Origin of the sequence: Arthrobacter sp. Bi26, from assembly GCF_918697925.1 — a bacterium.
GTDB lineage: Bacteria > Actinomycetota > Actinomycetes > Actinomycetales > Micrococcaceae > Arthrobacter.
This window is the reverse complement of the sequence record NZ_CAKKMF010000036.1, coordinates 1-44716: the sequence shown is the minus strand read 5'-3', so window position 1 is coordinate 44716 and position 44716 is coordinate 1. Positions and strand designations below refer to the sequence as shown.

General features: G+C 66.7%; 37 protein-coding genes, 1 rRNA gene and 1 pseudogene. 13 read left to right on the top strand and 26 right to left on the bottom strand.

Features of this window, described 5'->3' with window-relative positions; all coding sequences use genetic code 11:
* Nucleotides 1-228: 228 nt before the first annotated feature.
* From rrf to LQV16_RS11510, 5 genes are all read left to right on the top strand, one after another.
* Nucleotides 229-345, top strand: a 5S ribosomal RNA gene (gene rrf, locus LQV16_RS11530).
* Nucleotides 346-606: 261 nt separating this feature from the next.
* The gene (locus LQV16_RS11525; RefSeq protein ID WP_229994024.1) at nt 607-1575 is read left to right on the top strand and encodes a GNAT family N-acetyltransferase; all 969 of its coding nucleotides are present in this window, start codon (nt 607-609) and stop codon (nt 1573-1575) included.
* A gap of 525 nt (nt 1576-2100) precedes the next feature.
* Nucleotides 2101-4365 carry an RCC1 domain-containing protein gene (locus LQV16_RS11520; RefSeq protein WP_229994023.1) on the top strand — a complete coding sequence of 755 codons (2265 nt, stop codon included), beginning with the start codon at nt 2101-2103 and terminating at the stop codon, nt 4363-4365.
* Between the two features lie 191 nt (nt 4366-4556).
* Entirely contained in the window at nt 4557-5405 is an 849-nt protein-coding gene (locus tag LQV16_RS11515) for an SDR family NAD(P)-dependent oxidoreductase (RefSeq protein ID WP_229994022.1), read from the top strand.
* Between the two features lie 80 nt (nt 5406-5485).
* Nucleotides 5486-5575 (top strand): excalibur calcium-binding domain-containing protein, encoded by a 90-nt coding sequence (locus LQV16_RS11510; protein ID WP_229994021.1) that lies wholly within the window; start codon nt 5486-5488, stop codon nt 5573-5575.
* Nucleotides 5576-5671: 96 nt separating this feature from the next.
* On the opposite strand, the gene LQV16_RS11505 is transcribed toward LQV16_RS11510, so the two are convergent.
* From LQV16_RS11505 to LQV16_RS11470, 8 genes are all read right to left on the bottom strand, one after another.
* The gene (locus tag LQV16_RS11505) at nt 5672-7489 is read right to left on the bottom strand and encodes a bifunctional diguanylate cyclase/phosphodiesterase (protein WP_229994020.1); all 1818 of its coding nucleotides are present in this window, start codon (nt 7487-7489) and stop codon (nt 5672-5674) included.
* A gap of 157 nt (nt 7490-7646) precedes the next feature.
* Entirely contained in the window at nt 7647-9989 is a 2343-nt protein-coding gene (locus LQV16_RS11500) for a multicopper oxidase domain-containing protein (RefSeq protein WP_229994019.1), read from the bottom strand.
* The gene (locus LQV16_RS11495) at nt 9986-10693 is read right to left on the bottom strand and encodes a hypothetical protein (protein WP_229994018.1); all 708 of its coding nucleotides are present in this window, start codon (nt 10691-10693) and stop codon (nt 9986-9988) included. The genes LQV16_RS11500 and LQV16_RS11495 overlap by 4 nt, the downstream gene beginning before the upstream one ends.
* Nucleotides 10694-10872: 179 nt before the next feature.
* On the bottom strand, nt 10873-11199 hold the full coding sequence (locus LQV16_RS11490; protein WP_090583485.1) for a GYD domain-containing protein: 327 nt from the start codon (nt 11197-11199) through the stop codon (nt 10873-10875).
* 314 nt (nt 11200-11513) lie between these two features.
* Entirely contained in the window at nt 11514-13637 is a 2124-nt protein-coding gene (locus LQV16_RS11485) for an EAL domain-containing protein (protein ID WP_229994026.1), read from the bottom strand.
* A 250-nt stretch (nt 13638-13887) separates the two neighbouring features.
* On the bottom strand, nt 13888-15060 hold the full coding sequence (locus LQV16_RS11480) for a glycosyltransferase family 1 protein (protein ID WP_229994017.1): 1173 nt from the start codon (nt 15058-15060) through the stop codon (nt 13888-13890).
* Between the two features lie 425 nt (nt 15061-15485).
* Complete coding sequence (locus tag LQV16_RS11475) at nt 15486-15725, bottom strand: hypothetical protein (protein WP_229994016.1); 240 nt, start codon at nt 15723-15725, stop codon at nt 15486-15488.
* A 34-nt stretch (nt 15726-15759) separates the two neighbouring features.
* Nucleotides 15760-17196 carry a flotillin family protein gene (locus tag LQV16_RS11470; RefSeq protein WP_229994015.1) on the bottom strand — a complete coding sequence of 479 codons (1437 nt, stop codon included), beginning with the start codon at nt 17194-17196 and terminating at the stop codon, nt 15760-15762.
* Between the two features lie 346 nt (nt 17197-17542).
* On the opposite strand from LQV16_RS11470, the gene LQV16_RS11465 reads away from it, so the two are divergent.
* Nucleotides 17543-18970: a phenylacetate--CoA ligase family protein gene (locus tag LQV16_RS11465; RefSeq protein WP_229994014.1), complete on the top strand. Its 1428-nt coding sequence runs from the start codon at nt 17543-17545 to the stop codon at nt 18968-18970.
* A gap of 5 nt (nt 18971-18975) precedes the next feature.
* Here LQV16_RS11465 and LQV16_RS11460 read toward each other — a convergent pair whose 3' ends face one another.
* The 3 genes and pseudogenes from LQV16_RS11460 to LQV16_RS11450 all read right to left on the bottom strand — a co-directional run.
* A complete protein-coding gene (locus LQV16_RS11460; RefSeq protein ID WP_229994013.1) occupies nt 18976-19854 on the bottom strand; it encodes an HNH endonuclease in 879 nt (292 codons plus the stop codon).
* Nucleotides 19855-19943: 89 nt separating this feature from the next.
* Nucleotides 19944-21155 (bottom strand): serine hydrolase domain-containing protein, encoded by a 1212-nt coding sequence (locus LQV16_RS11455; RefSeq protein ID WP_229994012.1) that lies wholly within the window; start codon nt 21153-21155, stop codon nt 19944-19946.
* Nucleotides 21156-21333: 178 nt separating this feature from the next.
* Nucleotides 21334-21510 (bottom strand): annotated as a pseudogene (locus LQV16_RS11450) (helix-turn-helix domain-containing protein); the annotation flags it as partial.
* Between the two features lie 61 nt (nt 21511-21571).
* On the opposite strand from LQV16_RS11450, the gene LQV16_RS11445 reads away from it, so the two are divergent.
* Nucleotides 21572-21805: a hypothetical protein gene (locus tag LQV16_RS11445; protein WP_229994011.1), complete on the top strand. Its 234-nt coding sequence runs from the start codon at nt 21572-21574 to the stop codon at nt 21803-21805.
* Nucleotides 21806-22223: 418 nt separating this feature from the next.
* On the opposite strand, the gene LQV16_RS11440 is transcribed toward LQV16_RS11445, so the two are convergent.
* On the bottom strand, nt 22224-22787 hold the full coding sequence (locus LQV16_RS11440; protein ID WP_229994010.1) for a dihydrofolate reductase family protein: 564 nt from the start codon (nt 22785-22787) through the stop codon (nt 22224-22226).
* 227 nt (nt 22788-23014) lie between these two features.
* On the opposite strand from LQV16_RS11440, the gene LQV16_RS11435 reads away from it, so the two are divergent.
* Nucleotides 23015-23494: a hypothetical protein gene (locus tag LQV16_RS11435; protein ID WP_229994009.1), complete on the top strand. Its 480-nt coding sequence runs from the start codon at nt 23015-23017 to the stop codon at nt 23492-23494.
* A gap of 376 nt (nt 23495-23870) precedes the next feature.
* Here LQV16_RS11435 and LQV16_RS11430 read toward each other — a convergent pair whose 3' ends face one another.
* From LQV16_RS11430 to LQV16_RS11380, 11 genes are all read right to left on the bottom strand, one after another.
* Nucleotides 23871-25010 carry an aminopeptidase P family protein gene (locus LQV16_RS11430; protein WP_229994008.1) on the bottom strand — a complete coding sequence of 380 codons (1140 nt, stop codon included), beginning with the start codon at nt 25008-25010 and terminating at the stop codon, nt 23871-23873.
* A 116-nt stretch (nt 25011-25126) separates the two neighbouring features.
* Entirely contained in the window at nt 25127-25684 is a 558-nt protein-coding gene (locus LQV16_RS11425; RefSeq protein WP_229994007.1) for a putative immunity protein, read from the bottom strand.
* Nucleotides 25685-26217: 533 nt separating this feature from the next.
* The gene (locus LQV16_RS11420) at nt 26218-27033 is read right to left on the bottom strand and encodes an MBL fold metallo-hydrolase (protein WP_229994006.1); all 816 of its coding nucleotides are present in this window, start codon (nt 27031-27033) and stop codon (nt 26218-26220) included.
* Between the two features lie 372 nt (nt 27034-27405).
* Entirely contained in the window at nt 27406-27735 is a 330-nt protein-coding gene (gene fdxA, locus LQV16_RS11415; protein WP_090583443.1) for a ferredoxin, read from the bottom strand.
* Between the two features lie 6 nt (nt 27736-27741).
* Complete coding sequence (locus LQV16_RS11410) at nt 27742-29217, bottom strand: aldehyde dehydrogenase family protein (RefSeq protein ID WP_229994005.1); 1476 nt, start codon at nt 29215-29217, stop codon at nt 27742-27744.
* Nucleotides 29218-29264: 47 nt separating this feature from the next.
* A complete protein-coding gene (locus LQV16_RS11405; protein ID WP_229994004.1) occupies nt 29265-30050 on the bottom strand; it encodes an SDR family oxidoreductase in 786 nt (261 codons plus the stop codon).
* Complete coding sequence (locus tag LQV16_RS11400) at nt 30050-30982, bottom strand: dihydrodipicolinate synthase family protein (RefSeq protein ID WP_229994003.1); 933 nt, start codon at nt 30980-30982, stop codon at nt 30050-30052. Before LQV16_RS11400 ends, LQV16_RS11405 begins: the two co-directional genes overlap by 1 nt.
* Nucleotides 30983-31071: 89 nt before the next feature.
* Nucleotides 31072-31857, bottom strand: a complete 786-nt coding sequence (locus LQV16_RS11395; RefSeq protein ID WP_229994025.1) for an enoyl-CoA hydratase-related protein — start codon at nt 31855-31857, stop codon at nt 31072-31074.
* 29 nt (nt 31858-31886) lie between these two features.
* The gene (locus LQV16_RS11390; RefSeq protein ID WP_229994002.1) at nt 31887-33149 is read right to left on the bottom strand and encodes a CoA transferase; all 1263 of its coding nucleotides are present in this window, start codon (nt 33147-33149) and stop codon (nt 31887-31889) included.
* Nucleotides 33146-34528 (bottom strand): FAD-dependent oxidoreductase, encoded by a 1383-nt coding sequence (locus tag LQV16_RS11385; RefSeq protein ID WP_229994001.1) that lies wholly within the window; start codon nt 34526-34528, stop codon nt 33146-33148. Before LQV16_RS11385 ends, LQV16_RS11390 begins: the two co-directional genes overlap by 4 nt.
* Before the next feature lie 225 nt (nt 34529-34753).
* Nucleotides 34754-35362, bottom strand: coding sequence for a cupin domain-containing protein (locus tag LQV16_RS11380; RefSeq protein WP_229994000.1), 609 nt, complete (start codon nt 35360-35362; stop codon nt 34754-34756).
* A 591-nt stretch (nt 35363-35953) separates the two neighbouring features.
* On the opposite strand from LQV16_RS11380, the gene LQV16_RS11375 reads away from it, so the two are divergent.
* The gene (locus tag LQV16_RS11375) at nt 35954-37258 is read left to right on the top strand and encodes an MFS transporter (protein WP_229993999.1); all 1305 of its coding nucleotides are present in this window, start codon (nt 35954-35956) and stop codon (nt 37256-37258) included.
* A gap of 41 nt (nt 37259-37299) precedes the next feature.
* Nucleotides 37300-37797, top strand: a complete 498-nt coding sequence (locus LQV16_RS11370; RefSeq protein WP_229993998.1) for a hypothetical protein — start codon at nt 37300-37302, stop codon at nt 37795-37797.
* A 254-nt stretch (nt 37798-38051) separates the two neighbouring features.
* Here LQV16_RS11370 and LQV16_RS11365 read toward each other — a convergent pair whose 3' ends face one another.
* Complete coding sequence (locus LQV16_RS11365; RefSeq protein WP_090583425.1) at nt 38052-38537, bottom strand: DUF4383 domain-containing protein; 486 nt, start codon at nt 38535-38537, stop codon at nt 38052-38054.
* A gap of 153 nt (nt 38538-38690) precedes the next feature.
* On the opposite strand from LQV16_RS11365, the gene LQV16_RS11360 reads away from it, so the two are divergent.
* Nucleotides 38691-40010, top strand: coding sequence for a DUF6350 family protein (locus LQV16_RS11360; RefSeq protein WP_229993997.1), 1320 nt, complete (start codon nt 38691-38693; stop codon nt 40008-40010).
* A gap of 8 nt (nt 40011-40018) precedes the next feature.
* On the opposite strand, the gene LQV16_RS11355 is transcribed toward LQV16_RS11360, so the two are convergent.
* Nucleotides 40019-40447 carry a hypothetical protein gene (locus tag LQV16_RS11355; protein WP_229993996.1) on the bottom strand — a complete coding sequence of 143 codons (429 nt, stop codon included), beginning with the start codon at nt 40445-40447 and terminating at the stop codon, nt 40019-40021.
* Nucleotides 40448-40486: 39 nt separating this feature from the next.
* Between LQV16_RS11355 and purN the strand changes: the two genes are divergently transcribed.
* Nucleotides 40487-41065 (top strand): phosphoribosylglycinamide formyltransferase, encoded by a 579-nt coding sequence (gene purN / locus LQV16_RS11350; RefSeq protein ID WP_229993995.1) that lies wholly within the window; start codon nt 40487-40489, stop codon nt 41063-41065.
* A 97-nt stretch (nt 41066-41162) separates the two neighbouring features.
* Here the strand turns inward: purN and LQV16_RS11345 are convergent, their stop codons facing one another.
* The gene (locus LQV16_RS11345; protein WP_229993994.1) at nt 41163-42515 is read right to left on the bottom strand and encodes an MFS transporter; all 1353 of its coding nucleotides are present in this window, start codon (nt 42513-42515) and stop codon (nt 41163-41165) included.
* Between the two features lie 150 nt (nt 42516-42665).
* Between LQV16_RS11345 and purH the strand changes: the two genes are divergently transcribed.
* Entirely contained in the window at nt 42666-44351 is a 1686-nt protein-coding gene (purH, locus tag LQV16_RS11340) for a bifunctional phosphoribosylaminoimidazolecarboxamide formyltransferase/IMP cyclohydrolase (RefSeq protein ID WP_229993993.1), read from the top strand.
* Nucleotides 44352-44716 lie beyond the last annotated feature (365 nt).

Genomic DNA, 44716 nt, shown 5'->3' with positions numbered 1-44716 from the left:
ATAGGCCGATAACTTACACCACACACCCATCCCGTGAACGGATTCAAAAGACGTTCACACCCCGGGAAGGGTACAAAGAAACAAGACTGCTTGCGTCCACTATGTGGTTCCCAAACAACAAACCCGTTGCTTGAGAACCGACAACAAAATAACAACACCACAGATGTTGTAACCACCAGATTTCCCACCCCCACGCCACCAGGCGCCGGCGGGTACGGGACACAGGGTTACGGCGGTCATAGCGTGGGGGAAACGCCCGGTCCCATCCCGAACCCGGAAGCTAAGACCCACAGCGCCGATGGTACTGCACCCGGGAGGGTGTGGGAGAGTAGGTCACCGCCGGAACACCATTCACGGTCGAGGACCCCCAACCACAGGTTGGGGGTCCTCCCGCATTTAACGCGCCTTCGCAGATGAGCATGGTTAGAGTAGGCGGGAGTGCTGGACGAGGCCACCCAACTCACGCCATAATGCACACCACCACCAAGCAACGCGCGCAGCGATTTAGACCACCCCACGTGACCCTATCGCCGGGAGTGTCGGACTCGTTTCGCGATGGGGTTGCGTCTGATGGTTTGATGCGTGACGTCGTGGAGGGAGAGACTCATGACCGCACAGGAACCCGGGCGAAAGAGTGTCGGGGGCCCGGCGTCGGTCCGGCCGCTGCGCGAGACGGACCTCGATCGCGCTGACGAGATCTGCAGGGCGGCGTTCGGGACGTTCCTCGGGGTCCCCGATCCGTTCGGGACCGCCGACTATGTCCGCACTCGCTTTGCCGCCGATCCGCACGCCGCCTTCGCCGCGACGGTCGACGGCGAGCTCGCCGGATCGAACTTCGCCGCCAACTGGGGCAGCGTCGGGTTCTTCGGACCGTTGACCGTGCGTCCGGACCTGTGGGACCAGGGCGTCGGCAAAAGCCTGATGGAGCCGATCATGGGCTGCTTCGAGACCTGGGGGAACAGCCACCTCGGCCTGTTCACCTTCTCGCACAGTCCTAAACACCTCGAGCTCTACCGCAGGTACGGCTTCTGGCCCCGTTTCCTGACCGCCGTCATGCGTAAGCAGGTCGCGGCCCCTGGCACGGTGCCCGGCCGGGTGACGTATGCCGAACTGTCCGCCGGCGAGCGGCCCGACTACCTCAATGCCTGCAAGGCCCTGACCGACGCCGTATACGAGGGTCTGGACCTGGAACGCGAGATTGCGGCAACGCACGCGCAGGGGCTCGGCGACACCGTACTGCTTCCGGGCGAATCGGGGCTCGACGGGCTGGCCGTCTGTCACTGCGGACCGGGCTCGGAGGCTGGTGCGGATGTGTGCCTCGTCAAGTTCGGTGCCGTACGCCCGGGCCGGCAGGCCGATGACAGATTCGAACGACTACTCGACGCCGTTGAGCAACTGGCCGCCGAGCGCGGACTGGGTCAGCTCGACGCCGGGATGAATCTGGGTCGCCCGGATGCCTATCAGCGCATGGTCGCCCGCGGTTTCCGTACCGGGTTGCAGGGCGTGACCATGCACCGGCCCAACGAGCCCGGCTACAGCCACCCCGACGCCTATGTGATTGACGACTGGCGCTGACATATCCGTCCCGTTGCCATCATTCTTGCGATACCTGCGCCAAGGCGCGTCGCCTGAAGATCCTCGTTGCCCTTTGGCCGGGGTACACGGCCCAGACTGGATGGACACGTACTGCACCCGGGAGGGTGTGGGAGAGTAGGTCACCGCCGGAACACCATCCACGGTCGAGGACCCCCAACCACACGTTGGGGGTCCTCCCGCATTGAACCCCCCACACCATGAAATTGGACGAGCTGGCTCTGGATGGAATCGGCCGTTTGGATGCTAGAGTCCGTCTCACGGCTCTTTTGTGTAGCCCATAAATTCTGGTCTGTGGGGGGACTTGTGCGAACTGTGCGCTCAAAAGCTTGGGTTCAAAAACTGACGGCAGTATTGATTTGCAGCATCATGTTGGGAGGGGCCGCTTCAGCTGGCCCGGCGCAGGCAATTGTGCCTTCTGCATTCATCCATTCCGCGATGGCAATGGCGTCCGGAATGACGACTCCGGGGGACCCTGGAGCCTTTCGGTCCGTAGCACCGAGACGGGTGCTGGATACACGATGGGGTGGAGGCACGCCCGTCGGCTCCGATTCGTCGGTTTCCTTCTCGGTGGCCGAGTACAAGGGCACATCCAGCGGCATCGCAGCGGTGGTGTTCAACCTCACCGTGACGGAACCCGGGTCCTTCGGGTTCGTGACAGCCTACGCCGGCGGGGGCGCCAAGCCGTCCGCCTCGAATCTGAACTATTCCACTGGCCAGACGGTGTCGAATCTCGTCACGGCGCCCGTCGGAGCCGATGGCAAAGTCACCCTGTTCAACCGCTCGCCAGGAACGGCCCACCTCATTGTCGATGTGGCCGGCTTCTATCTGGAAGGGGCGGTCAGCCAGCCTGGAGCATTCCAGCCAATGGCACCAACCCGTTTCCTGGACACGCGCACCAGAAATGCTGTGGGACCGGGCTCGGCAGTGTCCTTCCAAGCCGCCGGGGTACACGGCATACCGTCGACCGCTGCGGCCGTGGTCTTCAACCTGACCGCCTCCGAGGCAAAGTCCTTTGGATTCGTGACAGCGTATCCGAGCGGGACGAAGCGGCCAACGTCGTCGAGCCTGAACTATTTGAAGGACCAGACGGTGCCGAATCTTGTCACTGTTCCCGTCGGCGCTGACGGGAAGGTGAGTTTGTTCAACCAGTCCTCCGGTAGCGTGCAGCTTTTGGCGGACGTTGCAGGCTACTTCCTGCCCGGAGATCCCACGGCGCCCGGCGTATTTCATCCGCTGGCGCCGTCACGGGTGCTGGACACGCGCAAGAGTTCCGCAGCGGCGGCCGACGTGGCGGTCTCGTTCCAGGCCGCAGGGGCCAACGGCGTCCCGGCGGGAGCTGCGTCGGTGGTGTTCAACCTGACAGTGACTGAAACGGAAACCTTTGGGTTCGTCTCGGCCTACCCCAGCGGCACGAAGCGGAGCGATGCATCAAACCTGAACTATTCCAGGGGGCAAACGGTTCCGAACTTGGTCACAGTGCCTGTCGGGGCGGACGGCAAGGTCACGCTCTTCAACCGTTCGAAGGGTAGAGCGCAACTGATTGCCGACGTCGCCGGCTACTACGTGGCCGGCACACCGACTGAAGGAGCGGCCTACACCTGGGGCGGCAACTACGCCCGTGAAGCAGGCACAGGCTATGGGGAAGGCACTTCCAGCCCGGATCAGGTGCTGGGGGTCAACGCCACGAGCATCAAGGCGGCTTACTACTCCCGGTACGCGCTGCTCAAGGATGGAACCGTGAAGGCCTGGGGCGACAACGCCGCCGGCCAGCTGGGCAACGGCACCACTGCCGAAGGGCTAAACCCCGTCACGGTCAAGGGGCTCGGCGGCGTGGCGGCAATCGAAGCAGGGTATCAAACGGCCTACGCCGTGCTGAGGGATGGTTCAGTTCGAGCGTGGGGTGCGAATACCCGCGGTCAGCTGGGAAACGGATCCACAACAGGCTCCCGTGTACCTGTGGCCGTCAAGGGCCTGTCCGGAGTGGCAGCCGTCGTTGCCGGCGAATCGGTCGCGTACGCGTTGCTGAATGACGGCAGCGTCTATGCCTGGGGCGACAACCGGAGCGGCCAACTGGGGAACGGCACAACAGTTAGTACGTCCACACCCGTCAAGGTGCACGGCTTAGCTGGAATCGCTTCAATCACCACAGCAGGGCAAACCACTTACGCCAGGACCACTGACGGGAAGGTCCTGTCGTGGGGGTCCAACGAGGGAATGGCATTGGGCAATGGAAACCCAAGCAATGACGCTGTGGTGAGAGAGCCCACGGCGATTCCACGCTTGTCCGGCGTGACCTCGGTAGTCTCCGGAATGTACAGCGCCTACGCATTGCTCGACAGCGGAGCCGTCATGGCGTGGGGCTCCAACAACTTCGGCCAACTCGGCAACGGGAGCACTGCGAACTCCGCCGTCCCGGTTCCCGTGGACAACGCCTCCGGGACCGTCTCCCTCGCCGCGGCATTAGGAGCTGCCTACGCCGTGCGTCGGGACGGTAGCGTCCTGGGCTGGGGAAACAACCGTTACGGCCAGCTGGGGAACGGAACCACCACGAATGCGCTGGTACCGACGCCGGTCGTGGGCGTTCAGAACGCGAAACACCTGGCGGTGAACGGCGACAACGGCTATGCGCTCACCTCCGACGGCACCGTATATGCCTGGGGGAAAAACGCTGACGGACAACTGGGCAACGGAACCACCACCGACTCCACGGTTGCCGTCAAGGTCAGCGGCCTCGAAGGGGTTGGTTCAGTCATCCCGAGTGGCTCTTGAAATTCGCTGCAACGACGGGCTGACTGCGCACGCAAGCCCCGATCAATGCATCGGCGGGATCAGGGAAACTCCCAGCAGATTCCGGGGAAAGCCCCGGCCCGTCCGGAACGAACACCTGGTTGGGCTCGTTAGAATTTGACGGGGCTGGATTCCAAAAGACCAGCCCAACGCTTCGTTCTAAGGACACTTCAATGCCCGAGCGCACTATCGTCATCACCGGAGCCAGCGACGGCATCGGCGCGTCCGCCGCCCGGACCTTCGCCGCGCAGGGGGAGCGAGTGGTCGTCGTCGGGCGTTCCGCGCAGAAGACCGAGACGATCGCGAACGAAATCGGCGCCGACTTCTTTGTCAGTGACTTCGCCGATCTTGCCCAGGTGCGCACACTGGCCGCGCAGCTGAAGGAAAGGTACCCGCGGATCGACGTCCTGGCGAACAACGCCGGCGGCATCATGGGACCGCGCGAGCTCACCGTGAACGGCCACGAGACAACCTTCCAGGTCAACCACCTGGCCCCGTTCCTGCTCACCACCGAGCTGATTGACGTGCTGACCGCCAGCCAGGCCACCGTCATCAACACCTCGAGCGTCGCGAATTCGCTCTTCGGCAAGCTGGACATCGACGACCTCGACGCGGCCCGCAAATACTCCACCAACCGCGCCTACGGCAACGCCAAGCTCGCCAACATCCTCTTCACCACCGAGCTCCACAACCGCTACAACACCGAGGGGATCTCGACGGCGGCGTTCCACCCAGGCGGCGTGGCCACCAACTTCGCGGCCGACTCCACGAGCCCCATGCGCCTGGCCTACAAGTCCTTCCTCAAGCGCTTCATGCTGACTCCGGACCAGGGCGCAGACACCCTTGTGTGGCTCGCCAACTCCACCCCGGGCCACGACTGGATCTCCGGCGCCTACTACGCCAAACGGACGCTCTCCAAGGCCAACAAGCAGGCTTACGACGCCGGCCTCGCCAAGGCCCTGTGGCAGCGCAGCGAGGCGATGGTGGCCCAGGACCTCGACAAGCTGGAGCACCGGCCGTAATTCCGCACGGGGTCGGCCGCAGCGGCGCCCGGGACAAGACCAGCGGAAAGCCGGTCACCACCTTCCGCGTCAACAGCACCGTGTACAGCTACAACGACGGCGGTGCGCGGCACTGGGGCGAATACGACCTGGACCGTGACAACGACGGCATCGCCTGCGAAAAGCGCTAATGTGAATCGTCGGGATCCCCGCCAGCGGCGGGGATCCCGACAGGTTTAGCCGGCGACCCGGCCCTAACGGCGCGCGCCCCGCCGGCGACCGCCCGGCTACCCCCCGGCGTCGACCTTGTCCAGGGCGTTCAGGGCGCTCTCCATGGTCCCCGCCAGGAGGCTTGCAGGGGCCGGCTTGGCGAACAGGTAACCCTGCAGCGAATCGCAGCCGCGGTCCATCAGGTACTTGGCCTGCGCGGGGGTTTCGATGCCTTCCGCCGTGACCAACAGGTCGAGGGCATGCGCGGCCGTGATCATGGTGGCGAAGAACGGGAGCTGTTCCTGGCCGGTTTTGATCATGGCCACGAGGGAGCGGTCGATCTTGACGTTGTCCATGGGCAGCTCCTGGAGCCGGCCGAGCGTGGAATACCCGGTGCCGAAGTCATCCATGGCAATCCGGACACCGGCCTGGCGGAGCTGCCGCAGCTGGCCCAGCACGTCCGAGGACGCGTCGAAGAACACGCTCTCCGTCAGCTCAAGCGTGAGCTGGTGCGGATCAACACCGGTGGACGCGGCAATCCCGAGCACGTCCGTGGCGAAGTCCCGGTGCTGGAACTGCAGGCCCGAGACGTTCACGGCGACGCTGTAGGCGGGGTCGCCGGCCAGCCACGGCCGGATCTCGGCGCAGGCGCGGCGCAGGACTTCATCGCCGATCTCGCGGATCAGGCCGCTCTGCTCCGCCACGGGCAGGAACTGGTTCGGCGGCACCAGCCGGCCGTGCCGTTCCCACCGGGCGAACGCCTCGAACTGCACCACCGAACCGATGCCGGGCGAGACCACGGGCTGGTAGTGCACCGAGATCTGGCCGAGCTCGACGGCGCGCCGGAGCCCGGAATCGCCGTCGGCCTTGTGGGCCGCGGTGCTCAGCATCTCCGGCCGGAACCGCAGCCAGGTGTTCTTCCCGGCGGCTTTCGCCGCGGTCATGGCCGCGTCGGCCTGCCGCAGCAGTTCCGCCCCGTCCAGCGTCTGCCCTGACTTGGACGCCAGGCCCATGCTCACGCCGGGCCGGACCATGGAGCCGCCCGCGCGCAGGGGCGCGTAGAGGGACTCGGCGATCCGCCTGGCCACCGCGTCCGCGTTGAGGCACTCGGTCAGCAGCACCGCGAATTCGTCGCCGCCGACCCGGGCCACGGTGTCATGCGGGCGGACGCAGTTGCGCAGCCTGCTCGCCAGCTCCACCAGCAGCTCATCGGCCGCCGAGCGTCCCAGCACGTCATTGAGGTGCCTGAAGTCATCGACGTTCAGCAGCAGGATGTCCACCGGATCCGGGCGGCGCAGGGCCGCGGCGAGGCGCTCGTTGAAGAGGGGGCCGTTGGGCAGCGCCGTCAGCGGGTCGCGGAGGGACCCGGCCTTGAGTTCGTCGTCGTGCTCGACAAACGCCACGGGAGCGGCAGCCGCCGGAAGTCCCCCAAAGCCAGTCGCTCCCCCTGAAACAAGAGTACGACGGCGGAGAAAGTCGCCGCTTAGGGAACGGCCGGCGCCGCCGGCACTGGAGTTTCCTCCGGGGTTTCCTCCGGCAGCGCCACGGATCGAGAGGGCCACGGACGTTCCGGCGTCGGCCGATCCTGCCGGCGGGGGGACAAGGGCACACGTGATTTCGACCGGGAGTTCAGTGCCGTCGGCACGGCGGCCCGAGCCGGCGAACGGCGAGCGGGGACTGGCGGCCTTGCCCAGCCCGGCCAGGACGCCGTGGAATTCCTCCCGTGAGGCCTCGGCCAGGAGCATGCTGTGGTCCGCGCCCAGGAGCTGCGCCCGCGGGTAGCCAAAGAGCCGTTCCGCGGCCGGGTTGAGGAAGGTAATGGATCCGTCCGGGCCGACCAGCAAAAGCGCGTCCGGGCTGTACTCCAGCAGTTGTTGTGCGAAACCAGCTTCCATGATGTCTGACAGCCCCCCAGGCGGTGAATACGGATAGCGGGCACCTTGCTAAGAGCAGGGCGCACTGCACTGACTGAATCATATGCGGTGCGGGCTCCCCGAACGTGACGGGTATCACGCCGCAATCAGATGTGTCGAACGCGCCACCCGGGCCGCGCTAGACGGCGACGACTGGAATCCTCCGAGTGAAGAGGACCTTCTCGGTGATCCAGTCCAGCAGGTCCACGGTGAGCCAGTACGTGCCCGGTGCCGGCGGGCGCAGCAGCATGTCGTAGCGTTCGGCGGCGCCGAAGTTGATCAGGCTGGACCGCAGAGGGCCTGTGGAAGAAATCGGCCGTGCCGGTCCGGTGGGGTTGGACGTGTCCCGGAACGGCCGCCCGTCGTGCGAGATGAGTTCAGCCATGACAACCGGCTTGCCTGCGGAATCGGTGAAGCGCACATTGACCGGGAAGTAGTTGGCGTTGAGCAGACGCAGCAGGGTGGGTTTGGTGGCACCTCCTGCCATCCTGGCCCGGATGCGGGTCAGCCGGATTGGGCCTTCTATTTTCGGGGCACGGGCTAATTCACCGCCCAGAAGGTAGAAGTGCTTGGGATTGAACTTGTCCAGTCCGGCGTCTTCGCCCGAGAGCCCGGCGGCGTGGTTGAGTTCGTGCCAGCGGGGGTCGACGGAGAAAGGGACGAGGAGAGTCTCGGTGTCGATGTCGTATTCCGGTCCGTCAACGAAGGCCCGCCTGGCGCCTTTGGTCACCGGAAAGTCCGGGTGGACTGGAGGGTCGATGATCAGCGGGCCGAACATGCCCATTTGTACGTGCAGTGTGGTGTTGACGTGGCAGTGGTAGAAATACGTTCCGGACGCGCCCACATTCGGGTTGCCGGGCTGCCCGCGTTCCGGCCGCCACTGATAGGTGTAGCTTCCGGAAACCTCGAAGGAGGTGTGGCCGACGCCGTCGTTGCGTGGATCCGGCTCGATGCCGTGCCAGTGGATGGTGTGCACTTTCTTGCTCGGGAGCACAGTGCCGTGGAACAGCTGCCCCTCGGTGAGCCGGATCAGCGGTGCGGGGAAGATCCTCCCGGAGTTCTCGGTCTCGAAGGTCCAGATCTCGAATTTGCCGCCGTCGTCGAACACCATTTCGCGGTTGAAGAACTTGAACTCGTGTTCCACGTCCGGGCTCTGGCGGAACTCGGTTTCGGGGCTTCCCTCGTGCATCTGATGGGAGCTGAAATCGACCTGGGTGCGGAACAGCTCGTGGGTGGCCTCGCTTCCGGGTGCGTGGGCCGCTACGGTCCAGTGGCCAACGAGCCCGCCGGGATACATGCCGCCCCGCGCTACCTGGGAGGGCTCGGCATGGCAATGCATCGGGTAGTCATAGTCCTCTTTCCGGGCGTTCCACACCTCATCGATAATTTCCGGCGGCCGCCTCAACGGGAGCATGGAGTCCTTGCGGTCCAGCGGGTGCATTTCGATGACGTCTTCCCACTGCTGCAGCACCACGTGACCGTCAGCGTCAATGTTTCCGCCGGTACGCGGAAACATGCTCCCGTTGCGGTTGACGGTCCAAAGGTGGTTTCCGTGGAAGTGGAGCTGGTGGTGGACGACGCCGGCGTTGAGGAAGCGCATCAGCTGGCCGGTCCTCACAGTTCCTGCCGCGGCGCTCAGGCTGAAATTGCGGACGTCGATCTGCCGGGGCGAGCCTGACATCAGGGAGTCCTCTTCCCGCACGCGGTTCAGCGCCAGGTCAGTGGACGCGGCCAGCGATTGGAAGCCGCTGCGGCCGTTGAGCGTAAAAAACCGCGGATACACCGGTGTCTTGTCGGGATCCACCGTTCCGTTGCGCGACGCGATGCCGGCCCACACCGGGTCAACGTTGTGGAGCATCCACAACCATTGGCGTTCGAATTCCGGCCCGTTGGGCATGGGCAGCCACGGCGAGGCCGGATCGGTGACCAGCAGGGCACCAAAAAGGCCCAGGACGCGCTGGACCGGGTCGGCGGTCGGATCGGCCGGATCGGCGCCAGGATCGCAGTAAAGGTAGGTGCCTGCCTTGGGGGCCGCGAATTCCAGGGTTTTGGTTTGACCGGGCCTGATCACGCCTGTACCGACGTGGCTGTTCCCCGCTCCCGCGTTGAGGAACTGCAGTGCGTGCTCCTGGGCCAGGTGGTTGGTGACGCGGATGCTGACGGTGCTGCCTGTTTCGGCGATCAGGGTCCGTTCCGGGAAGAAGCTGGCCCAGAATGCGCGGCGGACCAGGAATTCCCCGGGGTTGGCAGGGTCCTTGGCGGCAGGTGCCGGGCGTCCGAGCGGGGGAATGGCGGCCTTCAGGGGGTAGGTGCGGCTCGCCACGATCGAACCGTTGCGCAGGAACACCCTCGGGCTTACCGTCAGGCTGGGCTTCGGGTCGTTCACCAGCGTCCGCCGGTCACCGAAACCCCGGTGGTAGACGCGGGATCCGTCCACCATCGGCAGAAATCCGTCATTAATGTGGATATCGAGCGGGCTCATGACTTCACCTGGCTGACCGTCAGAGACGGCAGGGGGAGGACGGCCGTGCCATCGTGTTCCGGTTCCGAATACTCCAGCTCCATCGCGACGGCGTCGTGAGGCGCCAGGTAGCTGATCCAGAGATGCTCTGCGGCCCCGGGCCCGACCGAGCCCGGGCCGCGGTCGAAGTCCTGTGGAGTGACAGTGGTTCCGGACGGGAGCAACCTGAGACGCAGTTGGCCGGGGCTGAAGAGCACGGGTTCCTGACTGGAGTTGCGGACTTCAACCTCGAGGAGGACGACGTCGCCCCAGGTCAGGTTTAGCGGCTGGGGCCAGCCGGGATCCTCAGGTGGTGCGCTGTCATGGTCATGGTCGTGGGAAGTTGCGGGGAGGGTCGTCGGGCTCGCGGCGCGATGGAAACTGCCCGCGACGGCCCTGTTTGCGCCGGCGGCCATGGCTCCGGGATCGGCGAGCACGGCGGCTGCGCTTTCGATTGACCGGAAGGCCTGTTGGCCCTGGGCGTTCAGCCGGGCGAGGCGGCCGGCCCGGGTGACCGCCAGGACACCAAAGGCCGTATCCAGTTGCGTTGCAGACCGTGGACCGCTTCGGGAGACGGCGGCGTATGTGCCGCCTGCCATCAGCAGGAAGGCCCCGCCCCCCACGATCAGTCCGAACTGGCGCCGGTTCAGGACTGGGCCGGAAATCAGGGGGGAGCGTGCGTCCATGGTTGTGCCTCCACGTTGAGTCCGCGATAAGGCCCAATGGTGCTTACACGGCCCTATAGAAAACTTGGGAGGAGCCCGGACGCGAGTTTGCGCACCGCTTTCGGGACGGCGGACGCGATGCCAGCGGCCAGGAGTGCGTTGCACTGCAGCCTGGCCGTGGTGCCAGTTCGCGTGGAATGTCAGGTGCCGGGCGGGCGGTACTTAATCTGTTCGGCTTTCCGCAGGGCTTCCATCGTTTCGTCGACGGTCAAGAGCACTGTCGTTTCGAAAGAGCTCAGTGCGCCTCCTCCGCTGATCGCCAAGGCAACCGCGGCCATGGACACGTTGTCGGGAGCCTCCCATAAGTTGTAGCCGTCGTGGGCGCCGAATGCGTACCAGAATCCATGGAGTTTTCCTCCGACCGATTCGATGTATGCCTGGGCGGCCTTTCCGCGGTCCTCGGGGTTGCTCATCAGCCTCGCCCAGGTCTCCGGTGTGTAGCTGAACTTCGACAGATAGAGCGGCATCGTCTCTTCCTTTCGTTCGCTGTCGGATGTGCGGATTCACCAAGAATGGCAGTCTGCTGCCAGGCCAGCAATGCAGCCGGGCCACGACGTCGCCCGGACCCGGCACCAGCCGAGCTACCCGGGCAGCGGTACGCCCTCGAGGTCAGCGATGGCCGCAGCTGAGTTTCTGGTTCCCACGGCGATACCGGCCCCCAAGCGACGGAAGTTCATACAGCGATGATGTTCCCGGCCGAGGTGCCCGGATCAATGCGTTCCCTGCATCATAGGGTCCTTCGGCCCTGTGTCCAGCACATTGGCCACGGAGCTTTGGCGGGTCACCGGTTGCCGGGCACCCGATCGCCCCGCAGCGCGGCGATGGCCCGGGCCGCGCGGTCCAGCGCAGGCTTGAGCGCGGCCTCCGGCTGGGGGCCCGAAAACAGGAAACCCTGCAGGGCATCGCAGTCCAGCTTCATCAGGTAGCCGGCCTGGGCGGACGTTTCCACGCCCTCTGCTGTGACGGTGAGCCCCAGTCCGTGGGCCATGCCGATCATGGCGTTCAGGATGGGCAGCCGTTCCGTGCCGGTCTTGATCATGGACACGAACGACTGATCGATCTTCAGCGTGTCCACGGGCAGGCCCTGCAGGCGCCCCAGGGAGGAAAATCCGGTGCCGAAGTCATCCAGCGCCACGCGGACGCCGACCGTGCGCAGGCTCATGAGCTGCTGGATCACGTGGCAGTCGTCCTCGAAGAAGACGCTCTCCGTCACTTCCAGGACGAGCTGGCGCGGGTCCACGCCGCAGGATTCCGTTACGGCCAGGACCAGCTCGGCGAAGTCCCCGTGCTGCAGCTGGACCCCGGAGACGTTCACGGCCAGCGACCGGGAGGAGTCCTCCTCCAGCCAGGGCTTGAGCTCGGTGCAGCCGCGCAGCAGCACCTCGGTGCCGATCTCGACAATGAGGCCGCTGCGTTCCGCCGCCGGAATGAACTGCTTGGGCGGAACTAGCGCGTCGTCGCGTACCCAGCGGGCCAGGGCCTCGACCTTGGTCACTGTCCCGCTGCCGGCGGAGACGATCGGCTGGTAGTGGACGGCGATCTGTCCGCTGTCCACGGCGAGCCGCAAGCCGGCCTCGAGGTCGTTGCGGTCCACCAGGGCCTTCAACATCTCCGGCCGGAAGCGCATGTACCGGTTCTTGCCGGCGGCCTTGGCGGCATACATCGCGACGTCAGCACGGCGCAGGAGCTCGGAGGCGTCCACGGCGGCCTCGCCGATCGAGGCGATCCCCAGGCTGAGGCTGGGCCGCAACATGGTGCCGTCGATCCACACCGGGACGCGCAGCGAGTCGACGATCCGGACAGCAACCGCCTCGGGCTCCAGCGACTCGATCAGGAGCACCACGAACTCGTCGCCGCCCAGCCGGGCCACGACGTCGTCCGGCCGCACGCACGCGCGCAGCCGCCGGCCTACCTCAATGAGCATCTGGTCCCCGGCATGGTGGCCCAGGATGTCGTTGACTTCCTTGAAGTCGTCCAGGTCCAGCAGCAGGACGTCCACGGCGGTGCCGCGCGGATCCGCGAGGGCGCTGGCGAGCCGGTCGTTGAACAGCTGGCGGTTGGACAGCCCGGTCAATCCATCCCGGAACGCCAGCGCCTTGAGCTGGGCGGACTGCGCGGCGAGGTCTGCCATGGCCCGGGTGATCCGGTCCTGGGCAACCTTGGCCGCGGTCACGTCGCGGAAGCTCCATACCCGTCCGACCACCTGGTCCGCGACTTTTTGGGGGCGCGAATAGCGTTCGAAAGTCCGGCCGTCGCGGAATTCCAGGATGTCGTGGCTTTCTGCCGCGGGATCGGCGTAGAGAGCCTCGACCTTTTCGACAAACTGGGCCGGCTCCCGCAGTTGGTCCAGGACGAAGCCCATGACGGCCTCATCGTCCCCGGTGGCCAGCATTTCCCGAGGGATGCCCCACATGGTGAGGAACTGATTGTTGACGCCGGCGATCTCGCCCTCGCTGCTGACCACGAGGATGCCGTCGGCCGTGGATTCGAGCGTCGCGCTCAGCAGCGACATGGCCTCGCGGAGGCTGTCATCGTTCTCCGGCCGGTGCGAGGTGTCCCGGACCGCGGCGATCATGCTCGCAGTTCCATTACCAGCGCCGTCCCCGGTCACGAAGATGGCCCCGGCCACCTCGGCCTGGAACTCCGTGCCGTCCCGCCTCACCCCGTAGGCCTCCACGGGAGCGGTGTCTGCCTCGTCGCCGTCGGCGTCTGTGTGCGCGTCGCGGCGGAGGTTGAAGAACAGCCGCTCTAGCCCGTTCCGGAACCCCTCGGCCAAAAGAATGCGGTGGTCCGAGCCCACGAGCTCCGCACGGGCGTACCCGAACATGCGCTCCGCGGCGGTGTTGACCATCCTGATGGACCCGTCCTCGGCCACCACCAGCAGGGCATCGGGGCTGGATTCCACGAGATCCCCGTAGCCCGGGACCGCGCCGGAGACTTCCTCTGGGACTGCGCCGGAAGCTTCCTCCGGGCACGACGACGCCGTCACCGGGCTGCCGCCGTGCGAACCTGAGACCACCAACGAGACATTTAGAACCCTCCCCTCGGGAAATCATAGGCGTCCCGAGGCTCCCTTGGGTGTCAACACGTGGGCGGAGCGGATCCAGGCCCGCGGGTAAGGACCAAACGCCCCGTTGCGCTATCACCTAGGGTGCTCAAAAGCCCGGGTTGGCCGCCCTAAGTGACAGGGCAACGAGAGGGGACTGGCCAATTAGGGGTTCCCGGGTCACGGCCTTGTAATGGCCAACGAGTTCGGCCCCGAGGACGGACCACGTCCGGCCCTGGACCGAGGCGTGCGCTGCCGCGGCGAACGCGCGGCGCTTGGCGTCGTCGCCCATCAGGTCCACCACCCGGGCACGGAGCGCGGCAAGGTCGCCGGGCTCGTACAGCCAGCCGGTCCGCGAATTCTCCACGAGGTCCAGCGGGCCGCCTCGGCCCGTGGCCACCACCGGCACTCCGGATGCCATGGCCTCCTGGATGGTCTGGCAAAAGGTCTCGAACTCGCCGGGATGGACGAAGAGATCGAAGGACGCCACCGCCCGGGCGAGGTCGGCGCCGCCGAGGAATCCGGTGAAGACCGCCTGCGGCAGCGCGGCTTCCAGGGCTGGCCGCTGGGGCCCGTCGCCCACGATCACCAGCCGGGTCCCGGGAACATCGCCCAGCACCGCCAGATCCTCCACCTGCTTCTCCGCCGCCAGCCGGCCCACGTAGCCGATCAGGCGCTCGCCGCCGGGTGCCACCGAAGCCCGCCAGCCGACGTCGCGCTTCGCGGGGTTGAACCGCTGGGTGTCCACGCCGCGCCGCCACATGTCCACGCGCGGAATGCCGCGGCCGCGGAGCTGGTTGAGCGCAAAGGTGGAGGGGACCAGGGTGCGCGAGGCCAGCAGGTGGATCTGGTCCACCCGGTTCCAGGCCCAGTTCTCCAGGAAGGGGACGCCGTAGCGGCCCGCGTAGCCGGGGACCTCGGTCTGGTAGATGGCGACCGTGGGGATGCCGAGCTGGTGGGCCGCCTGCGCTGCCCGCCAGCCGAGCACGAACGGGGACGCGAGGTGAACGACGTCGGGCGCGTAGTCGGCAAGGATTCGCTTGACCCGATACACACCGCCCATCGCCACCCGCACATTGGCATAGCCGGCCAGCGGAACCGAGGGGAGCCGGTGGACGTGGGCGCCATAGACCTCGTCCGGGACGTCCGTGTCCTGCGTGGACGGCGCGATCACGAGCACCTCGTCCCCGCGCTCCTGCAGATGCTCCAGCACGCGCAGGATGGAGTGGGTGACTCCGTTCATGAGCGGCAGGAATGATTCGGCGACGATTGTGATCCTCACTCCTCAACGGTGCGGGCGGCGGCTTGCGGCGCGGGGGAGCGGGTGTGGCCTGCAGGGGAAGAGTGGGTTAACAGGTGGGCGCGCTCAGGCGTGAACTGCCACGGGGCGGACAGCGCGGAAAATGGGCGGTCAGGGCGGGGGCGTGCGGGGACCTAGCTAGGAAGTGCCAAGAGGGCGTACTTGACTGCGGCCATGCGTCCGAGGCGCAAAACCCGACAAAGCAGCGGTGCCGGACGGCATGACGAAAGACGAGCTACAGCGGATCGGGCCAGTTGCCGACCGGGAAGAGGGAACGGATGCCGGAAACCATCACTATCCTCACACCCGGACCGCTACGCGCACGCATATTGCCTTCCATCTGAAAATACCTCCAGAGGCTACGGAACTTCAGAATACGCCCGTCGCCTCCAAGCGTCCAGAGGGGGTCATTCGGCCTTGAGGATATCCGGAAGCTCGTCCACAAACACGGTTTGCGGCGGTTCAAAATAGATGACCAGGACCTGCTCGCCCACGGCGAAGACGCTGCTCTTGTCGAACGGGTGCGCATGGAACGCGCTGGTTCCGCCGCGGACGGGGAGCATGACCTCGCCGATGGTGCCCGGGCCGATCCGACCCGTGACCCGCCCGATCTTTCCGGTCAGGCTCCGGTCAACATCCTTGTGCATCAGAATCCCCGTGTTTGCCCTCGCATGGCGGCCACTACGCCCCCGGAGCCTTGGTATCCCGTTTGGCGGCGTCCCGGCCGTGCTTGAGCGCGGTGGAGAGTGCCGGGAGGTAATCGCCCACCTGTGCCAAAATACCGCCGATCATCCGGTTGACCCCTTCGCCGCCGTTGAGGACGGTCATCTGGCCGACGTGGGAAAACGGCTCGGCCGCCGCCGCCACGATCGCCGGCATGTTCTCGGCGAGCTGCTGGGAGATGACGGCGTCCTGGTTGGTTGCGAGTGCTTCGGCACGGGCCTTGATGCCTTCCGCCTCGGCCAGTGCCTTGGCCTTGATGGCGGAGGCGGCGGCATCGCCGCGGGCCTTCGTGGCGGCGGCCTCGGCCTCGCCGGTGACCTTGGTGGCCCCGGCCGCCGCCGCTGCCGCCGTCGCGTTCGCCTGGGCTTGCAGCTCAGTCCGCCGGGCGTTGGCCGTAGCCTCGAGCTCGGTGCGCCGGGCCAGCGCCTCGGCCGCGCTGATGTCTGCGGATTTCTGACCCTCGGCATCGGTGCGCTTGGCGTAGGCCCTCGCGTCGGCGGGCTTGCGGACGGTGGTCTGTAGCTTCTGCTCCTCCCGGTCGGCCTCGAGCTTGGCCACTTCGGTTTCCTGGACCACCACCTGCTGACGCGCCGTCGCGTCCGCCAGCGGCCCGGCCTGGGCCGCGTTCGCCTTGGCGCGCTCGGCATTGGCCTGCGCCTCGGACTGCCGGATCGCGGACACGCTCCGGGCGTCGGCAATCAGGGCCTCGGCCTCCGCTTCCTTTTCTGCGGCCTCCCGGTTCCGGGTGGCCTCCGCGATGCGGGCTTCCATCTTGACCATGGCGATGTGCGGCTTGGCGATGTTCTGGATGTAGCCCGTGGGGTCCTGGAGGTCCTTGATCTGCAGCGAGTCGACCACCAGGCCTAGCTTTTCCATTTCGACGCCGCTGGCGCTGCGGACCTGGGAGGCCAGTTTGTCGCGCTCGCGGATGATTTCCTCGACCGTCATGCTGCCGATGATCGAACGCAGGTGGCCCTCGAAGACGTTGTACACCTGGCTTTCCATCTTGGGCTGCTGGCCCAGGAACCGCCGTGCGGCGTTGGCAATGAACGGCGGGGCGTCCCCGATCTTGTAGATGACCACGCCGTCGACAATCACCTGGATGCCCTGGGAGGTCACGCAGGAGACCTTGAGTTCGGTTTCATTCAGCGTCAGGGACAGCGGCCGCACAGTCTGGAGGCCGGGCAGCACCAGGGCCCCCTTGCCCGTGACGATCTTGAAGTCCATCCCCTCCCGGGTTTCCAGCGTGCCGCGGGTCAGCCCGGAGATGATGAGGGCCTCGTTCGGTTCCGCTACCTTCCACATCAGTTTTGTTGCCACCCAGATGACGCCGACGACGGCGACCGCCCCCAGGATGATCGAAATGAGCGGATACAAAAATGACAAGTCCGGCATAACCAGGTCCTTTCACGGCGGTGGAAAAAGGTATTAAGCAAAGCCCCAAACGATGCTGCTGGTAGTCTCGGCCGGCCTGGAGGCAGGAATTCTTACGCCGCCCAGCCAGCCGTTGTACACAGTCTGTGGTGCTGCCTGCCGTTAGTCCAGCAATTCGACGGTGTCCGGGCATATGCCCAGGTCCCGCCGGTGCCTAAAGCCCCTGTTGGGGCGGCCGCCGCCGTGCCAGCGTGGGAGAGGGTGCGAGCGTGGAAGAGCGGGTGAGCGTGAAAGAGCGGGTGAGGCCGAGATCTGGAGTGCCGGCCCCGCGAAAGGATGATGGGTGATGCGCGGCTCTCCTCTCGGGATGACACGACTGACCGGGATCGCGTGGGACATCTGGCGAGCCGGGCGGGCAAGCCAGGACGCGATCGCCCGCCGGCAACGGGACCGGCTCGCCGCGCTGGTTGAGTGCGCGCGGTCCTCCTCGCCCTACTACCGCAGGCTGTACCGGGACGTTCCGGACACGGTCACCGATCCGGTCACGAACCTGGGGGAGCTGCCTCCGGTGGGCAAACGCGAGCTCATGGAGAACTTCGACGAATGGGTCACCGACCCGCACATCACGCTCGCCGGGCTGAAGCAAGACCTGCTCGATGCCCCCTCGCGCATCGGCGGCCTCTACCGCGGGCAGTACCTCGTGGTGACGTCGTCGGGGTCCACGGGGGACCCCGCGGTCCTGGTCCACGACCGGACCTCGCAGCTGGTGGCGAGCCTCCTCGGCCCGATCCGCGAACGGCGGACCCTGATGACGGCTGCGGAGGCCCGCGCTTTCCTGCACCGGGGGCTGCGGGCCGCGGCGCTGATCGCGGACGGCGGCCACTTTGCCGGCGTCGTGTTGACCGAAGCCGCGCGGCGACGCAGCCCCCGCATTGCCCGCAGGGTCCGCGTGTTCTCCGTGCTCCGGCCGCTCCCGGACCTCGTGGCGGACCTCAACGACTTCCAGCCGACCGTCCTCTACGGCTATCCGAGCGCCATGCTGCAACTGGCCGCCGAACAGAAATCGGGACGGCTCAGAATACATCCGCTCCTGGCGGTCGCTTCCGGGGAGTCCCTGGCAGCCCATGCCGGGGCGGACATCGAGGCGGCCCTCGGCTGCCGGGTCACTGTGCGGTACCTTGCCTCGGAGGCCCTCGCCCTGACCAGCCGCTGCCGGCAGGGGCTGCTTCATGTCAACGCGGACTGGAACATCGTGGAGCCGGTGGACGACGCCTTCCGTCCCGTGCCGGCCGGGGAACTCTCCCACACGGTGCTGGTCACCAACCTGGCCAACCGGGTCCAGCCGCTGATCCGGTACAACCTGGGCGACCGGGTGCAGCTGGGTGCCGGGCCGTGCGCCTGCGGCAGTCCGTTTCCCACGCTGCGGGTCGAAGGGCGCAGTGGCGACGTACTGAGCTTTGGTGCCGCCGAAGGGGCAGAGTTCGACAGCGCAGGGCTGGACGGCGCAGGGTTGGACGGCGCAGTGGTGACCGTGTTGCCGTTGGCGCTGGGGACGGTGATCGAGGAGACCGCCGGCGTCCGGCGGTTCCAGGCGATCCGCACCGGGCTGCGGTCGCTCACCGTGCGGCTCGAGCTCTGGCCGGGCGCCGAGCCGGCTGCCGTGCAGGCGGCGACTCGGGATCGCCTTAGTGCGTTCTTCGCGGCCCAAGGCGCCGACGGCGTCGATGTCCGGTTTGCCGAGGAGCCACCCCGGCCGGACCGCAGCGGCAAGTTCCGGCAGGTGTGGTCCGCCTGAGAACGCTACTGCTGATTAAGGATCCGCCGGGCGTCCTGCTGGGCCTGGAGCTCTTTCTGGGTCAGCGCCTGCCCGGTCAGGTACCCGGCTCCGGCCATGGCCCGGCGCAGCTCCGCGACCGTGCGCGGCGTCGTCACCCCGAGGTGCGCCATGGCATGGCAGTTGGCGCAGAGCGGCACGAGGTCCGTGACGGGATCAAGTTCATAGGTGCTGCCCAGCTGTGACACCGGGACCAGATGGTGGACCGGGATGAAGTCCTTGCCGATGTCCCCGTAGGCGATTTCAAAGGAGAACCCGCACACGGCGCAACTGGTCCCATGATGGGCGATGCAGGCCCGCCGCGCGTCCGGACTGTGCTCATACCGGTTCACCTCGACCCGGCTGACCGCCGCCGACGTGACGGTTCCGGGCACCGGCTGGGTGGGGTCGGCCCCCGGCGGCGGGCCAAACTCTCGCCAGAGTCCGCGGATCAGGGGCGCGACGGGCGGTTCGACCGCCAGCGCGGGGCCGGGCAGAGCTTCCCAGTCGAGGCCGGGCACGGTCTCCTGGAGGACTGCGGGCGGGATCTGGTCCCCGGCAGGCAGGAGGGCGTCGAAGGCCACCCGGACGTAGAGCGGGGACCAGTCCTCCGCGGTGCCCGCGGCGTCCGGTGCTTGGAGGCGTGGCGCCGGCCGCTCCGAGACGATAACGCCGTGGCCGATCAGGCCGCGCCCGTGGCGGCCCTGGAGCACCAGCCACGCGTCCGCGCCGGAGGTAGCGAAATCTGTAGTGCCGACCTCCCAGCTGGCCAGGAACCGGCCGGTTTCGGCGACCTCTTCCAAGACCGCCGGGTAGGTCCATTCGTTCCATTCGTCGGGGTTCCAGACGAGGATGATGGCTGTCATCTGCCCATTGTCGCAGTGACTTTTGCCTGATTGTCACGGAGACGACTACTGGTCACAGAGACGCCTGCCTGTCACAGAGACTGCCGCCGTTAGCCCGGACTTCCTGCGGCATTGTTGAGGGGCCCTGTCGGCCCGGTCTGGCACGTCGCGTTGAGGGTGTCCTCCGCGATGGATTCCATCTGGTGCAGGATGCGGGTGTCCCCGGACCGGAGCGGTTCCGGCGGGTAGGCCACGGCCATGGTGAGCTGCCGGGTTCCGTCCGCGCTGGTCATGGCGATGGTGCCGTAGCCGGGCACGTCGCCGGGATGGCCGTAGTAGAAGTTGTTGGTGCAGAGGTCGTTCCAGCGGACCACGCCGAGTCCGTACCTGGCGTAGAGCGGGCTCTCCATTTGCGCGATCGTGTCCGGCTTGAGCAGCCGGTTCTGCAGCAATGCGCGGTAGAACGTATTCACGTCCGCCACGGAGGACACCATGCCGCCGGCGGCGTTGTCGATCTGGGCGGCCGGGTACGTGACATCGAGTTGTTTGCGGTCCAGCGCGATGTAGCCGTGGATCATGGACGACGGCGGCGGCCCGACGGCCGTCATCGAAGTTTCGCTCAGGCCAAGCGGCTGGATGATGTCGGTGCTGATCACCTCGCCGATCCGGCGGCCGCTCAGGCGCTCGACGATCAGCGCCAGGGCAATGTAGTTCGAGTTGGAGTACTCAAATCCCTGGGCCAGCTTGGCCTGCCACGATATCCGCCCCGCCATGGCCAGCAGGTCCGCCAGGCTCACCCTGGTGGTCAGGGCCTCCCGCACGGTGGCCGGATCGAACAACGGCCCGTCCACGGACGGCATGCCGGAGCGGTGCTGCAGCAGTTGGCGGACGGTGACAGGTCCCGGCGGGTGCATCACCTTGTTAAACTCCGGCAGGTAGGTGCTGACCGGTGCGTCCAGCTCCAGCCGGCCTTCCTCGGCCAGTCGGAGCACACAGACCGCCACCATGGATTTGGTGATGCCGCCCACGTGGACAGGGTCCGTTATTTCGGCCCGGGAATGGCTGGCCAGGTTTCGAACACCGTAGGCCGCGGACCACTCGTCCCCGCCCACGCGGAGCTGGATGAGCACGGCCGGGGCGCCGTCGTCGAGCAATCTCCTGCTGAACTGTTCCAGCATGGCCCGGTAGCCGGAATCGGGCGACACCGGCTGCGCCGGCGGCTGGGGCCCGGGACTGCACCCGCCCGTCGCCGCCGCGAGCACGACGGCGACGATCGCGGCCGTGAGCCGGCGGAACGATGCTCGAGTCCAGGCCACCGACATGATGGTCCTTCTTGCAGGGCGGGTTTGTGGTCGGCGTAGGAGGATGCCCCTGGCCGGGCACAGTCCTGACCCTTGTGATGCTCCTCAGGCGGGCGTCAGGAGACCAGAGCCATAGGTCACGGGTGTGGATTTGATAGCTCTTCGGCGGCGTTCTGTGATCGCTTGGTGTCGCCTTCAGGGAGGATGCGACGCGGCTAGTCCCTTGAGTGCTCGCGACCCGTCTATAAAACGTTGCTCGGGACATTCCGAGATCGCGGGCAACCTGCGCAGCGGGCTGACCGCCTTCGACCAGGCGGACAGCGCGTCGAATCTGACTGTCGGTGACCCGGCGGGGTCGGCCGCCAAGGTCCTTTCCTCCGGAGCTCGTCCCACGGCGGAACCTGTACACAGGACTTCGTCGGTGCAACACTGCGTCGATGAACATCTTCGAGTGGTGGCCTCTGGTCGATGCGGAAACACGCCGCTGGCTCATTGAGCACAACGGCGAGCCGCTGCCGCCGCATGTCATCGCCGACATCATGGCGACTACGGGCGGCGTGACCGATTCTGAGTGGTGGGCTGGCGAATCAGGAGACGGTCCCCAGCTTTCCGACGAGGCTGTGGATTGGATCGAGGCTGTCGCCAACGATGAGGAGCCGACAGCCGGCTGATATCTTCCGCCGCGTCCCGCTGAGCGTTCGGCTTACGGGCAGAGCTGCCTGCTGGTGCTTCAGCGTGGCACCACGTCACTGAAAGGGATCACTTTGTGGTGCTGCTCGCGGAGGCGGAGCTAGTGTGCGGATAGGCCAGTTTTCTCGCGTGGGTCGCACAATTCGGTGTCGTTCAAGGGACCATCATCGACGCCACACTGCGGAGCGGGATCTGGTGATCTGCGAGTCCCAATTGGAGTTGGCGCGTTTGCTGTTCGCGGACTTCGATGGCTCGGTGGGCCATATTGTGGCGCAACCGTTTCTGTTGAAGGCTGAGGTCGCCGGGGCGGTGCGCAGGCACATTCCGGACTATCTGCTGCCCGCCGACGTGGGGCCGCTGGTGGTGGAATACTTCCCCGACCGCGCGGAGGAATTGCGCTCAGCGCCTCGTCTCGTACCTGGTCAGGACCACGCCGCCGGGAAACGTCCGCGTCTCCACCAGGTCCAGGTTCACCCAGCTGTCCAGCGCGGTGAAGAACGGAGTGCCGCCGCCGACCAGGACCGGATGGGTGGCCAGCACGTACTCGTCGATCAGCCCGGCCCGCATGGCCGCCCCGGCGAGCGTTGCGCCGCCGACGCTCATCGGGCCGCCGTCCCCGGCCTTGAGCCGAGTGATCTCGGCGATCGCGTCGCCGCTGACCAGGCGGGTGTTCCAGTCGACCCTGTCGATCGTCGAGGAGAACACCACCTTCGGCGTGTCCCGCCAGTTCCGCGCGAACTCGATCTCCGCCGGGGTGGCGTCTGGCTGCTGGTCGCCGGTCGGCCAGTAGGAGCTCATTGTCTCCCAGAGCTTGCGCCCGTACAGCGACAGGCTGCTAGCCCGCTCCTGGTCGAGCCACCACTGGAACAGTTCGTCGCTCGGCCCGCCCCAGCCGATGTCGTCGCCGGCCGCGGCGATGTAGCCATCCAGGGTCAGATTCATGCCGTAGATTAGTTTCCGCACGGCGCCAGCCTTCCGTCTTGTCGTGGTCGAGGGCGTCATTGAACTCTGTCGTCCCGCATATGATCGGCAGCGTCCTGTCCCTCATGGAGCCACCGTAACTGCCAATGATCTGGATGCAATAGCCTTCGCTCCGCGTTTCAACTGAGCTGACCCGTGAAGGATCCCCTATCAGACGGCCGCACCCTCGGCACGGGCGGGAAACTTTTGCGCATCGGTAGGCTAAGCCCATGGCATTGGGGGATGCGGCGCGGCCGCAGGCAGTTCGGTCACAAAGAGTGGTGCTGGATGCGTACGCGTTCATCAAGGGCTGGCTCATCGCCACCTCGCTCTGGGTGGGCGTGCTACTTCTCCTGGTGGCGGCAGGCTATGGCGTGCCCGCCTCGCGGGACGGCACCGACGCCGGCCACGTATGGGGCTTTTTGGGCATGGCGATTCTGTATGGCTTCGGAGTTTCCCTGGTGGTCGCGGCGCCACTGGCCTGGGTGCTGGCCTATCTGTTGCGCCCGGTCCGGAATCAATGGATCCACATCGGAGCCTTTTTCGCGGTGCCCACCCTAGTGTTCTGGCTGCTCGGAAGCGCCCTGGGCCTCGGCTGGCAGCCCTGGCTACTGATCCCATGGGCCACCGTTGGCGCAGCGGCAGCCATCGGCCGTTGGGCAATCCGCAAAGACGTCCTTGCCTCGAATTCTGCAGCTAACCCGGCCTGACCGCCCGCTGCACGATCCCCTTGCGGGCTGCGAGATGACAAATAGCGCTGCGAAAGGACCGCCATTTATCGCTGCGAGTCACATTGCCGGCCCGCCACAGCTTGATGCAGAGGGGGGTATGTCACGCTGCGGCACGGCATCACCCATTTAGCTACCGAGGATCTGTTTTGCTTCGCCAACCAGTGATACCGCGGGGATGCTGGTTCTGTTATGGGATCAGAGCAGGCCGGCAGGCTGCAGGCGAAACAGAGAGCGCATACACCGTGACCACAACACTGAATGAAACGACCCTCGACGTCCCCGTGGACGTCCGGTTCACCGCGCCGGGCATTCCGCTGGCAGTGCGCCACGTCAGATCGTGGACCACGTCGGCTAACTAGTGGACGATTCTCATCTCGTGCGAGGTCTGATTGAGTCGCCGTCCGCCGTCGGGAACGACCGTCACAATGTCCTCGATCCGTACGCCGAACCTGCCCGGCAGGTAGATTCCGGGTTCGATCGAGAAGCACATGCCGGGGTGGAGGATCTGGGTTTCGCCCTCGACCATGTACGGCGGCTCGTGAGTCGTCAGTCCGATTCCGTGCCCGACGCGGTGAATGAAGTAGTCGCCGTAGCCGGCTTCAGTGATCACCGCCCGGGACACGCGATCGATCTCCTGGCACTCGACGCCTGGCCGCACGGCCTCGAACCCGGCCTGCTGTGCGTGTCTGACGACGTCGTGAACCTCACGCTCCTCGGCGGTGGGTTCGCCGACGTGCACGGTCCGCGTCGTGTCTGATCCGTAGCCGTGTTTGAGGCCGCCGAAGTCGAGGACCACCATGTCTCCGTCCTCGATGATCCGCGGGCCGATCTCGTGGTGAGGGTTGGCTCCATTCGGACCTGAACCGACGACGGTGAAGTCCACCTGCGAATGACCGAATTGGCGAAGGAGGTCGGCGAGATCAGAGCCGACGTCGGTCTCGCTGCGCCCAGCGAACCGCACGGTGACGATCTCCTCGTACGCCTGGTCTGCGGCCGCGCCGGCCGCCGCCAGCCGCTCGATCTCGTCGTCATCCTTGATTGCCCGAAGCATCGGCAGGGCGGTCGTCATCGAGACGTAGGACGACTTGGGCAGTCGATCCTGCAGGCCGAGGAGGTGCATGGCCCAGGCCGAGTCAGAGACGGCATAACGTCCGGTGCCGGCCATCAGCATCGCAGATTCCGTGTAAGGGTCGCTCCCGTCGGTCCAGTCGGTGATCCGCAGAATCGAGGCGCCGGCGGCCGCTTCCGCGTCGGGCCTCTCGAGCCTCGGAACGATCATGGCGGGCTCCGCGTCGACGGGGATCACGAGCATGGTGATGCGTTCAGTGATGGCCACGGGGGCATACCCGGTGAGGTACAGCAGGTCCGGTCCGGGAGTGACCAGGATGCCGTCGAGCCCGGCATCTTGGGCGGCGTGGGCTGCTCGCCGCAACCGCTCGGCGAAGTCATCGGCGGTGAACGGAGCCGGTTCGGAAAGGCTGCGATGATCACTCATGGTTCGCATTTTCGTGCGCGGGGCATCACTGGTCAACCCGTCGCGGGTTTGTCAGACGCCCTAGCAGTTTCCGGTTCCTTTACTTTCGCTCTCGACCCCGCCCGTAAGCCGTTCGCCTACCGGGCACCCTCCTGTGGCGAGAAATTGTCCATAGCGGCCTGAATCTTCCGAATGATCGACCCGAGAATGCCCGACGCGAGAAGTCCGGTACCGAGCGGGCCCGCGGAGTCTTCACCAAGTGGTGGCAACTGCTGAAGCGCCGCCCTCACTTGAGCATTCATGTGCTCGAGTTGCCAAGAGATCTCGTCGGAGATGGCCGTGGGCTGATTCGGAGCGGCCAGCCCGGCCGCTTTCGCGGCGTAGGCGGCTGCGCCGAGAGCGTGCGCGCCCATGTGAGCGACCCCGGCAGCTTGTCCAGCAGCCCGGGCGGCCGCCACAGCCGCAGGAGAGCTAACCGCGTGCGCGGCCCGACCAGCAACGAAGCGCCGGCGAATTTCACCGGCGGCATCAAGTTCACCGTGAGCAAATGCCCGAGTACGAGCGATGGCATCACGTGGTCGACCGTCGGTCGGAGCCTCCGTCTCGAACAGGACCAGGACCCGCTCCGCACAGTCCGCCGCCCACGCTGCGACGAGGCGGCGATCAGTTTCGCTCAGTGACTGCGGGGACGGCATGCCAGCATTTTCGCACGCGGGCCTGCTGGACGATCGTCTACCAGGCACCAGGGGTGACATTTAGCGCTGCGAAAACGCCGCCACTTATCGCTGCGATCCGCAGATTTCGGGCGGCTGCGAGCACGTAGCACCAAGCTGGAGTTCGTGAGACCGCGCGTGCCACCCGGCGCGCGATCCGCGATCGAGTCCCTCAACGCCCGCTACCGGTGAGCGGTGCGAGCGGGCGGCGCTTACCGAACGACGCCTCAGCGCTGAAATGCCTCAACTCCGCGCCCTCGTTAACGCGATCGCACAACGGATCCCAGACTGACCCTCCATGCCGGCGCAGACGAGTTCGGACATCGGTGCAGACGACTTCGGGCGCTGACAAGTGTGTCTCGAAACCTCTGCATCTCATATCCCATGCCACGTAAGACGGCACCTGCCGCCGACAACTGCGACATCGAGCGATTACTCAATGGCGGTGAATCGCAGCGATAAGTGGCGGCGTTTTCGCAGCGCCAAATGTCACCCCCATGCTCGCAAGACGATCGCTAGCCGGGCGTCCCGTCGCGCTCGCTTCTTCGGGCGAGGAGCTCGAGTTGCCTTGCGTGCACGCCGCCCACCCAGTCCCAGCCGGGCATGGCCGACGGGCCGATCCGCGGGTCGCTGGGAACATGGGCATCACGCAAGGCGTGCATGTACGCCCGATCCTGGTCGATCCGTGCGCGTATCTGATCAGCTCCACCGATGGACCCGTGGCCGGGGACGAGGACATCGACGTCGCCCGCCACGCCCTCGAGCAGCCGCAGCGCGGCGAGGTAGTCCTCGATCGGGTCAGCGGTGTCGTTCAAGTCAAGCATCGGAATCAAGACATCAGAAAGCATGTCGCCGGCGACGAGAACCCCTCGTTCCTCAATCAACAGCGCCGCATGGCCCGGGGCGTGCGCCTGATGCTCAATAATCCGGACATGAGGGCCATCCCAAGGAATCTGCGCCATCCCGGCGGGCAGGCCCGTAATGAGGCCGAGCAGGTCCAGCGGTACCTGCTCGGGGATGCCGAGCCGGCGTGAATCGAGCCCGGCCGACAGCCGATCCCGGACAGTAGCCGCACAGCGCGCGGTGCCGTAACGGGGCGCCGCGCCGAGCCCGGCGTGCCAGAGCAGGTGATCCCAATGAGGATGCGTCGAGAAGCCTGCCACAACGGTCTGGCCCGAATCGGACAGGTCGTTCGCGAGGCAGGCCATTTCGTAGCCGTGCACCCCGGGGTCGATGAGCAACACGCCAGCCCGGCCTTGCACCACAACGGCGTTGCTCTGGCAGAACTCGCTCTCGTGGATCAGCACACCCTCCGCGACCGGCCTCAGCATGGCTGCAAGGCTACCGCGCCCAGCGCCCGCCAACAACGATTCGCGCGACTCGGGTCGCGACGGGTGCAGATCGGTTTGCCTGGCGGCCCGCCAGTTGATCACCGTCACACCGTTTGACGCGGCGCCCGCAGCGGATCGTCGGCGGTCGGCTGGGAGGTCTGGGGCTGTTGCGTAGCGCGCCCATTCGCGAGGATGTATTCCATCCGTGTAGTGCGATCAAGGAGGCGACACAATGGCGCGCACGAGGTGCGTGCGTTCCAGTACGACCCCGCGAGCTGACGGACCTCAAACTCGCACCCGCCCGCAGTAGCGGAGCGACACCAAGCGATCACAGAACGCCGGCACGAAGCGCTGAACGCCACAGTCACGGGCTCAGCCGACGGCGCCGGCCGTTGCGGGCGCATCCGCCACCACAGGATGGTCGCGGTGCAGGTTTCCGAGGGCTGAGGCGCCTTGCGGCGACCCCAGCTCCTCGAAGAACTCCACGTTGGCGCGCACGTAATCGGCCCACTCGTCCGGGACATCGTCCGAGTAGTAGATCGCCTCCACGGGGCAGACGGGATCGCAGGCGCCGCAGTCGACGCACTCGGACGGGTGGATGTAGAGCGAACGTTCACCCTCATAGATGCAGTCCACCGGGCATTCATCGATGCAGGCCTTGTCCTTGACATCCACGCAGGGCTGGGCGATCACGTACGTCATGACTGGCTACACGCCCGTGTAGACGGTTTTGCCCCACGTGAAGAAGTCCAGCGCGGACTTCCCCTGTTCGCGGAACGTGTTGGTGGAGGAGTCCTTGACGCCGCCGAACGGCACGTTCAGGTCCAGGCCCGCGGTCGGACGGTTGACTTTGATGACCCCGGCCTGGGCGCGGGCGGCGAAGTCCGTGGAGAACGCCAGGGAGTCGGTGCAGATGCCGGCGGTGAGGCCGTAGCGGGAATCGTTGATCGCGGCGAGCCCGGCCTCATAGTCGGGGACCTCGAGGACGGCCACCACGGGACCGAAGATCTCCTCGGTCACGGCGGCGTCGTCGAAGGGCAGGTCCGTGAGGATGGCGGCCGGGAAGCGGAAGCCGGCGTCCGTGCCGCCGTCGTACTCGCCGTGCAGCAGCGTGGCGCCGCGTTCGACGGCGGTGCGCACCGCTGCCTGGTTCTGTTCGAACTGCTGGCTGCTGACGACGGCGCCCATCTTTGCGTCGAACCCGTCACCGGCGGTGTACTGCGCGGCCTCCTCCGTCAGGGCTGCCAGGAAGGCAGCACGGATGCCCGGCGTGACGTAGACGCGGGACGTGGCGGTGCAGGCCTGGCCGGTGAGGCCGAACGCGCCGGCCGCCACCACCTGGGCGGCCTTGCGGGGATCGGCGTCGTCCAGGACCAGCACGCCGTTCTTGCCGCCCATTTCCAGCTGCACCCGGGCTCGGCGGGCGTTGAGGATCTCCTGCAGGCCCAGGCCCACGTTGGTGGAGCCGGTGAACGACATCCCGGCAATGCGGGGGTCGCGGGCCAGGACGTCGCCCACCACGCGGCCCTTGCCGTGGACCACGTTGAACACGCCGGCGGGCAGCCCGGCGTCCTGCAGGGCCCGGGCCAAGTGCGTGGCCGAGAGCGGGGTGAGCTCGGCAGGCTTGATGACCACGGCGTTGCCGCTGATCAGCGCCGGGGCGGCCTTCCAGGCCGGGATGGCGATGGGAAAGTTCCACGGCGTGATGAGCCCGACGACGCCGAGCGGCTCGCGGCGGGTGGTGATGGTGGTGTCCGGCAGGCCGCTGGGCAGCACCTCGCCGGTGGCGGCCCAGCCGAGGGAGCCGAAGAAGCGCAGCACGTCGGCGGCGCGCTTGACCTCGCCCTTGGCCTCGGCGAGGGTCTTGCCCTCTTCACGGACGAGGTCCTCGGCGATGGCCGCCTGGCGGTCCAGGAGCAGGTTTCCGGCGGCCATCAGGATGGCGCCGCGGGACGGGGCGGGCAGGGCCGCCCAGGCAGGCTGCGCGGCGGTGGCGGCGGTGATGGCGGCGTCGACGTCGGCCGCGGTGCCGCTGGGGGAGAGTGCGGCGAGCTCGCCCGGGCGGGCAGGGTTCATCCGCTCGGTGTCCGCCCCGCCGAGCCATTCGCCGTTGATGAGGTGCCGGGCGGTGATGAGGTCCCGCTCGGTGGAGTTGGTGGAGTGGTCGGTGATCGTGGAAGTCATGGTGTTCCTTCGGGAGAGTCGGAGCAGGGAGCGTGCGTGCGGGTCGGTTAGAGCCCGCGAATGAGGCCGCCGTCGCAGCGCAGCGCCACGCCGGTGATGTAGGAGGCCGGGGCGCTGCAGAGGAACGCCGCGGCGGCGCCGAATTCCTCGGGTTCGCCGTAGCGGCGGGCGGGGATGGTCTTGCGGGATTCCAGCTGGATTTCCTCGGGCGTGGTGCCGCGGCGCTTGGCAGCGGCCTGGTCCAGTTCCGCGACGCGGTCCGTGGCGATGCGTCCGGGAAGGACCATGTTGACCGTGACGGCGTCCAGGGCGACCTCGGCCGCGAGGGTCTTCAGGTAGCCGGCCAGCGCCGCGCGGCCGGTGTTGGATACGGCCAGGTTGGGCAGCGGCGCCACGACGCCGCTGGAACCGACGGCCAGGATCCGTCCCCAGCGCCGTTCCCGCATGCCCGGCAGGATGTGTGAGACCAGGGCGTGGTGCGGTTTGACCAGTTGTTCGAACGCCGCGGCGATGTCGTCGGCGCCGAGGGTGGCGGCCGCGCCGGGCTTCGGTCCGGGACCGTTGAGGACAAGGATGTCGATGGGCCCGAGCGCGTCCACGGTGCGTTCGACAGCGGCGGCGACGCCGTCGGCGGTGCTGAGGTCGGCTTCGACGGCGACGGCGCTGTGCCCGTCGGCCTGCAGGCCGGCCGCGATCTCCTCGGCCCGCTCGCGGCGCCGGCCGGTGATGGCTACGCGTACGCCTTCGGCCGCGAGGGCCCGGGCGACGGCGAGGCCGAGTCCGCCGGTGGAAGCGGCCACCAGGGCGGTCTTCCCGCTGATTCCGAGGTCCATTAGTTCCTCCCCGCCGTGGTGAGGGCGATGGCCGGGTTCGGGCCAAGGGCCTTGGCGGCCTCGGCCAGATGGGTGCGCAGCCTGGTCCGAAGAACCTCCGGGAAGGCCTCGGCCGGGGCCCGGACACCGGCGTCGGCAATCAGTCCGCGCTGGTGCAGGCATTCCTTGCGGACCGCCAGCGCGATTTTGGCCTGCTGCTCGAAGTTGATCAGCGGCAGGTACGGCAGCAGGGCATCCCGGGCGGCCTCGTAGCCGTCCTTCTGCCAGGCCCGCACGCAGGCGGTGAGCGCCTCCGGGTAGGAGAATCCGGTCATCGCCCCGGCGGCGCCGGCCATGAGTTCGTCCAGCAGTCCCTGGCCGCCCAGGCCGCCGAACACGGAGACGTCGAGGGCTGCGGTGAGGTGTGCGATCGCCACCGACGTGGGCGGGGCCTCGGCCTTGACCGCGGTGACGAAGCTGCAGGCCTGCACCACGGAGATCAGTGCCTCGGTGCTGATGTTGACGCCGCTGGCCAGGGGGTAGTCCTGCAGCACCACGTTGGCGCCGGTGGACTGGTGAATGGCGTTCAGGTGGGTGATGACCACGCCGGGGTTGGCGGAGTTGGCCTGCACCATGACGGCCGCCAGCCGGTCCCCGGTGGCTGCCTGGATGGAGCGGATCTCATCGACGGCCGTGCCGGTGTAGAGGGAAGTCACCCCCGCCACGAGGGGCAGGCGCGTTTCCTCCACGACCACTTCCAGGACCAGGCTGCGCTCGGCTGCCGTCAGGGCCGCGGCTTCGCCGAACACGCCCAGGACCGTGAGTCCGGTGGCGCCGATCGACTCGTAGTAGCCCACGAGTCCGGCCAGGCTGTCCGTGTCGACATCCAGGGCGCTGCCCTGGAACGGTGTGGCGACGACGCCCCACACGCCGGGTGTCAGTGACTCCCGCATTGGTTTCTCCTTCTAAGCTCTTGTTGTTCTTCGAGCGGCTGAACGTCAGCCACCGGAAATCAGGCGGTGGAACAGCTAGCGTCCGTCTCCTAATGTCCAGGCCAGAGCGGCGGGCGCTTTTCCTGGAAGGCGCGGACGCCCTCGGCTGAGTCCTCGCTGTCCAGCGCCGCCATGAGGGCCGGGAGCCGGAGCCCGCGGGCCTCGGCGGCGGTCAGGTGCGCGGTCTGCGTAACCATCTGCTTGACCGCCCGGAGGGAGGTGGGGGCGCAGGCGAGGATCTGGTCCACCCAGCGCTGCACCGCGGCGTCGAGCTCCTCCGCGGGGACCACCTCGTTGACCAGGCCCATGGACTGCATCTCCGCGGCCTCGGCCTTCCGCCCGGTCAGGAGCATGCCCATCGCCTGGGTGTACGGGATCCGGCGCACCAGCTGGTGGATGCCGCCGTCGAGCGCCAGGCGCCCGACGCGCGGTTCCGTCAGCCCGAAGCGGGCCGTGTCCGCGGCGATCACGATGTCCGCGCCGAGCACGATCTCCATGCCGCCGCCGAGCGCGTAACCGTTGACCCGGGCGATCACCGGGATGTCCAGCGTGGTGCGCAGGCTGAGCCCGCCGAAGCCGTTCGGGTCCAGGCCCGCCCAGTATTCAAGGCCCGTTTTGTCCACGGCGGAGGCGGACATGTCCGCGCCCACGCAGAACGCCCGGATGCCGGCGCCCGTGATGACCACGGCCCGGACGTCGGGATCGGCTTCGAGCTGGTCCCAGATCTCGTTGAGCCTGGCCTGGGCGGTGCCGTCGACGGCGTTGAGCACGTGCTGGCGGTCGATCACCACGGTGGCGACGTGGTTCTCGATGGTCAGGGTGACCTGGTCCAGCATCGTCTTCGCGGGGGAGTCTGTTGTGGCCGTCACCGGAGCACACCCAGCTGCTGCAGGCGCTCGATGGTCTCGGCGTCGAACCCGTTCTCCAGCAGCACCTCAACGTTGTGTTCGCCGAGCCGCGGGGCCACCCGGCGGATGGTGGGCGGGGTGGCGGAGAGCCGGATGGGCGCGTTGAGCATTTTCACGGTGCCGACACCGGGGTGTTCTGCCTCGACGATCATGTTGTTGGCGTGCGTCTGCGCGTCGGCCAGGGTCTGCTCGAGCGTGTGCACAGGGGCGTTGAGCAGGCCCTGGTCCTCCAGCTGGGAGGTCCAGTACTCGGTGGTGTTCGTGGCGATGCGCTCGCGGAAAATCGCCTGCAGTGCCGGCTTGTTCTCGAACTGCTGCTCCAGGTTGGCGAACTCGGGCCGGAGCGTGAGGTCCTCGTCCAGGCCCAGGGCCTCGGAAATGCGCAGCAGCGGGTCCGGGGTGAAGCCGCCCACCATGCAGACGGCGCCGTCGGTGGTTTCGAAGACGCCGCTGAGCGGCATGGCGCCCCAGTTGACCTCGTAGCCGCGGTTGAGCTGCATGCACGCCTCCTGCATCTGCAGGTGCAACATGGAGTCGTACATGGTCACCTCCACTTTCTGCCCGACGCCGGAGGTTTCCCGGGTGCGCAGCGCCAGCAGGATGCCCTGCATCAGGTGCATGCCGGTGATGTAGTCGCACAGCGTGGTGGGGTAGATGGACGGCTTGACGTCGTCCGACTCGCGCCGCCACATCACGCCGGAGTAGGCCTGGGCGATCGCGTCCTGGCCGCCCTTGTGCGAGTAGGGGCCCTCGGGGCCGAAGCCCGTGCCGGAGGCCCAGATGATGCCCGGGTTCTGCTCCTTGAGGTCCTCGTAGCCGAAGCCCATCCGCTCCATCACGCCGGAGCGGAAGTTGCTGACCACCACGTCCGCGTCGGCCAGCAGCCGGCGGAGCACGGCTTTGCCGTCGTCGGTGCGGGTGTCCACGGAGATGCTGCGCTTGTTCCGGTTGATGGACAGGAAGATCGGGTTGTCCTGGCCGTCCTTGTCCGGGAACGAGTTGCGGGAGATGTCCCCGGCGCCCGGGCGTTCGACCTTGATGATGTCCGCGCCGTAGTCGCCCAGCAGCTGGGTGCAGGACGGGCCCATGAACACCTGCGTGAAGTCCACGATCTTGATTCCATCGAGCGGGAGCGGGGTGCCGGCGGGTTCAGCGGCGGTGGCCGCCGTCGTGCTTGCAGTTGTTGTGCCTGACAGCAGGTCGTCGATGACGGTGCTCATGCCGGCACCGCCACGTCCGCGTCAACGGTGGCGTTCGACGACGGGACGTCGCCCGGGTCCGCGCCGTGCCGGCGCATGCCCTGCTGGATGTCCAAAGCGGAGACGTCGCGGACGAGGGTGCCGGTCTGGACCGCCAGCGCGGCGGCGACGCCGACGGCCTGGCCCATGGCCATGCAGGGCGGGATTTCGCGGGACATCTTCTGCGCCTCGGGGGTGGCGGAGTAGTGCCGGCCCGCGACCAGCAGCTGGTCCACTTCCTTGGGCAGCAGCGAGCGGTAGGGGTAGTAGTAGTCGCGGCCGCGGGCCACGGTGTCGGCGAAGTGGCGGCGGGAGGTGACGTCGTCCTTGGTCATGACGTACTCGCCTTCCAGCAGCCGGGTCTGCCGGACGCCCATCTGGGACGCGACGTCGAGCATGTAGCAGTTCTCGAAGCCGGGCAGGTTGGCGCGGACGTAGTCCACCGCCTCGGTGATGCGGTCACGTGCGGCGAACTCGGCGGCGGTCATGTCCGCCGGGTCCACGCCGTCGAAGCCGGTCATGTGCGGTGCGTTGCACCAGACGACGCCGTCGATCGGGGTCTTGAGCCACCACAGTTCCCAGGCCCCGCCGAGGAGGCGCTTGATCCTGCGGTTGATGGCGCGGGCTTCCTTCGGGTTGGCCTGTTCGAACGCTTCCGCGGCGTTGGTGTCCACGTTGCCGAGGCGGAAGACGAGCGTGGTGAGGTAGCTGTCCTTGACGTAGCTGGCGCCGGCCCGGGAGGCGACGTCGATGTCGCCCGTGGTGTCGATGACGATGTCCGCCATGAAAGCCTGCGGGCCGGACTTGGTCTCGCAGATGACGCCCTTCATGACGCCGTTGTCCACGATCGGGCGGGAGAACCAGGAGTGCAGGCGGAGGTTGACGCCGGCCTCGCGGACGAGGTCGTTGGAGACGCGCTTCCAGCCGTCCGGGTCGAAGGCGGCGGCGTAGCAGACCGGCTTGGGGGTGGTGTGCGAGTGGAAGTCGAAGGTGCCGTAGCGGCCCCACTTGTTCCACAGTTCCTCGGAGGTCTTGCGGTCATCGGCGGGCGGGACGATCGCCAGGCCCAGCTTCTGCAGGCGCTCGACGTACTCGGAAACGATGCCCGTGACGGTGATTTCCTGGCCGTTGATCATGTCATCCAGGACCAGCACCATGCCGCCGGAGGCGAGGCCGCCGAGGGAGGAGTAGCGTTCCAGCAGCGTGACCGAGGCGCCGGAGCGGGCCGCGGTGACGGCGGCGGCCACACCTGCGGGGCCACCGCCCACCACGAGGACGTCGGAGCGGGAAATGATGGGAGCGGTGAGGTCCGCCGTGGTGGTGCTGAGTTCCAGCGACGACATGGCTGTAGACGGGTTCATGGGGATCCTAACTTTTCCGGCGAGAGTGCCGTTGGAAGGGCGGCCGGTGACGTGGAAGACGGTGCTCAGGAGGGGATTGCGGCGACGCTGACCGTGAAATCCACCCGGCAGAGGGTATGACGCAGCGCGGCCCCTTGCGGACCTTGCTGCGGAGTGTAGATAAGGTTCCGGCGGACACCTTGGGTGTCGGGACCGGAGTTGGCGACGGCGGCTAGGGCCGGCTGATCACCACGCGTGAGGTGCGTTAACCCAGATCGCTACGCAGACCTCTTCGTAGCTGTTCTTGTACCAGTGCGGCGTATCCGAAGAGAAGGTGATCGAATCGCCTGCTTCGAGGGTGTATTTTTCGCCGTCCAGGAAGACGTCTTTCCGGCCGGAGAGAATGATGCCGAATTCCTCGCCGCTGTGCCGGAAAGGAGTGGCGCTGGTGTCGTGGCCTGGCGGACTCACGATCCATTGGGCCTCCAGCGCACCGTTGAGGTCCGGGGTGAGCAGTTCAAAGACCGCCTCACCCATAGACTTCTTGGTAACGCCCTTGAGGTTTCGCCGCTCGGCCTTGCGGACTACGGGGGACCTGGTTTCTTCCTGTCCGAGGAAGAACTTGCCCACGGGGATGTCCAGGCCGTGCGCCAGCTGCGCCAAAGTGGTGAAAGACGGATTGGCCAGGCCGCGTTCGATCTGGCTTACGATCGCCGGGCTGAGGCCGGTGACTTCCGAGAGCTTCGCAAGGGTCATTCCTTTGTCCTTGCGCATGTTGCGGACCTTGTTGCCTACGGTGGCAAGGAGGACGCTCGTGCCGGCTGGGGAAGATCCCGTGACGCTTTCGGTTGCCATGGCCCGTCTTTCTCTTGGTGAGCTGACACACATAACTATAGTGAAAACTTTTAGCGAATCAAGGTTTTGGTAAATATTTTTACTTCTCCCGCCCGGATTGGCGCCTGACGTGCAGCTTTGTCGGCCAACCTGCTGCGGCGGGACGGGACTTTCCTGAAAATCGTTGACTCTGTGAAGAACTTCAATATAGTTGTGTGAGCCGCAACACTTTGGGTTCGACGCTAAGCGAACAGGGACGGGGCGCAACGACCTTCTGGCGGAAGGCGCGCCCGGCCCGCGTTCGTGATCGTTCCCTTGTACTGATGCAGTGGCATCTGCCAAGCCATCCGCAAGCCCGATGTTGGCCGGTTAACAGGACGCGTTCCTTCGGGGATCCGTTCCATGTTGCCGAGCTGGATGGCCCGTTTGCATTCAATCGCTACGAAGAGGCATGCGTAGCTATCTGGGCTAACTCGCCTCCCATGTGGTGAGCCGGTCCCGCCCTGCGGACCAAGCCAAACGATAGTTTCGATTACCGGTGACCCCAACAGGGCGTCCGCCGGTGATCCGTACCCTCCCGCGCCCCGAAGGCGCGGGGGAAGGAAAAGTATCATGACTGACACTGCCGTCAAGATTGACCTAGAGAGCGGCCGGAAGTCCCGGCTCTCGCCGGAAGTACGCCGCGGGCTGCTGGGCCTCGGACTAGGCAACACCCTGGAGTGGTACGACTGGATGGTCTTTGGCCTTCTGTCGGCATTCATCGGGCCGAAGTTCTTCCCGTCGCAGGACCCCGTTGCCGCCACGCTGAGCGCACTGGCAGTCTTCGCCGTCGGCTTCGCATTCCGTCCGCTGGGCGGAATCATGCTCGGCACCCTGGCCGACCGGATAGGCCGCCGCCGGGTGATGCTCTGGTCCATCATGATGATGGCCGGCACCACCCTGATCATTGCCCTGTGCCCCACCTACGACCAGATCGGGGCCGCCGCCGGCGTCATCCTGCTGGTCTGCCGCATCATCCAGGGCATCTCCACAGGCGTTGAAGCTCCGCTGTCCACGGCCCACGCCGTCGAACTCGTCCCTGAGGGACGCGAGGGCTTTGTCGCGGGCATCATCTCCTTCTACGTCAACGCGGGCATCCTGCTCGCCTCGCTGGTCAGCTACCTGTCGTCCCTGATGCTCGGCGGAGCCGTCATGGCCGACTGGGGCTGGCGTGTGCCCTTCATCGTCGGCGCGGCCTTCGGCTTTGTGGTGGTCTACCTTCGCCGGACGCTTCCGGAAACCATGAAGCCCGAGGAGTTGGCGGACAACTCCGCGAAAAAGGTCTGGGGCGGGGTGCGCAAGCACTGGCTCAGCGTGCTGGCCATCACGTTCGTCGTCGGAGCTGCGCAGGCGTACAACTACGCGTGGAACACGGGCCTCCCGACGGCGGCCCGCAGCGGCTTCAAGGAAGACGCAACCGCTGTCTTCGCGCTCACGACCGTCCTGGGCGTCGTGCTGGTTATCGGAAGCCTCATCATCAGCAAGGTCTGCGATGGCAAGTCGATCTCCAAGTGGTTCCTGATCACCCGCGCGCTCGCCATTCCGTCCGTCTTCCTGATGCTGATGTACGTCAAGCCCGGCATCGCGGGCTTCGCGGCCGTCCTCCTCGGCGGCTCCGTCGTGCTGGTCCTTAACATGACCCTGTACAACGTCGTCTGCAGCTCCCTCATGCCGAAGACCATCCGCGGCGCCGGAACTGCCCTCGGCTACGGCCTGGGCGTCGCTCTCTTCGGCGGCACTGCCTCCTACCTCCTGGTCTGGCTCCAGTCCGTGAACGCGTCCTGGATCTTCCCGGTCTACGTGGCCGTCCTGTCGGCGCTCAGCATCGTCTTCTACCTGCTGGCCCGGAAGAAAAACGGCATCTTCATCGGCAGGTAAGAACACGGTCAGGGCAGGAACACAGGAAAGCAGGAACACTCATGGACGCCAGTCGCCCGGACCGAACCAGCCTGGAGGCAAACGTGATCTCCTTTGATCTCGACGTGTCAGACGTGGAGCTTTACGAGGCAGCTCGTGGGCTGTTGCTTACCGCCCATCACAGCGAGAACCACCGGGTGGCCGCGGCCATGCGCGGTGAGTCGGGGGCTATCTACCTCGGGCTCCACATTGGCGCAAAGCGCATCAACGTGTGTGCCGAATCCAGCGCCCTCGCCAATGCCCGCATGGCGCAGGAGGCATCAATCCACTCCGTAGTGGCCGTCAGTATGGACGGACAGGGACAACCCCAAGTCACGAACCCCTGTGGCCTCTGCCGGGAACTGCTGCGTTCATACGGAACCGAGACGTCCGTCCTGGTGGATGCCGAGGGCGAAGTGGGGAAGGTCCGGATCAAGGAGCTGCTGCCATTTCCCTGGATGCGGGCCGCTGAAACGGAGTGGGACACCCTTCCGCCCCGCCTGGAGCACAGCACCACCTAACGCGGCAGCGTCAGTCGCGGCACTGCCAGCCGCGGGACCAGCGGCAAGTGCGTAGGCATTACGGAAGGCCGGGACTCACAAGGTCCCGGCCTTCCGGCTGGCCGGACGCTTCGCCGTCGACGGAAACTGTGCCGAGCAGGCAGGAAGCGGGCACACAGAAAGCTGGTGCAGCCGCCGCGTTTCCGCTAAACCACTGCACCAGCAGGTAGTACGAATTTTTTCGATTCTATGAAACGTTACTCATTCGCGGCTCCCTATGTCCCGGGGGTTGATGACCGGGTCTCCACACCTTCTTCAATATGCCTCGACATCAGCCAGCCTGCGCCGGCCATTGCAATGCCCATCACCATAAAGGCCCAATTGTCCATGGTGTTCAGCGACAGGAAGTTGGCCGCCGAATCCACGCCGACGATAAACCCGTAAATGCTAAGGACGATGTACAGCAAGCCGGAGCCCATGAGGAAGTTCCGGGCGCCCAAGGCGGTCCGGGACATGGTCAGGCCGACGGCGCCGATCGCGAGCTGAACGATGTTCAGCAACATCGACACCTGGAACAGGCCGAGGAACATAGCCTTGGAATCGGGCCCGAAGAACCTCAGTTCGCTGTAGTTCGTGGTGATGCCCGGGATGAACCCCAAGACGCCTACGACTAAAAGGACGATACCTACACCCATGCCAACGTTCTGTACATCTGTCCGACCAAAATGAACGCCATGCGCATGGGGAGATGCGGTAGTCATGTTCTGCCTCCAACCACTGATTGCGGACATTTACAATTTTACGGCCCGGGTCTGGAAAAAGCTCGGCGGCCCATGAGGGCGAATTCCGCGGATCCGGGCGTTGTGCCTGTCGGAAACCGGCCGGATGCCGGGCGCATGGCACCATGGATCTCGATGAAACTGCGCGCTGATCAGACCGGACAACGTGGGCTGCCCATGCCTTTGTGGCTGCAGGGCGGCCTCGAATCCGCCCAGGCCGCCGTCATCTCCGCCCTCGTGGTGGTGGCGCCGATCGTCACGGTCTGGGCAACGGCCGGATTCCAGAACAGCGGCTTCGACGTGCTGGCTCGTTTGGCCGGGCAGGCCTGGCTGCTGATCCACGGCGTTCCGCTGCTGCTGGATACGGCCAGTGCCGGGTCCGCGGCGCACCCGGATTCCGGCACGCTCTCACTCGTTCCGCTGGGGCTGGCCCTCATCCCGTTCCTGCTCGCCTGGCGCGCCGGACGACGCCTCGCCCGCGCCTCCTACACGGACCAGCTCTGGCAGGCGCTGCTCGGGTCCTGGCTGGTGTACGCGGGGTTCGGGATCGCCACGGGCTTCGTCTGCCGCACGGCCGACGTCGGCATCAGCCTCTGGGCCGCCGCGTTTATCCCGCTCATCCCGTTCGGGCTCGGCATGGTGGTCGGCGCGCGCCGCGAGGCAGGCTCGTGGAGCCGGCTGATCGGCGTCGACGCCGTGGCCTGGCTGTCCCGCACCAGCCAGCACTCCCGCTGGGCCGGGTCCTACCTGGGCTCGGCCATCAAAGCCGGATCGGTGGCGCTGATGGCGAGCCTGGCGATGTCGGCGGCGCTGCTCGCCGTCGACCTCTTCATCCACTGGAACCTGGTGGTGGCCGTCTATGAAGGGCTCGACGCCGGCGCCATGGGCGGCGGCGTGCTCACCATCGTGCAGCTGGGCTTCCTGCCCAACCTCGTCGTGTTTGCCCTGGCATGGATCTGCGGCTCGGGTTTCGCCCTGGGCGTCGGCTCGCTGGCCGGACCGCTCGGGACCGCCGTCGGGCCGCTGCCGTCCATTCCGGTGTTCGCCGCGCTGCCGGCCGGCTCGCTCGACTTCGGCTTCGTGGCACTGGTGGTGCCGGCGCTGGCCGGGGCGCTGGCCGGCTGGTGGTTCCTGCGCGAAGGCGAAAACCACTTCGACGAATGGCTGTCCATCAAGATCCGGGCCCGCTGGTTTACCGCCGCGGCCTCCACCCTGGTGCTGGGCGCGGTGATCGGCTCCGTCGCCGGGCTGCTCGCGGCGGGACTCGCCTGGCTGGCCCGGGGCTCGGCCGGCATCGGGCGGCTGACGGAGATCGGGCCGGATCCGCTCCGCACGGCACTGTTCGTTGCCGCGGAGGTAGGGATCGGCGTCGTGATCGGGTACGCGGCCGGACCCTGGCTGGAACGCCAGCAGAAGCTGCGTGAGGCGGACCTGGAGACGGTCAGCAGCCGCTAAGGCAACAGCTAGCGCAGCCCCGTGGGCATGGAGTTCTCCAGCTGCGTCCTGCACGCGGACGTTGACTGCTCCGTCAGGGCGTGGCGGACGCACTGCTGGTAGTCGCGGATCTGGTTGAAGAACAGCGTCGAGGCCAGGATCACCAGCAGCATCACCGCCGAGACCACCAGCCCGGAAATCGTGCCGAACAGGACCAGCCGGGATTCCTTGTACTTCACGGCCCGGATCAGCACCACGACGCCCAGCACAATCCCGGCCGCCGTGAGGAGCGCCGTCAGCCACAGGTAGCTCACGTCGAGCTGGAAGACGAAGAACGAGCCCAGGACCGCGACGATGAACAGCCGGAACAGGGTGTGGGTCAGCCGCGCGGATTCTTTGACAGCCGTATCGCGGGGTTGCCGGCCCGGCTCGCTGCCGGAGTCCGTGGGGGAATTCATGTTTTCCAGCCTACGCGAGCGGCCCCATAAGCTAGGACCATGCGCATAGTTGTCCTCGTTTCCGGCACCGGCTCCAACCTCCAGGCAGTTATCGATGCGGTGACGTCCGGCGCGCTCGACGTCGAGATCGCCGCCGTCGGCGCGGACCGGCCGGGGACTTTCGGGGTGGAGCGCTCCGCCGCCGCCGGGATTCCCACGTTCGTGGTGGACTTCAAGGCCTACCCGGACCGGGCAGCCTGGAATGCGGCCCTGACCGAGGCTGTCGCCGGCTTCGCCCCGGATGTGGTGGTGTCCTCAGGCTTCATGCGGATTGTCAGCGCGGACTTCATCGACGCGTTTGGCGGCAAATACCTCAACACGCACCCGGCGCTGCTGCCGTCTTTCCCAGGCGCCCACGGTGTCCGCGATGCACTGGCCTACGGCGTGAAGGTCACCGGCTGCACGGTGCACTGGGCCGACGCCGGGGTGGACACCGGCCCCATCATCGCGCAGGAAGCCGTGGCGATCGGGGACGGCGAGAGCGAGGAATCCCTGCACGAGCGCATCAAGGTCGTGGAGCGCCGGCTCCTGGTCTCCACCCTGGCGACCCTGGCCGCGGCCCAGCACGCCCCCGCCTGACCCGCCCGCCTGATTTCCCCGATGCGCTATCACTTGAGGTGGTCTCGCAGCACCCAGAACCGCCTGAAGTGATAGCGCAACGGGTGCTGTGGACGCGCTATTCGAGCCGGCGCTGCTTGGTTTCAGGGGCGAAGAACGCCATCCACAGCACGGAGATCAGCACCAGGACGCCGGCCAGCGCGAACGACGTCGCGAGCCCCAGTTCCGGCCACAGGAAAGCCGCGAAGATCAGCGGGCCGAACCCGGCGCCGAGCCGGGAGAATGTCGAGGCCCAGCCGAAGCCGGAGCCGCGCAGCTCCGTGGGGTAGAGCTCGGAGACGTAGGCATAGAGCACCGGGATGGCCACCTGCACCACAAAGCCGAACACGAGGAGCCAGAACACGGCGGCGGTGGGGATGTCCACCACGATCGCCACAATCACCAGCGTCAGGGCTGACAGCGGACCGGTGATCGCCAGGATCCACTTGCGGCCCACCCGCTCCACCAGCAGCGCGGCCACCACCACGCCGAGGAGTCCGACGGCGGCCATCGACGCCGTGGTCAGGAAGGCCTTGTACTCCTCGAAGCCGGCGCCGATCAGGATCCGCGGCATCCACGTCAGCGACAGGTAGTACACCAGCAGGATGCTGAAGAAGAGGGCCCATGCCGCCGTCGTGATCTTCCAGTTGAACTGCCAGAGGGCGCGCAATTGCGTCCATGCGCTGCCTGCCGAGAGGCGGGGCGCATCCTGCGGTTCGGGCAGGCTGTAGACCCGGGCCTCGGCGCCGGTGGCCCGGACCAGGTTGTCGATGACCTTCGCGGCTTCCTCGCGGCGGCCCTTGCGGATCAGGAACAGCGGGGATTCGGGCACGCTGCGGCGGATCCAGAACACCAGCAGCGCCGGGAGCACCATGACCAGCATGGTCAGCCGCCAATCCCCGTACAGGGCCACGAGGCCGGCGGACACAAAACCGCAGAGGGCCGCGCCGATCGGCCACCAGCCGTCCATCGCGGTGAGCACCCGGCCGCGCTGTTTGCGGGGGGTGAACTCGCCCACCAGCGCATAGTCCACCGGAATGCAGCCGCCCAGGCCGAACCCGGCCAGGAAACGGAACACGACGAACCACAGAAAATCGGGGGAGACCGCGCCGAGCACGGTGAAGATGGAAAAGATCAGCAGGGTCGCGGTGAAGGCCTTCTTGCGGCCGATGGTGTCCGCGATGGTGCCCCAGACAAAGGCGCCCAGGGCCATGCCAATCAGGTTCGCGGTGCCGATCCAGGCGGCATCGCCGGGGCTCAGCGACCAGTGCTTGGACAGCAACGGAATGAGGATGCCGTTGAGGGTGACGTCCCAGGCATCGAACATGAAGCCCAGTCCGCCGATCAGGAAGATCCGGCCTTGGACCTTCCACCGCCACGGCAGCTCCTGGACCACCTGTTCGCCGCTGGGCACAGTGGTGTACGTGTTCATCTTGGCCTCCTGTGAAAACTCTACGTGCCCCGGCCGCGGCCCGGGTGTGCTTCACACTCTGGCGCGCGGGACGGCCCGGCGCCGGGACGCGATAAACTGGCCGCATCCCCACCACCCGCGGCCCCGCCGCGATATAAGACGGAGACTTTTGTGAGCTTCACGCAGCTTGACCGTGTATCCATCGACCGAGTTCCCATCCGCCGGGCACTGATTTCGGTCTACGACAAGACCGGTCTGGAGGAGCTCGCTCAAGGCCTGCACGCCGCCGGCGTCAAGATCGTGTCCACGGGCTCCACGGCCAAGAAGATCGCCGCCGCGGGGATCCCCGTGCAGGAAGTCGAGGAAGTCACCGGCTCCCCGGAAATGCTGGACGGCCGCGTCAAGACCCTGCACCCGCGCGTGCACGGCGGCATCCTCGCGGACCGCCGCGTCCCGGCCCACATGCAGACCCTCGCGGACATGGAGATCGAGCCGTTCGACCTCGTCGTCGTCAACCTCTACCCCTTCGTGGAGACCGTGAAGTCCGGTGCCGCGCCGGACGACGTCGTCGAGCAGATCGACATCGGCGGCCCCGCGATGGTGCGCTCCGCCGCGAAGAACCACGCCGCCGTCGCAATCGTGGTGGACCCGTCGTCCTACGGTGCCGTGGTGGAGGCGGCCGCCTCGGGCGGCTTTGACCTGAAGACCCGGCGCCGGCTCGCCGCCAAGGCGTTCGCGCACACCGCGGCCTACGACACCGCCGTGGCCACCTGGACCGCCAGCCAGTTCCGTGACGAGGACGGCGACGGCGTGATCGACTGGCCCGCCTACGCCGGCTTGGCCCTGGAACGCTCCGAGGTGCTCCGCTACGGCGAAAACCCGCACCAGCAGGCCGCACTGTATGTGGACAAGGCCGCCCCGGCCGGCATCGCACAGGCCGACCAGATCCACGGCAAGGCCATGAGCTACAACAACTTTGTCGACGCCGACGCCGCCCTGCGCGCCGCCTTCGACTTCGCCGAGCCTGCCGTCGCCATCATCAAGCACGCCAACCCCTGCGGCGTGGCCGTGGGTTCCGCTTCCGCGGCGGACCCCATCGCCGACGCCCACGCCAAGGCCCACGCCTGCGATCCCGTGTCCGCGTTCGGCGGCGTCATCGCCGCTAACCGCACGGTCACGGCCGGCATGGCCCGCACCGTGGCCGGCATCTTCACCGAGGTCGTCATCGCGCCGGGCTTCGACGAAGAGGCCGTGGAGATCCTGTCCAAGAAGAAGAACATCCGCCTCCTGGCCCTCCCCGACGGATACGGCCGCTACCCGACCGAGTTCCGCCAGGTCTCCGGCGGCATGCTGGTCCAGGCCACGGATAAGGTCGACGCCGACGGCGACACCCCCGCGAACTGGACCCTTGCCGCGGGCGACGCCGCCGATGCCGCCACCCTGGCCGACCTCGCGTTCGCCTGGACCGCCTGCCGCGCAGCCAAGTCCAACGCCATCCTGCTCGCGGACAACGGTGCCGCCGTCGGCATCGGCATGGGCCAGGTCAACCGGCTCGATTCCTGCAAGCTCGCGGTCGAGCGCGCCAACACGCTCGGCGTCACCGTGGAGTCCGACGTCGATGCCGCCGGCGGGGCAGCCGGAACCGACGCGTCCGAAGCACCCGAGCGTGCCCGCGGCGCGGTGGCAGCGTCAGACGCGTTCTTCCCGTTCGCCGACGGACTGCAGATCCTGGTCGATGCCGGCGTCCGCGCGGTCGTCCAGCCCGGCGGCTCCGTCCGGGACGAGGAAGTCATCGCCGCGGCCAACGCCGCCGGCATCACGATGTACTTCACGGGAGCCCGCCACTTCTTCCACTAGGTCTATTCCACCAAGGTCTGTTCCACCAAACCGCACAAAGAATGGACATGCCCTCCCTCATCCGGAGGACATGTCCATTTTTTGTGCCCAAAAGTGGGCTGGTGGCCGGCCCGCGGGACATGCCCATTCTTTCCGCGGGACGTGCTCATTGTTCGCGGCAAGGAGTGGGCATATGGGGGATATGTCCAGGCCTCGGGGCGTGGGGAGGGCATGTCCTGTGAGTTTTGACGCTGGCCGGGCCGGCCTGGGGACAGGCTCATTCTTGCCTGGAACATGCTCATTCATTTCGGACTCCGGGGACCTGCCCGGGGGACATGCTCATTGTTCGCGGCAAGGAGTGGGCATGAAGGGGATATGTCCAGGCC

Coding starts and splice junctions, on each gene's coding strand:
- LQV16_RS11405 (WP_229994004.1), bottom strand. CDS start 30,050: ATGGACCTCGGAATCAGCGGGAAGACCGCCCTGGTGGCCGCTTCCACC.
- LQV16_RS11435 (WP_229994009.1), top strand. CDS start 23,015: ATGGCATTGGGGGATGCGGCGCGGCCGCAGGCAGTTCGGTCACAAAGA.
- LQV16_RS11390 (WP_229994002.1), bottom strand. CDS start 33,149: ATGAGCACCGTCATCGACGACCTGCTGTCAGGCACAACAACTGCAAGC.
- LQV16_RS11375 (WP_229993999.1), top strand. CDS start 35,954: ATGACTGACACTGCCGTCAAGATTGACCTAGAGAGCGGCCGGAAGTCC.
- LQV16_RS11495 (WP_229994018.1), bottom strand. CDS start 10,693: ATGGACGCACGCTCCCCCCTGATTTCCGGCCCAGTCCTGAACCGGCGC.
- LQV16_RS11420 (WP_229994006.1), bottom strand. CDS start 27,033: ATGCTGAGGCCGGTCGCGGAGGGTGTGCTGATCCACGAGAGCGAGTTC.
- purN (WP_229993995.1), top strand. CDS start 40,487: ATGCGCATAGTTGTCCTCGTTTCCGGCACCGGCTCCAACCTCCAGGCA.
- LQV16_RS11360 (WP_229993997.1), top strand. CDS start 38,691: ATGAAACTGCGCGCTGATCAGACCGGACAACGTGGGCTGCCCATGCCT.
- LQV16_RS11500 (WP_229994019.1), bottom strand. CDS start 9,989: ATGAGCCCGCTCGATATCCACATTAATGACGGATTTCTGCCGATGGTG.
- LQV16_RS11400 (WP_229994003.1), bottom strand. CDS start 30,982: ATGCGGGAGTCACTGACACCCGGCGTGTGGGGCGTCGTCGCCACACCG.
- LQV16_RS11410 (WP_229994005.1), bottom strand. CDS start 29,217: ATGACTTCCACGATCACCGACCACTCCACCAACTCCACCGAGCGGGAC.
- LQV16_RS11470 (WP_229994015.1), bottom strand. CDS start 17,196: ATGCCGGACTTGTCATTTTTGTATCCGCTCATTTCGATCATCCTGGGG.
- LQV16_RS11460 (WP_229994013.1), bottom strand. CDS start 19,854: ATGACAGCCATCATCCTCGTCTGGAACCCCGACGAATGGAACGAATGG.
- LQV16_RS11355 (WP_229993996.1), bottom strand. CDS start 40,447: ATGAATTCCCCCACGGACTCCGGCAGCGAGCCGGGCCGGCAACCCCGC.
- LQV16_RS11490 (WP_090583485.1), bottom strand. CDS start 11,199: ATGCCGCTCTATCTGTCGAAGTTCAGCTACACACCGGAGACCTGGGCG.
- LQV16_RS11505 (WP_229994020.1), bottom strand. CDS start 7,489: ATGGAAGCTGGTTTCGCACAACAACTGCTGGAGTACAGCCCGGACGCG.
- LQV16_RS11475 (WP_229994016.1), bottom strand. CDS start 15,725: ATGCACAAGGATGTTGACCGGAGCCTGACCGGAAAGATCGGGCGGGTC.
- LQV16_RS11455 (WP_229994012.1), bottom strand. CDS start 21,155: ATGTCGGTGGCCTGGACTCGAGCATCGTTCCGCCGGCTCACGGCCGCG.
- LQV16_RS11345 (WP_229993994.1), bottom strand. CDS start 42,515: ATGAACACGTACACCACTGTGCCCAGCGGCGAACAGGTGGTCCAGGAG.
- LQV16_RS11525 (WP_229994024.1), top strand. CDS start 607: ATGACCGCACAGGAACCCGGGCGAAAGAGTGTCGGGGGCCCGGCGTCG.
- LQV16_RS11465 (WP_229994014.1), top strand. CDS start 17,543: ATGACACGACTGACCGGGATCGCGTGGGACATCTGGCGAGCCGGGCGG.
- LQV16_RS11370 (WP_229993998.1), top strand. CDS start 37,300: ATGGACGCCAGTCGCCCGGACCGAACCAGCCTGGAGGCAAACGTGATC.
- LQV16_RS11430 (WP_229994008.1), bottom strand. CDS start 25,010: ATGAGTGATCATCGCAGCCTTTCCGAACCGGCTCCGTTCACCGCCGAT.
- LQV16_RS11425 (WP_229994007.1), bottom strand. CDS start 25,684: ATGCCGTCCCCGCAGTCACTGAGCGAAACTGATCGCCGCCTCGTCGCA.
- LQV16_RS11365 (WP_090583425.1), bottom strand. CDS start 38,537: ATGACTACCGCATCTCCCCATGCGCATGGCGTTCATTTTGGTCGGACA.
- LQV16_RS11385 (WP_229994001.1), bottom strand. CDS start 34,528: ATGAACCCGTCTACAGCCATGTCGTCGCTGGAACTCAGCACCACCACG.
- fdxA (WP_090583443.1), bottom strand. CDS start 27,735: ATGACGTACGTGATCGCCCAGCCCTGCGTGGATGTCAAGGACAAGGCC.
- LQV16_RS11515 (WP_229994022.1), top strand. CDS start 4,557: ATGCCCGAGCGCACTATCGTCATCACCGGAGCCAGCGACGGCATCGGC.
- LQV16_RS11380 (WP_229994000.1), bottom strand. CDS start 35,362: ATGGCAACCGAAAGCGTCACGGGATCTTCCCCAGCCGGCACGAGCGTC.
- LQV16_RS11445 (WP_229994011.1), top strand. CDS start 21,572: ATGAACATCTTCGAGTGGTGGCCTCTGGTCGATGCGGAAACACGCCGC.
- LQV16_RS11395 (WP_229994025.1), bottom strand. CDS start 31,857: ATGCTGGACCAGGTCACCCTGACCATCGAGAACCACGTCGCCACCGTG.